Raw genomic sequence first — 57,671 nt, 5'->3', positions numbered from 1 at the left:
CACCCAAATGCGACTGCCGCTGTGGCCCATGCCTTTTAATATACGGTTTATCTCAGGGGAGGGCACCAGTACTGAGCCTAAATCATTTGGGTTATTTAAGTTGGATGTAGACATGATATTAGGTGTTTGGTTTGGTTGTTTACTATCAACATCGGCAATGGCAAACCCCAGTTTATTGCCAAGCATACTCAAAGGAAAGCGCAGCTCAAGGTTGTAACCTGTTTCAGTTTGTTTAAAAAAGCCCTGAATTTTAGTAAAAGGCATTTTACTGTTGGCATCAAATGCGTTGACCCAGCCATCTTGGCGCGGAGCAATAATATAAGTATTAAATTGTCCATCAGGGTTTTTTAGACCAATTTTTACATAGTCATTATTGGTAATGCTGAGGCTGTTTTTAGCACGGTAAATTACAGTGTCATCTGTGACTTTAAATAAAGCATATAAGTAATTATCAAACTTACCCACCATGTGCTCAAATGATAAGTCGCTCAGTTGATGGTTATCATTGGCTGTTTGTAAGTAGCGTTTATCATAAAGCCAAAACAGCGATTGATAAGCGTCCCAGTCGTTGAGTTTGCCATCGAGCTGAATCGGGCTTTTTAAATTATAAGCATAGAGATCGCGACCTTTTACAACTTGATCTAAAAAGTTGGTTTGTTCGTCAAATAAAGCGGGGCGTTCATGCAGGGCCGTGGCCAGTGCGCGTGTAGTGCCTACCAACGTTTTTTCTTGGCCTTGGCGTAAAAACTTTTCCATTTCCCATACATATTCGTAGCCTAACCATGGCAACAAAAACAAAAAGCACGAAAGTAGGATAAATTTACTGCGTAGGCCAAATCTCAGCATGTGGGTTGCTCCCACCTATAGCCCATGCCATACACGGTATCTATACAGTCAAACTGGCTATCGAGTGCTATAAACTTTTTACGAATACGTTTTACATGCGAGGTAATGGTGCTGTCGTCTACATAAATTTTAGCATCACTCATTAACTCATTACGGCTTTTAACGTGCCCTGGTCGCTGGGCGAGTGAATGCAGCATCCAAAATTCAGTCACGGTTAAATCAACTAACTGGTGTTGCCAAAGCACCTGCATGCGTTGCGTATCGAGCGTTAGTTGGCCGCGTGTTATCAGTGCGTTAGCATCGGCGGGTTGCTCTAATGCTTCCATACGGCGAAATAGCGCGCCAATACGCGCAGCTAAATGGGCTAAGCTAATATCTTTGGTTAAGTAGTCGTCGGCGCCCATGCGCAGGCCACATACGGTGTCTATTTCGCTGTCGCGAGCAGTTAAAAAAATAATTGGTAAGGTTTTAGACAGTGAACGCAGTGTTTGGCACAGTAAAAAGCCGCCATCTATTTCATGGCCTAAACCAATATCAACAATGGCTAAATCGGGAAGCGCTTCTTTAAAGGCCGCTTCTGCTTGAGGGCGGTTTTCATAACCACTCACCTGATAGCCTTGAGCGCTCAGCATTTCTATGTAGTTTTCGCGGATTGCGGTTTCATCTTCAATGATGGCTATTTTCTTCATTTTTATTAATTACTCATATTGACTTAGGCGCACTATAGCGAAGTTTTTGCGCTAAGTACGGTTAAAAACACAATTGCCATTTTTTTGCCACAATTGCTCAGCAGTTTGCCATTTTTGATCCCCTTTGTTGCCACTTCATGATGTTTTAATACAACTATTGAAATTACAGATACAACGCAAGTGCCAACCAATTGCTTGCCAACCCATTACCAATAGTAAGGAATAAATCATGAAGAAAACATTAATCGCACTCACACTTGTTAGCACTTTTTGTACGCCAGTATTTGCTGCGGATACCCCATCAAAAGAAGCAAAAAAGGAAACCATAGTTGGTCTAAGCACAGGTGCCATTATCGGTGGCGTTGTTGGTGGGCCTATTGGCGCGTTTGTAGGTGCATTTGCTGGTGGCTTAATTGGCGATGCCAAGGTGGCTGAGCAAACTATTGCCGAGCAGCAACAAGCTTTAACAGTTATGGCAGAGAAAACCAACGACTACCAACATGTTCTTAATCATAACAGCCACTTAGAAGCGCAACTTGAGCTACTGGCTCAGCAAAATGAGCAACTAACGCAATCACAGCTTAATAATTTATTGGCGATGACAGTGCAATTTAAAACAGGCTCTAGCGATATTGCTCCTCATTTTGCCAAGCAGCTTGATCAATTAGTTGCGTTATTAAAAAGCCAACCGCAACTCGCTCTTGATTTGAGTGGCTTTGCCGATCAGCGTGGTGAAGAGCAAGCAAACTTATTACTTTCAAAAGCCAGAGTAAACGCCGTACAAAGTTACTTAATTAAACAGGGGGTTAGCCATACACGTTTAAGCGCACAAGCATTTGGCGAGCAGCAAAGCATAGCAAACAGTAACACCCTTGAAGATAACTTTTTTGATAGACGCGTTACCCTGACCACCCGTGCGCTAAATCAAACGACTGACCAAACAGCAAGCAATTAACAGCGTGCGTTCGAGGGAGTGATTTATGTTGAGTAAACCCACCAAAGTGCTTACCAAGGTAAGCCTTTTTATTTTTATTATTATCGTGCTTTTGGCCAGCTTTAAAAGCCATGCGCAGTCGCCAAAACTATCCTTGTTTGATAGCCAAGGAGTGGCGGTTAATCCTGGGGTGATTTTAAAAAGCGATGCAAAAATGACCCTAACAGGACTAATTAATCATGTTGTAGTAACGCAGCACTACATAAATGAAAATCCTTTTGCAGTAAATGCACGTTATGTTTTTCCTTTACCCGATGAAAGTGCCGTGCAAGCAATGACCATGCGTATTGGTGAGCGAGTGATTCACGGTAAAATAGCAAAAAAACACCAAGCAGAAAAACAGTATCAAACTGCCAAGCAAGCAGGGAAGCAGGCCTCTTTGGTTCGTCAGCAGCGTGCAAATATGTTTATTACAAATGTGGCGAATATAGGGCCTGGTGAAGAGATTGTTATAACGCTTGAATATCAAGAGATTATTGATTACCAGCATGGAACCTTTGCGATTCATTTTCCAACCACAATAACGCCACGGTATCATGCAACAACAGGGAAACTGAACGAAGAGCAAGATAAGCGTACGGTAAAAAGTGATCATACATCTTCGTTTACTCCACAAGGATGGTTAAGCCCTATTTATACAAAGCAAACCAATGAGGCGGCTAATGCCAGCGATTTAAGCTTAACAATTAACATGGATATAGGCTTAGAATTGGTTGATATAAACGCTAAGTACCATCAGGTAAATATTGAAAACTCTGCGTTTGGGCAATACAGCATTGTGCTAAAACCACAGCAAGCAATAAATAAAGACTTTGTACTGGAGTTTAAGCCACTACAAAAAGCGCAAGCTCAAGCCGCACTTTTTACTCAGCAAGCAAAAAATGGTGAGCAGTTTGCGTTAGCGATGTTGATGCCGCCAAGCGATCAGTTTACCCAGTCTGAGCGTTTGCCGCGTGAAATGGTGTTTGTGGTTGATACCTCGGGCTCTATGCATGGGCAGTCTATGGAGCAAGCTAAAAAAGCATTGTTTTACGCACTCTCGTTACTTGATAGTGATGATAGCTTTAATATTATTGGCTTTAATAATCAGGTTACTGCCATGAGTGATACCCCTTTAGTTGCTAGTGACTTTAATTTACGCCGTGCAAGGCGCTTTATTTATAACTTGCAAGCCGACGGTGGTACTGAAATACAAGGTGCGCTTGATGCCGTACTTAATGGTGCGCAGTTTGAGGGTTTTGTACGCCAAGTGGTGTTTTTAACCGATGGTAGCGTGAGTAACGAAGATGAGTTATTTAAAAGTATTGCGCGCACTTTAGGTGACAGCCGCTTATTTACCGTCGGCATTGGTAGCGCACCTAATCGCTTTTTTATGCGCCGCGCTGCTGATATAGGTAAGGGGTCTTATACCTTTATTGGTAGCACCTTTGATGTGCAGCCAAAAATGCAGCAGTTGTTTGATAAACTCGCTCACCCGGCGATGACTAATTTAGCGTTAACAAATACAAATGGAGACAGCTTAGATTTTTGGCCCTCCCCATTACCGGATCTGTATTTTGCTGAGCCTATTATGGTGGCTATTAAATTAGATAATACCGATACAATTACTTTTACTGGGCAAACAACGCATGGGGAGTTTAAGGTTAAGCTTAATTCGCAAGCAAGCTCAAAAGCCACAGGAATTGATAAGCTCTGGGCACGTCAAAAAATAAAGTCATTATTGCTATACAACCAACAAAGTGAAGTAAAACAGCAAGTGCAGCAACTTGCGCTTGAGCATCAGTTACTTAGCCCATTTACTGCGTTTATTGCCATAGAAGAGAGCACCATTAAAGAAGTTGCCAAACAAACTACACAAGTGGCTAATTCAATGCCACAAGGAATGACCATGCGCTTGCCGCAAACTGATGGGCAAAGCAAAATGCATATTGTGTTTGGAGCTTTAATGCTACTAGGTGGCCTGTTGTTAGTAAGGCGCTGTAAATGAAAAAGTGGTTGAGCATAGGTTTACTAGCCTTAGGACTGAGCCTATTTGGCCATGGTGCATATATGCAGGCAAAGGCATGGCTTGCACAAGTGTTAATAGAGCAAGCATGGCAAACAGCCCTTAAATCACCCAATAAAAAAATTAAGCCGTGGTTTTATGCTGATAGTTACCCAGTGGCACAAATAATATGGCCAAAGCATAATAAACGACTAACCGTGCTCGATGGCGCAAGTGGTAGAAACTTAGCGTTTGCGCCCAGTCATTTTTTAGCTGCGGGGGAATTGGGTGGGGCTGATTTTGGTAATTCGCAAGGAGCACTTATTGCCGGGCACAACGATACCCACTTTGCGTTTTTAAAAAACGCTAAAGTGGGGGAGCAATTTTCTCTGCAATTACAAAATGGCAAAGTGCAGCATTATTCAGTGACACATGTTGAGGTGATTAATCAGTACAACACCGATTTTTTGCATCAAGCAGGGCTGTATTTATTAACCTGTTACCCTTTTGATTCACTGGCCTCGGGGACCGATTTAAGGTGGCTAGTATCGGCTGAAATATCCTCACCCGAGGTGGCGTTAGGAATATCGACCACTAGTTCTTGATGGCGTTGGCTTATCATTACGCCTATAAACACCACAAATATGCTGATCCACTGGCCAAGTGTCAGTACTTCGTTAAGAATAATGGCTGACAAAATTAAAGTGAAAATTGGAATTAAATTAGAGTAAGCCGCTGCGGTTAACACCGACACTTTACTAATCGCGTAGTTGTACATACCGTACCCACCCAAAGTAACACAAGAGCCTAAGTACAAAATGCTCATTAGTGCGGTTAAATCGTGTTGGTTTTCGCTGGGAAGGTCAATAAATAATAAAAACGGAGCAAAAAACAAACTACCACTCACGCCTTGCAGAGCAATTAATGTGAGTGGGGAATAGCGGTTAGCTAAATGTTTTATACACACGGTATAAAATGCCGCGCACACCATGGCCATTAATTCTAAAAAATTCCCTAATAACGGGTTTGGTGCTTGGCTTGAACTCGGTGAGAGCAAGGTCAATAAAATACTGCCGCCAATACACAGCGTAAAACCCACCACAATAGCTTTACTAATATGCTCTTTGAGCATGAAAAACGCTAAAAATGCCACAATAATGGGTAAGCAAGACACAATAACCCCCGCCTGAGATGCAGAGGTGTACTCCATTGCGTGGCCTTCAAATAAAAAGTACAAGCAAGGCTCTGCCAGCGACATGCCTAATAAATACTTCCAATCGCCTTTTAAATATTCAAAACGAATTACGTAACGCCATAAACATAACGAAATCAGTAAAGTGGTGAGCATACGTAAAAATATCACCAAGGCCGGATCATAAATCGCAATCGCGTATTTAAGTGCAATAAAGGAGCTACCCCACAAAAAGGTGGCAATAATTAAACATAAACTGGCAGGCATAAGGTGTAATTTAATCGGTTGAATATAGTGCGATCCTAGCACGCAGAGGGGGTGCTTGAATATTTTTTACTTGTTCAAAAATACCGAACTGGTATAAATAAATTCATCATTTATTGCGCTAAGTAAAAAACATGCAAAGGGATCAGGTAGTAGTTGTAAAGCTAGGTACAAGCGTACTCACTGGCGGTACCGATAAGTTAGACAAAGCACATATGGTGGAACTTGTTCGCCAATGCTGTGAGCTAAAAAAGCAAGGTCACCAGGTTATTTTAGTTTCTAGTGGTGCGGTTGCCGCAGGTCGCGAACAGTTATTAAAACCCTGTGGGCGCACATTAATAGACAAACAAATGTTGGCCGCCATTGGACAGGGGCAGCTTATTCATATTTGGCAAAGCTTATTTGCGTTGTATGGTGTTAACGTGGGGCAAATGCTACTAACGCGCGCCGATGTTGACGACAGAGAGCGTTATTTAAATGCCCGCGATACTCTCAATGCCTTATTAAATTATGATGTTGTGCCGATCATCAATGAAAACGACGCGGTTGCTACCAGTGAAATAAAAGTAGGTGACAACGATAACTTATCGGCATTAGTGGCTATTTTGGCCAATGCCGATAAATTACTATTGCTGACCGATCAACAAGGGTTATTTACAAGCGATCCGCGCACTGACATTAACGCCACCTTGATTGACGAAGTTACTCATATTAATGATGAGTTACGCCAACTTGCAGGTGGCAGCGGTACAAACCTAGGCACAGGGGGTATGGCAACCAAACTACAGGCAGCCGATATTGCCAGAAGAGCTGGGGTTGAGGTGATTATCGCCAAAGGCGCTGATGAAAACGTGATTTTAAAATGCATGAGCGAGCAACTGCCAGGCACCCGTTTTTTAAAACTTACCGCCCCTAAAGATGGCCGAAAAAAATGGTTATTGGCAGGGCCTAAAAGTAGCGGCCAAATTTTAATTGATGCCGGTGCGGTGCATGCATTGCAATCTAAGGGCGCCAGTTTACTTGCTAAAGGCATTACGCGTGCAATAGGTGAATTTGAACGCGGAGATTTAATTAACTTAATTGATGTAAACGAGCAAATTATTGCACGTGGGTTAACGCGCTTTAGCCATCTTGAAATCGATAAAATAAAAGGCGCACACTCTAATCAAATCAGCCAATTACTTGATTACGACAGCGGCGTGGAAGTGCTACACAGAGATGATATGGTGGTGTTGTAATTAAGCACTTTTTTAACGATATAGCGCAACGTATAATCCGCTTATAGTGTTGCGCTTTTTTGTGTTAAAATCTTGCACCTTAAATTTGTTGTAAAGAGTATTGAAGATGAAATTAGTTCGCTGGGTTTTAGGTTGTATCATCTTATTTTTTAATTTTGTTTTTACGCCGCGTAGCAAAAAACGTGATCCGCAAGAGCAAACTAAGCTTGATCAGCAAACCGCACAATTTAAGCTCTATCAATTCAAAGCATGCCCTTTTTGTGTAAAAGTGCGCCGTTCAATTAAGCGTGAAGGCTTAAAAATTGAAACACGCGATGCAAAAAATGATGAGCAATACCGCCAAGAGCTATTAGAGCAAGGCGGAAAAGTTAAAGTACCTTGTTTACGTATTGAGCAAGATGGCCAAGTAAAATGGCTTTATGAATCAAACGATATTATTGCTTACTTAAACAAAGTAGCCGCTTAAAATATTTATTGGTATTTCATACCATCTCACTTATTAAAAGAGACATTACCATGACAATTCGTACCCGTGTTGCTCCGTCGCCAACTGGTGACCCGCATCTTGGCACCGCTTACATTGCCTTATTTAATTACTGTTTTGCTAAACAGCAAGGCGGTGAATTTGTACTTCGTATTGAAGATACTGACCAAGTTCGCAGCACACCTGAATCTGAACAAGCTATCATGGATAGCTTACGCTGGTTAGGCCTTGAGTGGGATCATGGTCCTGATGTAGGTGGTGAGTTTGGTCCATACCGTCAATCTGAGCGCAGTGATTTATATAAAAAATACGCCCATCAGTTAGTTGAAGACGGCAAAGCATTTTATTGTTTCGCAACCAGCGAAGAGCTGGACCAAATGCGTGAAGAACAAATGGCCGAAGGTCTGCGTCCTAAATACGATGGTCGTGGCTTAAACCATAGCGAAGACGAAATTAAAGCAAACTTAGCAGCGGGTAAACCGTACGTTATTCGTATGAAAATCCCAAGCGAAGGCACGTTTAAATTTAACGACTACCTACGCGGTGAAATTGAGATCCCGTGGGAAAACGTTGACATGCAAGTGCTATTAAAAGCGGATGGTTTTCCAACGTACTTTTTAGCTAACGTGGTGGATGATCACCATATGCAAATTAGCCACATTTTCCGTGGTGAAGAGTGGATAAACTCAGCGCCTAAGCTATTAAAACTTTATGAAGATTTTGGTTGGGAAGCACCCGTACTAGGTCACTTACCATTATTGCGTAATCCAGATAAATCAAAGCTGTCTAAGCGTAAAAACCCAACGTCTATTAATTACTATAAAGAAATGGGTTACCTACCAGAAGCGGTACTTAACTACTTAGGCCGTATGGGTTGGTCAATGCCTGATGAGCGTGAAAAGTTCACCCTTAATGAGATGATTGAGCACTTTGACATGAAGCGTGTATCGCTTGGTGGCCCAGTATTCGACGTAGACAAGTTAAGCTGGTTAAACGGTATGTGGATCCGCGAAAACCTAACTGATGCAGAGCTAATGCAGCGTTTTGTTGACTGGAAATTTAATGGCGACATGCTGGCTAAAGTATTACCAGAAGCTAAAACGCGTATAAATACGCTCTCTGACATGGTTGATTTAGCAGGGCACTTTGTAGGCGGTATCCCGACTTACGATCCAGCGCTATTAACAGCCGGTAAAGCTGATGAAGATGTTATTCGCCAAGCATTACAATTTTTTGTATGGCAGCTAGAAGGCTTACGTAGTTTTGAAAAACCAGCTATTTTTGCAATTGCAAAAGAAGTCGCTACCTTCCACGAGCTTAAAATTAAAGACTTCTTAGAGCCTATATTTGTGGCTATTACCGGCAAAACATCGTCTACCTCGGTATTAGATGCAATGGAGATTTTAGGATCAGATCTATCGCGTGCACGTTTACGTGTCGCGCTTGCCCATTTAGGTATTTCTAAAAAGCAGGCTAAAAAGATAGAACGCGCATACCGCGATTACCCAAGTGCGTAATCGCGTATACAGATTCAAAAGCCGCTTAATTTAAGCGGCTTTTTTGTGCCTGTAATTCTAAGATGGAGTTGCCAGCATAGGGTAAGTAAATAAGAAAAAATGAAACACATTAACGAGCCAATGACATAAAATGGCCCATTCTAATCGGCTAGTTTTATAGTAAATATAGCCATAACCAAAACCTGCAACGGCCGCCACGAGCATATAATGAGTACCCGCTGAAAAGTGTGCCAGTGAAAATACACAAGTACTGATAGCCGGTGCGAGCAGTGCAAACCTGCTCGGGGTTATTAGTTTTGAAAGCTTAGTTTGTATCACTCCCCTAAATAATGCCTCTTCTGCAACGCAGGTAAAAAGTAGGTTGATAGCTATAAATAACAACCAAAATTCAGGTACTTTTGGCGCAAATTCAACAAGGTTTAACGTTAAAGCAGTTATGAGCGCCGCTAAAATAGTAATAACTATAATTAAAGCAGGGTAGCCGATAGTTACTGGCTTTGCCGTTTTATTTTTTTCAAAAACATAAGCGGCCAGTATTAAACCCGCTAATGCTTTATCAAAATTAGCATACAAGGTAAATGCAATTGCGTTACTGGTGATTTGTTCATTAACAACAATAGGCAGGTTATTAAAACCCGCAAACCAATGTAAGGCCAACCCGAGTGAGGCTGTTATAAATAAAGACGTTAGAACATTACGTTTTAACGCTGAGGTTGCCAATAGCGTAAAGTGAAACAATCCCACATAAACAGCTATAACAGCAACCGCGTTTAAATTTATATATTCTTGATAATAGGCGCTAATAATACTTAGCAGCAATAAGTATCGCCATAATGGTTGGCGAAATACAGAGAGTTTACACTGCGGGAAAACACATAAAATAGCGGCAGCTAAAAAGTAAAAAGTCATTGGCAAATACTGCTTGTTGTTTGATAGGGGAAATGAGAGAAAACGAATCACATAGCGTTATAGTCTCAATTAGATAATTTTGAGCTATTAATAATTATAGGCTTGTCCGGTACAAGTAACGGCTAAATCACAATTGTAGCGGGATACTGATTGGCATTGCTCCAGTGTAAATGCATTGCCACCTAAATAAAGCACATCGTTTTTAAGGGATTCTATGGCTTGTGATTTCAAACGGTTATAGCTAATTGAGGATGTTCGCATATCATCTGATACATCGCAGCTTTCGCCTTTTATTCCACCAAGGGGGCTTGCACCTCTATCGAGAGCGTCCTGAACACTGTAAAATTGCTCTAGACCACGTTTTTTAATGTGGCTTGAAACGTGTTCTGATAAAACCTCGTCGTCGATATTGGTTGTGTAAGTAATGTTATTACAGCCAGTTAATAATGAAACCGCGCATATTAATAAAGAAAAATACTTCATTAGTTAATCCCTTAAACTCGTATTTGCCTAATTTACTTAGTTAATTAGCGAGTTGCAAATTATCATTTTTCGCCTTTATTAAACAGATTCGACCTCTCAAGATTTTTTTTCTGGTAGTATAGCTAGGTTATAAGCAGTTTAAGCAGTGAACACACTATGTTAAGTCCTTACTATCAGCAGCATGCTGATTATGTTTCAATTTCTCGTGAGCAAGGTTGTCGCTTTGCTAAATGTGTAGCCGACGACTACAACCCGCTTCATGATAAAGACGCTAAAAAGTTTTGCGCACCAGGAGACTTACTTTTTTCTCTAGTGTTAGACCGCTATGGCATTAGTGAGCGAATGGAGTTTACCTTTGCCGGTATGGTTGATGAAAATACCAAACTAAATTTTCCAGAACAACCTGGAGAAGAGTTTGATGTAAACCATGGCGAAAAAGTAATTTTAAAGGTTAAACGCGACGGTAAAACCAGTAAATGCCCAACACTTACAAACAGTTTAATAAAAAATTATGTTGAGTTCTCAGGTGCTGCGTTCCCGCATGTAATTATTCCTTTAATGGGCAAGCAAGAGGTAATGATAAACCCTGCGCGTCCTATGATTATTTATGAATCAATGATCATTAACCTTAATAACATTGATATTAAATCACCGACCCTAGAGTTTGCACAGCCTAGCTTTGAATACGCTGGTAAACGCGGCAAAATAACCTTGCGCTTTAATTTACTCGAAAACGGCGAAAAGGTGGGTTTTGGTGAAAAACACATGGTGGTATCGGGTATTCGTGAATACTGTCAAAGCACCGTAGATGATTTAATTGCATTTTATAATGAGCGTAAAGCCACATTAAAACCGGCTTAAATACTTCATTTTACTTAGGCGCTATTTAGCGCCTTTTTTATTACTAAAGCTCAGGTATAATAGCGTTCTTTGTTATTTTAAAGCCAAGCTTATGTCTGCCACATCGTTCTCATCACTAGCCCTAGACCCGTTACTATTAACGGCAATAGAGCAAAATAATTACACTACGCCTACCGCCATTCAGCACAAAACGATACCGCCAATTTTAGCGGGCAAAGACGTTATGGGCAGCGCTCAAACTGGTACTGGTAAAACAGCCGCTTTTGTTTTGCCGCTATTACATAAGCTTTTAAATACCACTAAAAAAGACGAACCAGGCATTGCTCGTGTGGTTATTTTAACGCCCACTAGAGAGCTTGCTCAGCAAGTATTCGCTAGTTTTGAAAAATACGCACAAGGTACAGATATAAAAGGTGCACTTGCTTATGGTGGCGCAAGCATTGGCCCACAAATCAAAGCACTTAAAACAGCGCAAGTAATAGTGGCAACGCCAGGGCGCTTGCTTGATCATATAGTGAAGGGCAGTGTGGTGCTTTCAAGCGTGGACTCTTTGGTATTTGATGAAGCAGACCGTATGCTTGATATGGGTTTTATTGACGAAATTAGACGAATACTGCGTCATATCCCAGGCGATCGTCAAACCTTACTGTTTTCCGCCACCTTTGATGACAGTGTATTTGAGCTAAGTAAAAAATTGCTCAAAGACCCTGAACTTATTGAAGTCGATAAGCGCAACTCTGCTGCTGTAGAGGTTGAACAAGTTATTTACGCAGTAGATGAAGACAGAAAGCGCGAACTGGTATCGCACATGATTGGCATGAAAAACTGGCGCCAAGTGCTTATATTCACCCGCACAAAACAAATGGCCGATAAACTTGCTAAAGAAATGTGTAAAGATGGTTTAAAAACCGAATCTATTCATGGTGATAAATCACAAGGTGCTCGCGACCGAGCTCTCCATAACTTCAAAGAGGGCAGTACACGTGTTTTAGTAGCCACTGATGTAGCTGCGCGCGGTTTAGACATACCGGCACTTAAATACGTAATTAACTTTGAATTGCCATACATAGCTGAAGACTATGTGCATCGTATTGGCCGTACAGGACGAGCTGGCGAGCAAGGCCTTGCAATGTCATTAGTGAGCTTAGATGAGCAATGGCTGCTTGAAGAAATTGAAGTACTGCTGGATACGCGTTTAGCACCACAGTGGCTTGAAGGTTATGAACCTGATTTAAATAAGCCACCTAAAGATAACCGCAAAAACACCAACAAAGCGCGTAAAGATCGCGATAAAAAACGTATTACAGGGCAAAGAGCGCCAAATAGAAGACGTAAATAAAAGCGTTCAGTTTTTAGCTATCAGTTGTCAGTAAAAAAGAGCCCAACACGGCGTTAAATTTAGCGCCGTGGTTTGCTGCATCTTCTTAATTCACTACCTCTCCCTGTTAGTTCTTTTTAGCACGCAGCTTAAGTGTTAAGTCATTGTATTGTTTACATGTAATCAATAAAGTGTAATTATTTTGTCGAGAATGAAATCAGGTGATTGAAGCGAAAAATATAAAAAAGGAAGTGAAATTGGATTATCTCAATTGGTTGAAAAAGGAATACGCTGAGCTAGGTAATGTGTCAGACGAAACTATTAATGCTCATATAAACTCAGCCAAAATGGACTCTCAGCTATTTAGGGAGTTTATCAAAGTCTTAGGATTTTTAATTTTTGTGGTTCCATTCAATTTGTATCTGTCTATTTCAGAGATAGTCACGTTTAATAGTGCTTACTATTGGCTTATTGTGATCTTTTCGAGTTTTATTGGGGTTTTTGTTGCATTGTATTGCGAACAAACCTTAATTAAGAAACAGCTAAAAAAAACAATCCGCGATAAACACAGTAATAAAATATAAATTTAAAAAGAAATTGACCAGCGAATTACATTATAAAAATAAAAAGGCAAGCCATATAGGTGTAGTAGCTCATATCTGATCTTACAGCTGAGGAGAATTAGTTTAGACTTCACCTGACAAGCTGCTATGAGCGAAAAGCGGTCATTGATACTGGCCAAATATCGTCGTTAATAGATTGGTTAAACTGCTCTTTGCGCATATATTCATGAAAATGAGCGCTGCGCGCATATTGGTTAATTTAACTTTACCTAAAAACTTTAGAAAACTTTAGAAAACTTTGCGATAGTAATACCTTAGGTAATTTGTTAAAACTATATAATGTAGAAAAATGAGCGTAGCGTCGGCAGAAATATGCGCGACGAGCGCACTATTAAATTGTTAAGCCTAAAAATATAGAGGAATAGTTTTGCCGAAAGAATGGATTGATGTGGCTGATACAGCCGTAAAAATTGGCTTAGGCTCATTAATTACAGGAGTTTTCACCTACCTAGGTGTGAAGTTTTCGCACAAATCAGAGCAAAGTAAATATCTGCTAGAGCACAAAGTTAAAGTTATAGAACAAATTGCTTCAGAAGCAGGAGAATATTTCGCTGCATGGAATGGTGTTATATCTAAGATTGGCGGCATAACGAAGAAGATGGATTTTGACATGGAAAATGTTGACCTTAGTGCGAACCAATTGAAATGGGTTAAAGAGAGAGATAAAGCCCTTGTTGATTCTTGGTCAGCTAGACAATCTGTTCAGTCAAAATTAAGGTTATTAAAGGCTGAAAATGCTGTAGGAAAATTTAAAGAGTGTATATCTCTGGAAACTCAACTCAGAGATATGATGTTTTTTGATAAAGATTATCCGAATTACAATCAGCTTACTAAGTACCGTAAAGAAGCTAGAACAGCCCAAAGAAAATTTCAAGAAGAGTTAGCCGAAACTTATGAGAATATACCGGCTTAACAAGGCGCTGTTATCGGACTGGTTATCCGCTGCGCTCCAAACCAGCCGCAAAGCGCGGCGTTACCACTGTCTGCAAATGGCACAAATGCGACTGTTAGATTTGATAAAGTCCTACAGTTCAAACCTCACAGATCAAGTTAGTACTTATGAAAATAAACGAAGCTAACTACTTGAACTGGCTTATTTTATTTCGATTATCATTGTTGCCCGAACCCCGAACCCCGAACCCCGAACCCCGAACCCCGAACCCCGAACCCCGAACCCCGAACCCCGAACCCCGAACCCCGAACCCCGAACCCCGAACCCCGAACCCCGCAATTAAGCTATTAGTTTCTCCGCAAGGTTGAGTTCCATTGTTGCTTTTAATAAACGGTATAAGTTAATTGACGCGTCAATTTCTTCTTTACGGTTGGTTAAGCTTTCAATATTTAAGCCCAGTGGTACACCTAAGTGCGCACAGCTTTTTAAAATTGAGTCGAGATTTTCACGACAAATACGTACCGATTCGCTTAATGTATTTTCCGAATCAAGCATGCGCCATTTAGTTGCCTCTGGCACTGAGATACCTAGCCACTGCATAAACTCCAATGTTTTTTCACCACCACAAGGCGTAAAGGTTAATATAATCCGATTAGGTGTCAGGCCTTGTGCTTTGCATGTGCGCGCATAACTGGTTATTAAATCTATGGTTGCTTGTGCATTGTAAACGGCTTGAGAGATAAAAAACTGGCACCCTTGTGCTGTTTTTTCTATTAAGCGTTGGTGCTCATTACGCTTATTGGCATGGCGCTCAGCAATGGTTACACCACCTAAAAAGAAGTCTTCTGACTGCTCTGCCAGAGTTTTGTAGGCATTCGGTAAGCTTAGCTTTATATCACCCGCTGATGATGGGCTGCCCACTAACACCACGTTTTTTAAATCGTAGTCATTTTTAGTTTCATCTAACCACGCTTTAAACTCACTCACACCGCGCTGAGCTACACTTTTATAAGTAATTACATCAAGATCAGATAAGCCTCGTAAGAGTTGACTGTACTCGCGCGGATCAACTGTTTGCTTAAATGCAAATGGACGCGCTTGCTCTGTACGGCTGCTTTCATCTTGAATGTCATAAATAATTACGCCGTCATATTCAATTTCGTGTAAACGGCCTAATAACTTTTCGGCAATGATTTTTAATTGCGCTTTATCAGTCCCAATTTTTGGCGGTGTTGTGCCAATTAGGTAAACACCTTGGTTGGTGTCCTGTATTTTTTCTTGAAGTGATAAAGCCATAATCCTCATTCCAGCTTAATTTGTGATGATGGATTTAATATAGCAGCCATTTAGACGTCTAGATAGATTTATTTATTGAAAGTTTCTCAACTAACGTGAATTATTTTCATAGTTAAACCAAGTTACCAGCAATAACTGACACAGTTGTTTACATAATTAATAGGCTTAGGGCTCTTATATTTAATTACTTTACGGCATACTTAGTTTGGTAAATGTTTTAAAAATTGCTCAATTTAAAAAGGGATAACAATGAAATTTAAATTATTGGCAACTAGCCTAGCGGTATCGCTGGCCTTAACAGGTTGTGCTATGCAGCAAAGTCAAAACACGCAAACAGCAGCTCAACAAGAACAAGTTAATAAAGCAGATGAGCGTGTTTTTTCACAAGATTACCTAATAGAAGAGCTAGATAACGGCCTACGTGTGATGGTAGTTAAAACCGATTACCCAGATGTAGTATCGCTACAAATACCTGTATCTGTAGGCTCGCGTAATGAAGTGGAAGCAGGTAAAACTGGTTTTGCTCACTTTTTTGAACACATGATGTTTAAAGGCTCTGAAAAGTTTCCGCAAGATGTGTATTCAGATATTCTAAAAAATTCAGGGGTTGATAACCGCGCCTACACAACTAACGATTACACTAACTACCACTTAAATTTTTCAAAGCAACATCTTGATAAAGTACTTGAGATTGAAGCTGATATTTTTCAAAACCTAAGCTACACCGAAGAGCAATTTAGAACCGAAGCGCTAACGGTTAAAGGCGAGTACTTAAAAAATAACGCCAGTCCAATTCGTAAATTATTAAGTGCGGTACGCCAAGAAGCGTTCGAAAAACATACCTATAAACACACTACAATGGGCTTTTTTGAAGACATTGAAGCCATGCCAGATCAAATGGCCTACGGTAAAGAGTTTTTTGATAAGTTTTATAAGCCTGAATATGTATCGCTTGTGATTGTTGGTGATGTTGAGCCAAAAGAGACCATGGCGATGGTTAAAAAACACTGGGGTAATTGGCAAAAAGGCGACTATGTTGCTGATATTCCAAAAGAGCCAACTCAACAAGCGCCAAAATATGTGCATGAGCAAAACGAAGGACTACCTGGTCACTGGTTACTTGTGTCGTATAAAGGCGCTGCATGGGAGCCTCAGAAAAAAGACAGAGCCGCATTAGATTTACTATCGCAGCTTTATTTTTCTAGTAATTCAGATATTTACCAAGAGCTGGTAGTAGAAAAGCAAATAGCGAGTCAAATGTTTACCTATAACCCAGAGACTAAAGATCCAGGGTTACTGCATGTATTTGTAAAAGTTGAAAATGCCGATGATTTAGCCACAGTGCGTGATGCTATAAACCGTACGTATGCCAAAGCGCGTACCGAGTTGGTTGATAGCCAAAAACTCAGTGATTTAAAGTCTAATCTTAAATACAGCTTTATAAATGGTTTAGATTCATCGCAAGCAATTGCCTCTACACTTGCCAGCTATATGCATTTTGAGCGCGATCCTGAGGTGATTAATCAGTTGTATAAATCGGCAGACAATATCACTAGCGAAGATATTAGAGCCGTTGCAAATAAGTATTTTGTTGATAATGCGCGCACCACAATTACTATGTCGGCACTTGATAAAGCCCCTGGTTTTGAACAAGAAAGCGATTTAAATGCATTGGTAGCAAAATATCAGCAAGTACCGAGTAAGCCAATCTTTAAAGTACTTGATAAAACTAATAGCTCGCCGTTAATCGATATTAACTTATTATTTAATACCGGTGCCGCTGCCGATCCGCAGGGTAAAAAAGGCGTAGCGGCTTTAACTGCCGCAATGCTAGCGCAAGGTGGCTCAACCTCAATGAGTTACAAAGATATTAAAAAGGCAATGTACCCGCTGGCGGGTAGTTTTGGTTATCAAATAGATAAAGAAATGCTGTCGTTTCAAGGGCGTATCCATAAAGATAATGCAGCTCAGTGGTATGCTTTAGTGAGTGAGCAGCTGTTAAGCCCAGGCTTTAGAGAAGATGACTTTAAACGTCTGAAAAAAGAAATGATCGATGGCATTAAGTCTGGTTTAAAAGCTTCTAACGACGAAGAGTTGGGTAAAGAAGTGCTCTACAGTGTGCTTTATAAAGGCCACCCTTATGAAAGCTATAACTACGGTGATTTATCTGATTTAGAAGCGCTGACCCTTGATGATGTTAAAGCGTTTTATAATGCTGAACTTACACAAGCTAAACTTACTGTGGGTTTAATTGGTGCAGTGCCTGAAAAACTCAAAGCACAAATGTTAGCTGACTTAGCGACACTCCCTAAAGGCGAACAAAGCCGCTTAACAATCCCTGATGCGCCAGAACTTAAAGGTCATCATGCAACGATTGTTGAAAAGTCAGCGCAATCAACGGCTGTGTCGTTCGGGTTCCCTATTGATACCATTCGTAGCAGCGAAGACTGGACCGCATTGTGGTTAGTGCGCTCGTACTTTGGTGAGCATCGCAGTTCTAACAGTTACTTGTACGAACGTATTCGTCAAACGCGTGGTATGAATTACGGTGATTACGCCTATATTGAATACTTCCCTAGAGGTATGTTTCAAACAAAACCGGATGCAAACTTAGGGCGCTCTGAGCAAATATTCCAAGTGTGGCTGCGTCCACTGCGCTCAAACAACGATGCGCATTTTGCAACCCGTACCGCATTATTTGAGCTAGATAAGCTAATTAAAAATGGTATGACCGAGGCAGATTTTGAAGCCACGCGTAACTTTTTAATTAACTTTGTGCCACAAATGGTTGCTAGTCAAAATCGCCAGTTAGGTTATGCGCTAGATAGCGAGTTTTATAACACCGATAGTTTTGTAAACTACGTCACAAGCAAACTGAAAACATTAAGCGTTGATGATGTAAATCGAGTGATTAAAGACAACCTACAAACTGAGAATATTCACTATGTGTTTGTTACCGGTGATGGTGAAGATATGCAAAAACGTTTAGCAACTATGCAAACCTCGCCTATGGTGTATAACACCGATAAGCCTGCCGAGTTAGTGGCTGAAGATAAGGTAATTGCTGATTATAAACTGGCAATTCCTGCAAAAAATATTGAAGTAGTAAAGGTGGATAAAGTATTTCAATAATTTAAGTTTTTAAGTATTAAAAAATGCCCCTGTGCAGTAAGCATTGGGGCATTTTTATATTTTAGGTTTTAAATACTAGTTACTTACTAAAAGTACTGAGGCTGCACCAAGAGCAAAACTAATAACAGAGCTAATAATCAAACCTGCAATAAAACTTTTAGATGGACTGTTATTGGCATCATTTTGGTTGTTCTCATCAAGCTTAATAAGCTCACCTTGGCGTACTTCAAATACCGCACATAAGGCCATGGTGGTTTCTTTTGAGGCTGCACCTTCTTTTTCTACTCGTTGAATGGTTCGCAAGCTTACATCGCAGGCATCGGCAAGCTGTTGTTGTGTCCAATCGAATGTGTGCCTAAGCGACTTTACCGTTGTAGGGTTTAATTGCATGTTAAAGTTTTCCTACAATTAGCTCTACGACTGTTGCAGTGGTATAGCCAAATACTGCACCACCTAATGCACAGCCTAGAATAAAAAAAGCCGCTTTTTTAGGATCGCTAGGAAGACTACTTTGAACTTGCTTGGCAAGCACTTCTTGATCTTTGTATAGAGTGCACTCAAGTCGTCCTGTGAGTATATTGAGCATGTCAAATTTCACTTGGTACTGCGAATTTTCAAAATCAAATGTGTGTGAGCTTTTTATATTAACACTGCGTCTACTGCTAACTAAGTCATCGTTAATATAGACTTCTTCTTTACCTGTAAAGTAGCTTCCAAAACAGGCTATTTGGTTATCGCCATCTTGAAAGTAAAATTTATAGCCTAATTTTTTTGTATTTAATATGTCGTTTTTCATCATCGTTATCCTTGTTGAGTTGATGATGCTAATTTAGCGTTTATTATTATTTTTTACGCCGTCAGCAGTACGCCAGTGGCTATTTTGGCACATGACACACGTGCTGTCATATGTTGTTATTTACTGATTTTTATTAACTTATTTTATTTTTGCACAAATGGTTAAACCTGCCTAGCTGTCATATGACATGACTTGAAAAAAGTAATATAAACCTGAAACTTAACTGGTTATATATAATAACCAGAACAAATAACGAAGGGATTAACACCTAGGCGGCTAAATCCGTTAGAATTGGCGGTAGGCTCTTTGTAATAACTTAAGGCAGTATTATGCGTCATGAAATTTGGCAACAGCTTCGTAGTGAAGCAAATGAAGTAGTAACTCGTGAACCCCTTTTAGCGAGCCATGTGTATTCGTGTATTTTAAATCATGAGTGCTTAGGGTCGGCATTGAGTTTTATTGTTGCTAATAAACTAGCTGATGCTGTGGTTTCTGCTTTTACAATCCGTGAGCTGTTTGACCAAGCTTTTGTAAAGTGTGACCGTATGCTGACACATGTTGCTCATGATATTAAAGCGGTAAAAGATCGTGACCCTGCGGCCGAAACCTACCTTACCGTGATTTTAAATTTAAAAGGGTTTCACGCCATACAAGCACACCGTTTAGCAAACTGCTTATGGCAACAAAATCGTAAAGAGCTTGCGCGCTTTATTCAAAGCCGTACCTCAGAGGTGTTTGGGGTTGATATTCACCCTGCCTGTAAAGTAGGCCAAGGCATTATGTTTGACCATGCCACCGGTATTGTTATAGGTGAAACCGCCGTAATTGAAGATAATGTATCTATATTACAATCGGTTACATTAGGTGGTACGGGTAACGAGCAAGGCGATCGCCACCCTAAAATCAGAGCGGGCGTACTTATTGGCGCGGGCGCTAAAGTACTGGGTAACATTGAAGTGGGCGAGGGCGCACGTATTGGCGCAGGTTCAGTGGTATTAAGCCCTGTGCCGCCTCACACAACTGCTGTTGGCGTACCTGCAAAAATTATTGGTCGCCCTGATTGTGAGTGCCCGGCAGAAAGTATGAACCAAAACTTTTTAGAATATCCCGAGCCAGAAAACGAATCGCACACCAGTGCAATGCTTTAATTTTTGAGTACCTAGAAATGATATATAAAAGTAACCTTGTGGCTATGCTGCTCTGTTTTTCTTCAGGCGTGGCGTTAGCAAGTGGTTACTTTTTGTTTTTTAAAGATTCCACTCGTGTTTCCTCAGCGCCCAAACAAGCTGTAATCTCTTCGGCTAACACTCAAGTCAATAATCAGCCAACTACTTTGCAAGGCTTAGTGCAGGTTAATAAAGCCCAAGCGGCTGATCAACAAACTCAGCTAGCACAACATGTGGTTGAGCTTAATCAGCGGCTTGAAAAAAAATCAATCCAGCTTAAGCAATCTCAACAACAGCTAAAGTTAAATCAATTAGAAAGTGTAGAGCTTGATGATGAGCTCGCAATACAGTTTGAGCAAGAGGCTGATAATCTCGAATGGAGTTACGAGCTTGAAGTCGCGTTAACTGACTTTTTAATTATTAATGAGTTTGCAGATAGCGCTGAGCTTACAGCGCTAAAGTGTAAGCAAACAATTTGTAAGTTTGAGCTTACCATAAATCAACATGCCGTTAATTATGGAGCTAAATTATGGCGCGAGCTTAACGATAAGCTTCACCTTGAACCTTGGTGGCAGCAATTTAAACTCAGTGCATCTCAATCTAACGATGCCCGTATTGAGTTTACCGTAAGTACGCAAGGCTAGCGCTTAGCAATATGGCTAAGCTTCTACCTTTGAAATAACCTGGCCATCTACTAACTCAGTGATCAACACATCACCCACTTTTACATCTTCCACTGATTTAACCACTTTATTTTGCGCTGCTTTAGTAATGCTATAACCACGTGCTAGGACATTAAGGGGGCTGACCGAATCAAGCCGACTTGCTTGTAAGGCAAGCGTATTATTTGCGTGTTGTAGTTGCTGCTGCATCGCTTGATTTAGCCTTGCATGGAGCTGTGCTAACTGATGGTTTGCATTTGCTAGCTTTTTATCTGGTGATTGGCGCATTAGTCTGGGTGTTAAATTAGCTAACACGCGTTCTTGTTGATATAAACGCTGACGCATTGCCTGTTGCAGTGCAATACTCAACTCATCTAAGCGTTGTGATTTTTGGTTTAGCTGATTGCGCGGGTGGCATAAATTAAGGCGATGCTGCAATTGTATGGCTAGTGCGCGTTTATCGGCAATGTCGTGTTTAAATGCATTCGCTAAACGATTAATTAACTGATTAACCCTATTATGTAGCTCTTGTGTATTGGGGCTTACGAGCTCTGCGGCTGCAGAAGGGGTTGCGGCGCGAACATCAGCGACATAATCGCTAATTGTGGTATCTATTTCATGGCCAACAGCGCTCACAATGGGCAGCGAGCTTTGATAAATAGCACGAGCAAGTTGTTCATGGTTAAAGCACCATAAATCTTCTAATGAACCACCACCGCGTCCGAGAATGATAACGTCGACTTCATTACGTAAATTTGCCAGCTCTATTTGCTTGATTAAATGGCCATGCGCTTCTTTGCCTTGCACCATCGCAGGGTAAATAACCACTTCTAATTGCGGCGCACGACGCTTTAAAACAGTTAAAATATCTTTGATTGCGGCGCCTGTAGGTGAGGTGATCACCCCTATGCGATTTATGTTTTGGGGCAGGGGCTTTTTATAAGCGGAGCTAAATAAGCCCTCTGCAGCCAAACGCATTTTTAGCGCGTCAAACTCTTGCTTAAGTTGCCCTTCGCCGGCAGGTTCCATATGTTCAACAATAAGCTGGTAGTCACCACGGGGTTCGTACAAAGATACACGTGCTTTAACGGTTACTTGTGCGCCGTTAATTGGTCGGTAACTTTGGTTGCGATTATTGCCTCGCCACATGGCGGCTTTAATTTGCGCTTTATCGTCTTTTAACGAAAAATACCAATGCCCAGAAGCAGGCGCAATAAAGTTAGAAATTTCACCAGTGAGTACTAAAGACGCAAAACCTTGTTCAAGTAAGGCACGTATTTCACGATTAAGGCGAGATACGGTATAAACCGTTTGCGAGGGCTTAGAAAACATAAAAACTACCAAAAAACATTTATAAATCTAGCTTATCATAAATAAATACAAAATATTATTTACTAGTGCCTACAACGCTGTTAAAATTTGGCCGCAATTCCTTATCTTAGATCCACATGTGAGAAGTTGCCAAAATGCTTAGAATCGCTAAAGAAGCTCTTACCTTTGATGACGTACTTTTAGTACCTGGTCATTCTACTGTTTTGCCACATACGGCAAATATTTCAACTCGCTTAACGCGTGGTATCAAACTTAACTTGCCGCTCATTTCAGCATCTATGGATACTGTTACAGAAGCTCGTTTAGCTATTGCCCTCGCGCAGGAAGGTGGTCTTGGTTTTATTCATAAAAACATGACCATTGCAGAACAAGCGAAAAATGTTCGTAAAGTTAAAACCTATGAAGCAGGTATTGTTTCATACCCTGTTACAGTTACTGCCGATCTGACTATTGCAGATGCTGTTGAATTGTCTCAGGAAAAGGGATTCTCAGGTTTTCCGGTCACCGATAGCGAAAATAACCTTGTAGGTATTGTAACTAGTCGTGATATGCGCTTTGAAACTAAGCTTGAACAGCCGGTTTCAACAGTGATGACGAAAAAAGAAAACCTAGTAACGGTTAAAGAGGGAACGGCTCGCGAAGATATCTTAAGCTTAATGCACGAACACCGCATTGAGAAGATTCTTGTGGTTGATGATGCGTTTAAACTTAAAGGCATGATCACCGTAAAAGATTACCAAAAAGCACAAGACAAACCAGATGCATGTAAAGACGAGCAAGGCCGTTTACGTGTAGGTGCTGCGGTAGGCGTTGGCGCAGGCACTGATGAGCGAATTGCTGCATTAGTTGAAGCCGGTGTTGATGTACTACTAATCGATACTTCTCATGGTCACTCACAAGGTGTTATTGACCGTGTTGCAGCGACTCGTCAAGCTTACCCAGACTTACAAATTGTTGCGGGTAACGTAGCGACAGCCGAAGGTGCTATTGCCCTTGCAGATGCTGGTGTTGATGCTGTTAAAGTAGGTATCGGCCCAGGTTCTATTTGTACTACACGTATTGTTACTGGTTGTGGTGTACCACAAATAACAGCCATTTCAGATGCGGTTGAAGGCCTTAAAGGTCGCGATATTCCAGTGATTGCCGATGGCGGTATTCGTTTTTCTGGTGATATTGTAAAAGCATTGGTTGCGGGTGCATCGTGTGTAATGGTTGGCTCTATGCTCGCGGGTACTGAAGAAGCACCAGGTGAAGTTGAACTTTATCAAGGTCGTTACTACAAGTCTTACCGTGGTATGGGTAGCCTAGGTGCGATGGATCAAAAAGAAGGGTCATCGGATCGCTACTTCCAAAAATCAAACCAAGCTGACAAGTTAGTACCAGAAGGTATTGAAGGTCGTGTTGCTTATAAAGGGCCAATTGCAACCATTATTCACCAACAAGTGGGTGGTCTTCGCAGTGCAATGGGCTTAACCGGTTGTGCCACAATCGAAGAGCTAAACACTAAACCACAGTTTGTACGTGTAACTTCTGCTGGTATGGGTGAGTCGCATGTTCATGATGTGCAAATCACTAAAGAAGCACCGAACTACCGTTTAGGCTAATCAGCCTTTAACAACTTGAAAAAAGTGGGCTAACCTTTGTTAGCCCTAATATAGTCACACAGCTTAAGCTGGTGGCGTTTAGCACCTGACTTTACGAGATACTTCATGAGCAAAGACATTCACGATTCACGAATCCTCATTTTAGATTTTGGTTCACAATACACGCAGTTAATCGCCCGTCGCGTGCGCGAAATTGGTGTTTATTGTGAGCTTTGGGCTTGGGATGTAACCGAAGAGCAAATTCGCGAGTTTAACCCACAAGGTATTATCCTTTCTGGTGGCCCAGAATCAACCACGCTTGAAAATAGCCCGCGTGCTCCTGAGTATGTATTTAATGCAGGCGTTCCAGTACTTGGTATTTGTTACGGCATGCAAACTATGGCAACGCAGCTTGGCGGCCGTGTACATAGCTCAGATAAAAAAGAATTTGGTTACGCACAAGTTGAAAAAGTGGGTAACTGTGCATTATTTGATGCCATTGAAGATCATATTACTGATGGCGGCAATGGCGTACTAGATGTGTGGATGAGTCACGGTGATAAAGTAATGGAAATTCCAGATACGTTTAAAACCACTGCTAAAACATCTACTTGCCCGCATGCTGCAATGTCTAACGAAGAAAAGCGCTTTTACGGTGTACAATTTCACCCAGAAGTAACGCACACACATCAAGGTCAACGTTTACTAGAGCGTTTTGCTATTGATATTTGTGGTTGTGAAAAATTATGGACGCCAGCAAAAATAATTGATGACGCCATTGAGCGTATCAAAGAAACTGTAGGTGACGACGAAGTTATTTTAGGCTTATCAGGCGGTGTAGATTCATCGGTTGTGGCTATGCTTATTCACCGTGCTATTGGTGAACGACTAACCTGTGTATTTGTTGATAACGGGCTACTTCGTTTAAACGAAGGCCAACAAGTAATGGACATGTTTGGCAATAAGTTTGGTTTAAACATTGTTAAAGTAGATGCCGAAGATCAATTTTTAAATGACTTAGCAGGTAAATCAGATCCTGAAGATAAGCGTAAAGCCATTGGCCACACGTTTATTAATGTATTTGATGAGCAAGCTAAAAAGCTTAAAAACGCAAAATGGTTAGGCCAAGGTACAATTTACCCTGACGTAATCGAATCAGCAGCTTCAGCGACTGGTAAAGCACACGTAATTAAATCGCACCATAATGTGGGCGGCTTACCAGATGATATGCAAATGGGCTTAGTAGAGCCATTACGTGAGTTATTTAAGGATGAAGTACGTAAAATTGGTTTAGAGCTAGGTTTACCGTACGACATGCTTTACCGTCACCCATTCCCAGGGCCAGGTTTAGGTGTGCGTGTACTGGGTGAAATCAAAAAAGAGTACTGTGATTTACTTCGCCGCGCTGATGCTATTTTCATTGAAGAGCTTCACAAAGCAGAGCTTTACCATAAAGTAAGCCAAGCGTTTACTGTATTCTTACCGGTTAAGTCGGTAGGGGTTATGGGTGATGCACGTAAGTATGATTGGGTTGTTTCACTTCGTTGTGTAGAAACCATCGACTTTATGACTGCGCGTTGGTCACATTTACCGTATGAGTTCTTAGGTGTGGTTTCTAACCGTATCATTAACGAAATCGACGGTATCTCACGTGTTGTTTATGATATTTCAGGTAAACCACCCGCAACTATCGAGTGGGAATAATTGTATGCTGCAAGCCATTAATTTAATGGCTTGCTTTTTCTTATTGAGCTCAACTTTTTAATCACCATCCAACCACAAAAACACCCAGCTAAACACCTCTAAGCAAAACTTTATCAAAAAAGTCACGCTTGTAGCAGCGTAAAAATAACAATTTAAACTTTCATAGCATTAAATAAGCTCAGTAAACTGCGGTTATAGACATTGTAAAAAGAGCTGCTAAATTAAAAAACAGTTCTATACTATAAATAAAATCAAACAACTCAGGTATGAGAATATAATTTTGTCCCTATTTGCAGTTTAAACTCTCCCGTTGCAACTAGCTAAAAATTAATAAAAAAAATGTATTAATACAGGGTAAGAGTAAAAGCGTTTTTATTGGAGGAGGGGATTGTTAAATACCATCCTAAACCTTTGATAGTTTCTTATTAGGTCGCAATTTGATATAGGGTAATGAGGGGTTTTGTGAGAACTGATGAGTCAGCGGTAAGTAGGTTCGAAGAGCAAATGCAACTTTTCATCCTTTGGTTGTTGTGTGTGGGTGGATTGTTAACTGCAGCTAGCTTATTTATACTTGAGTTGCCGAATAATACATTGTCATTAATGATAATTGCTGTGTGGGAGTTATGTGCATTAAGCGCTATTACCTTTAAAAAAATTCGACAACGCTTGTTAACTCTATTGGCTATTTTGATTACCTTGGCTTTTCCCTTTATTATTTTGGTAAATGGTGTTGTCTCAGCTAGTTTAGCTCCGCTGTTTGTGGTGGTGTTAGTGCTCGTCCTAAAGGGCCAAACGCGTATTATCTGCATGTGTATCTTAAATATTACGCCATTAATGTTACTTGCCAATGGTGAGCCCCAAACCACGGCGATTGTGGTACGCGTTGTGTTTAGCACTATCGTTCTTTCCATCTTAATTTATTACCTTCTTAGTAGTTATCAAGCATTAGTCGATAAAACTCAATTGCAATTAGATACAAATGAACGAATATATGGAGTCATTGGACATGAGTTGCGAACACCCGCTGCAACCATAAAAATGCTAATAGATATTGAGCTTGAGCAAAACTGTTCGAAAAATATTTTAGAGCTGCAGCGGTTATCCAGTCACTTACTATGTGTGTTGGATGATATGAAAACGTCCTCTAGTAGTGCTACCTTAGCTGTGTACAAGAATAATGAAACTATATCGGTTCATGATACCGTTGAACGGGCGATTGAAGGAGTAAAGCCTTTAGCCGAAAAGTATAATTTTATTATTAACTTCTCAGCAAAAAGAGCAGTTACAGAGCATCATATAGGCTCCACTAAAGCTATCTTCCAAATTATTCAGAACTTAATTAAGAATGCGATATTACATAGTGGTGGCAGCACAGTCACTGTAATGAAATCAGCCGAATCCTTAAGCCATGATAAAACCCATTATCGTATTAATGTTATTGATGATGGTAAAGGTATTGATGTTAAATTTCGAGATAAGATGTTTAATGCATTTGAACGTGGCGATACATTGAGTGAAGGTACTGGGCTGGGGCTTAATATCTGCAAGCAAATAGCTAACACTTTGGAGGATGGAGATTTAAGTTATATTAGTAGCGAAAACGGTGGCGCTAATTTTGAGTTAGTCTTTGTTTTGCATAGTGTTGATGAGCATGATGCAGCCTCAGTAAAAGTGGATGATTTCGAATTGCTGCAAAACTTAAAAATACTGCTAGTCGAAGATACACCTATGCTGCGTATGATAGCCAGTAAGATCCTTACCCAAAATGGCGCGATAGTGACTGAAGCAGAGGATGGTATTATTGGTTTAAATCAGGCAAGCTCAGGCGATTTTAATTTAGTCATCACGGATATCATGATGCCAAATTGTGATGGCTATGAGTTAACTGTTAGACTGCGCGAGCAAGGCTTTGTTAATCCCATTATTGGCGTAACAGGTGCCACAGTTGGCAGCGAAGCTGAACGGTTAATTGCGTGTGGTGCGAATGCGGTTTTGCCTAAGCCACTAACACTTTTGAGTATTACAGAGGAGCTAAAAAAGTTAAAAGTAAATAAAGCTTAAGTGTCTACAGGCAATTACGCAATGGCAAGTTTGAAATCATAACTGCTTTAGTTTTATTCTGAGTGAGCTAAGACGCTACAAGCAATTGAGATTGAATAATATACTAGTTGTTAAAAAGTGAAAAACCATAAATTAGCATGCTAATTCGCCGTTTTGTTTATTTAAAAAGCAAACAAACCAAAAAGTTGAATTTTTACTTTACCTTTGTCAAAAGGTCTTTATAATTCATCGTCATTGCAGGGGCGTAGTTCCAATTGGTAGAACAGCGGTCTCCAAAACCGACGGTTGGGAGTTCGAATCTCTCCGCCCCTGCCATTTCTTCTTTACATCGTTTTGATTACTTCATATATTATTCAACTTACTAATTCCATCGAGTCGTTATGCATTCACGTTACGCATCTGTTTTTGGTATAGAAAAGCTTGAACTTAATCAACACTTTCGCCCAGCTCCGTTAGAGCAGTCAGCTAATTCATCGTTAATACTCAGTGATACGTTAAAAGATGATATTGAGCGAGCGTTTGCGCCTGTAATAATTAACAAGATTGTTAAATCATCAACTATTGAGTTTAATGAGCAACAATTAGGTTTGCCTGATTCTTCCCTGTCCAGTGCACAAAAACGTGTGTTATGGGCATTAATGAGTGAACACCTTGATACACTTTAAATCGGTTACCGATGAGAATATCAATGAGCTTATGGCCATTGAAACCAGCTGCCACACACATCCTTGGACATTAAAAACAATGCAATCATGTTTGCAGGGACGTTATTTTAATTTAGCGGCGTTCGATGAAGAGCAAATGATAGGTTTTTATATTGGTGAAAAAGCTGGACCCGATTTTACTCTAATGGATATTTGTGTCGCCCCAAGCTTTCAGGGACAAGGATTTGCTCAGCAGTTATTAACTCAGTTTATAGCGTATGGTGAGCAACACAGCGCCGAAAACTTATTTTTAGAAGTACGCGAATCTAATACACGGGCTATTGCTTTGTATGAACGAGCAGGCTTTATTGAAATGTCAGTGCGTAAAAATTATTACCCCAGTGACGCTCCCAATAAAAACGGCTTTGAAGACGCGATTTTAATGGGCATGGCACTGGGTTTAAATTTTTAACGATTACTTATTAGCGATGGCTTGCTCTATTGAGGCAATAAGTTCTGCAACGTGTTTTTCTCTTTGTGGCATATCATTGCCTTTTAAGCTTTGTTCAACCGCTGAGGCGCTTTGGTAAATTTCATCAAAGTTAAAACAGCCAGCGCTGCCTTTAATACTATGGGCAAGGGCGCGTAATGTCTCACAGTCACGGCTGTTATATAGTGCTTTTATCTGTTGTAAATAATCAGGTAAGCTTGCTAAGTAATTAGCATTTATTTGCTGAAACTTTTCACTCTTCAATAAGCTATCCCACTTGTTTTGGTTATCACGTTCAAGGTGTAAATAGCTGACTAATACATTTTCTAGTGCGTCTTTGTCAATGGGTTTACCCAGCGCTTTATCACAGCCTGCTTCAAGGTAAGTATCAATATCATGATTCATTACATTCGCGGTCAGGGCGATAATTGGGCCATCATAGGCCGCATCTCTGAGCATTTTAGTTGCTTCTAATCCACCCATAACCGGCATTTGCATATCCATGATTATAAGCTGGTAGTCGTTTACCAGCGCCATTTCTACCGCTTGTGCACCATTGTTGGCTATATCGGGCTCTAATCCCCATGTTTGTAATAGTAATTTAATCAGTAACTGATTATCGGGGTTATCTTCTGCTACCAAAATATGCGCATCAAAGCTGTTGCTTGCAAAAGATAGCTGCGGATCCTTTTCTGGTGTTAGTTGAGAATGCTCGGTTAATAATAAATTGCCGCCAAGGCTATTATGCAAATGGCAATCTATATCGATGGTAAAGCAACTACCCACACCCACCTCACTGGTTACACTTACATCACCACCTAGTAACTGAGCTAAGTTTTTTGAAATACACAGCCCTAATCCCGTACCACCAAACCGACGTGTAGTTGTAGCATCGGCTTGCTCAAATGGCGTAAATAATCGTTTTATTTGGTTTGACGACATACCAATGCCGGTATCTTCAATAACAAAGGTAAGCGTTTTTGGTGCTTGGTATTTAGCGGTTATTGTAACCTGACCTTGCTCAGTGAATTTAACCGCATTACTGGCAATATTAATCAGTATTTGTTTTAAGCGAGTAATATCACTATTAATAGTATGCGGTAGCGGAAGTGCATAATTAATTGTAAATGACAGCTGCTTCTCTTGTGCTAGAGGTTTAATGATTGATTCAACATCATGAATAAGTTGCACAACATTTAATGGTGTTTGCTCAACAGCGAGTTTTTCGGCTTCAATTTTTGATAGATCAAGAATGTTATTAATAAGCTCTAATAAGTGCTTTGAATTACGTAAAATAGTGCCTAGATGGTGCTTGTCATTGGTTGGTTTATCGCTATGCAGTAGTTGCTCGGTAAACCCCATAATGGCGGTGAGCGGGGTGCGAATTTCATGGCTCATGTTTGCTAAAAACCGGCTCTTAAGCTGGTTTGCTTGTTCTGCTTGGGCTATGGCGGTTTCAAGCTTGCTATTCATTGATTCAAGTGCCTTAGTACGGCTCTCTACTTTGTCTTCTAAGTGATGCTTATATTCTTCTAGTTGCTGTTGATAATGCTTAATTTGGTTAATCATGTGATTAAAGTCGTTAAACAGTATGCCTACCTCATCGGTTGTATAAGCAGGCAGTGTGACTGAAAGGTCGCCATCACCAACGCGATGACTTGCTTCACCTAGTAATTCAATTGGGTTAAGCAGTAAATTGCGCACCACAATAAAAATTAAGATCGGTAGGGTGATCACAGAAATAATTACAATTAGCCCAGTGATCACACTAATTGCTTTACCTGATTGATACAGTACCGCTTTAGGAATGGTCGACACATAATAGTAGCCGCCACTCATTTGGGCTGCAAAAATCAATCGTTCTATTTTATCAACGCTCGAAAGCTCAATGGTTGATAAGCTGCCAATATCAGCTAGGTCATTAATTTTATTAAGTTCATACTCACTAAAATAGTGGCCACGCATTTTGTAATCAGAGCTAAATAAAATTTTACCATCATTGGCGAGCAGTAAATTTAAGGTGTTGTTATAAGGGGCTTCTAAAATACTGGTGTTTAAAATCGAAGGTTCGACCTTAAGGACAATAAAACCAAGTTGTTGTGGGCGTTTTAAATAGTAGTCAACGCTGTATATGCGTTGCACAAAATATAAGTTGGTGGTGCCGTCTTCTTTTTGCACCATAAACTGCTGCTGGCTTAAATTACTTTGTATAACTTGATCAAAAAACGGATAAGACTTTGGCGCGACAGTTAAATTACTGGAGTAATAGGCATCACTTTCACCGGTTTTTGAGACTAAATTAATACTAATAATATCAGGGTAGGCTTCACTGTAACTGGCAAATACGTCCATTAACGCGCCAAGGCGATATGTATAGCTGGCGTCTTCAAATAAATCTTTAGCTAAAAAGTCACTTAGTACCGGTGAAGCAGAGAGTAACTTAGCCGTTGCATGAAAAGAATCGATATAGTTGAATACTTTTTGCTGTTGTTGTTCTACAAAGCGACTCATAATCAAGTCGGCCTGCTTTTGCGTAGAGTTGGTCACATTAGTGAGCGTAAAGCCCCCTAAAAATAACAATGGCAGTATAACCAGTGGAGTTATATACCATAATAATCGAATACTTAGCTTACTGGTTTTCATTACCCAACATCAAATCCTCCATGTAATCGACCAATAATATGATTTACAGCCCTATTACTCAAGCTTGGTGTTAAGTTAGTGGGCAATTTATAGCGTTATTGTTAATAATCGCTGAAAACACCAAACTTAAAAAAGATCCGTTAATAACCAACCATTGATTGTTTATAAAGCCAAGATCAGCGAAAATAGTCTTTAATTACGATTAACTTAACGGATAGCGTCACAAGAGCTAATTTGGGTTCTTGTTGGAGTATGTTGAGCTTTAGAGGTTAACTTATTTTTAGCCTTGAAAGCTCAGCATACTAAAATACAAATACATCCGTATATCAACTAAAAGAACCTTTTTAATGGCAGACCAAAATCTCCTTAGCGAAATTAATAAACGCCGTACCTTTGCGATCATCTCGCATCCGGATGCGGGTAAAACCACTATCACTGAAAAAGTATTGTTGTTCGGACAAGCAATTCAAAAAGCTGGAACGGTAAAAGGCCGTGGCTCTAATCAGCATGCTAAGTCTGATTGGATGGAAATGGAAAAAGAGCGTGGTATTTCTGTGACTACCTCTGTAATGCAATTTCCTTATAACAATGCGTTAGTTAATTTACTTGATACCCCAGGACACGAAGACTTCTCTGAAGATACATACCGAACTTTAACCGCGGTAGATTCGTGTTTAATGGTAATTGATGCTGCTAAAGGTGTAGAAGAACGTACCCGTAAGCTAATGGAAGTAACACGCCTGCGTACCACGCCTATTGTTACCTTTATGAATAAATGTGACCGTGATATTCGCGACCCAATGGAACTACTTGACGAAGTAGAAACAGAGCTAAATATTGCCTGTGCACCTGTTACTTGGCCAATTGGCTGTGGTAAAGAGTTTAAAGGTGTTTACCATATCCATAACGAAGAGACCATTTTATATAAAACAGGTCAAGGTCACACTATTCAAGAAGTACGCAGCATTAAAGGGCTCGATAACCCTGAGCTTGACCAAGCCATTGGTGATGAACTTGCAGCGCAGTTACGTGACGAGTTAGAGCTGGTTATTGGTGCATCACACGAATTTGATTTAGATCTATTCTTAGCGGGTGAGTTATCGCCTGTGTATTTTGGTACCGCACTTGGTAACTTTGGTGTAGATCATGTTTTAGATGGGTTAACTCAGTGGGCGCCAACCCCATTACCACGTGAGACAGAAGACCGCCAAGTTGTAGCCACAGAAGAAAACTTCACTGGATTTGTATTTAAAATTCAGGCCAACATGGATCCAAAACACCGTGACCGTATTGCCTTTATGCGTATTGTGTCGGGTAAATATAGCCAAGGCATGAAAATGAATCATGTGCGTATCGGTAAACAAGTCAGTATTTCTGATGCGGTAACCTTTATGGCGGGCGATCGTGAGCGTGCGGCTGATGCTTACGCTGGTGATATTATTGGTTTACATAACCACGGTACGATTCAAATTGGTGATACCTTTACCCAAGGCGAAAAAATTAAGTTTAGCGGTATTCCAAACTTCGCCCCTGAATTGTTCCGCCGTATTCGTCTGCGCGATCCATTAAAACAAAAACAGTTATTAAAAGGATTGGTACAGCTTTCAGAAGAGGGCGCAGTACAAGTATTCAGACCATTAATTAATAATGACTTAATTGTAGGTGCGGTAGGTGTGTTGCAGTTTGACGTGGTTGTAGCGCGTTTAAAAGCCGAATATAACGTTGATGCAATTTACGAAAGCGTTAATGTAAATACAGCCCGCTGGGTTAGCTGTGATGATGTTAAAAAGTTTGAAGAGTTTAAGCGTAAGTGCGAAAGCAACTTAGCACTTGATGGTGGCGATAATTTAACTTACATCGCGCCGAGTCGTGTAAATCTTAACTTGTCGACAGAGCGTTACCCTGAAGTGACATTTAATCACACGCGTGAAAACTAGCACTTAGCCTCTAGAATTAACACAAAGCCTGCTTTGGCGGGCTTATAAAGGTAAATAATATTATGAATATTCGTACTATTTTAGTAGAAAAAGCCATTGCCGCTATGACCGCCGCAGGCCTACCAGAAGATACTAACCCCGCGGTTACCCAAAGCACTCGCCCACAGTTTGGTGATTACCAAATTAATGGCGCGATGGGCGCAGCTAAAAAAATGAAAAGTAACCCGCGTGAATTGGCGCAAAAAATTATTGATCAGTTAGATGTAAGCGACATTGCCGAAAAAACGGAAATTGCTGGCCCTGGTTTTATTAATATTCACTTAAAGCCGGAGTTTTTAGCTCAAAGCGTACAAGCTGCTAATAACCACGCAAAACTTGCCGTAAATGAGCACACCAAACCACAAAAAGTAGTGGTTGATTACTCATCGCCTAACCTTGCAAAAGAAATGCACGTAGGTCACTTACGCTCAACTATTATTGGTGATGCCGTAGTACGAGCGCTTGAATTTAGAGGCGATACCGTTGTTCGTCAAAATCACATGGGTGATTGGGGCACACAGTTTGGTATGCTGATTGCGCATTTAGAAGATCAAATTAACCAAGGTGTTGATTTAGATACTGTTGCGCTTGCTGATTTAGAAACCTTTTACCGCGATGCGAAAAAGCGTTTTGACGACGAAGAAGGCTTTGCCGATAAAGCGCGTAACTACGTAGTTAAACTGCAAGGTGGCGACGCACACTGTGAAAAACTGTGGAAACTATTTATTGCCACTTCAGTTAAGCATTCTGAAGAAGTATACAAGCGTTTAAATGTAACACTGACACCTGCCGACATTATGGCTGAAAGTGCTTATAACAGTGAACTTAACGATATTATTAGCTTATTAAAAGATAAAAATATCGCAGTAGAGTCGCAAGGCGCACAAGTGGTATTTTTAGATGAGCTGGCAAATAAAGACGGTGAGCCTTCAGCGTTTATCGTGCAAAAATCAGGTGGCGGCTTCTTATATGCAACCACTGATTTAGCGGCGTGTGATTACCGTTCAAACAAGCTAGGCGCTGAGCGTATTTTGATATTTGTTGATGCGCGCCAGAGCCTTCACTTTAATCAAGTAGAGCTTACTGCGCGTAAAGCCGGTTTGTTACGTGATGAAACCAGTTACGAGTTTTGCCCATTTGGCACCATGATGGGCGCTGATGGCAAACCATTTAAAACCCGTACAGGCGGTACGGTTAAATTAGCTGATTTACTTGAAGAGTCAATTACTCGTGCAGCAGCCAAACTCGCTGAACGTGAATCAGATTTATCTGACGAAGATCGTAGTGAAATTGCCCGTAAAGTAGGTATTGGCGCGGTTAAATACGCTGACCTTTCTAAACACCGTACCAGCGATTACATATTCAACTGGGACAGCATGCTAAGTTTTGAAGGTGCAACAGCCCCTTACTTACAATATGCGTATACGCGTGTTCGCAGTATTTTCCGTAAGTCAGGTGTTGATGCTGCAAGCTTAAAGGCTGATGTGAGCATTATTGAGCCGCAAGAGAAAACCCTCGCGCTTAAATTATTGCAGTTAGAAGAAGTTCTTGATCTGATGATCAATGAAGCCACACCGCACGTATTATGTGGTTACTTATACGAACTAGCTAGCCTATACATGACATTCTACGAAGCTTGCCCTGTACTTAAAGAGGGTGTAGAGCCAAGTGTTCGTGATAGCCGTTTAGTATTGTGTAATTTAGTGGCAGATACGCTGCGCACAGGATTGGATTTACTAGGTATCGAAGTCATGGAGCAAATGTAATCACCGTCGTATTTTAATCTAATACTGCGTTGTCCACTCGACTGACCCTAATCACATACAACTACGTATGCTCATAGGGATAAGTCGAGTGTCCGCCTTATCTTAGACTAAACTACTTAGGTGAGCGTCTGCTGCGTGTAGTTCGCTTTAGCTGCGTTGGTAAAACTATTTAGCCTAAGTCACATACAAAAGTAACAAGGTACTAGGAAGAAATAGGCTTTAGGCACTAGGAAAAGTGTGACACGTATTACAGAGCGCTTATAAACTTTTGACGAACCTAGAACCTAGAACCTAGAACCTAGAACCTAGAACCTAGAACCTAGAACCTAGAACCTAGAACCTAGAACCTAGAACCTAGAACCTAGAACCTAGAACCTAGAACCTAGAACCTAGAACCTAGAACCTAGAGGGAATTTTATGAAACTCGAAGATATCCGTCGTGAATACTTGCAAGATGCGCTCAGTGAAGACAACTTGCTTGATGATCCGTTTAAGCAGTTTGAAACTTGGCTAGAGCATGCTGTTGGTAGTAACTTGCCTGATCCTACAGCAATGGTGGTCGCTACGGTCGATGAAACCGGTCAGCCTTCACAGCGTATCGTGCTGCTAAAGCATTTAGATGATAACGGTTTTGTGTTTTTTACTAATACCGGTTCACGAAAAGCACAAGAGCTTAAAGGCAATAATAAAATTTCCTTGCACTTTCCATGGCACCACATGGAACGCCAAGTGATTGTGTATGGTGAGGCGCAGCCGCTTCCAACGTCAGCCGTGGCTAAGTACTTCTTATCACGTCCAAAAGAAAGTCAATTAGCCGCTTGGGCGTCGCAACAAAGCCGCCCGGTGTCGTCGCGCAAAGTGTTAATGGAAACCTTTGCCAATATGAAAAACAAGTTTGCCAAAGGTGAAATACCACTCCCTGATTTTTGGGGCGGATATTGTGTTGTGCCGCAAAAAATCGAGTTTTGGCAAGGCGGAGCTCATCGTCTACATGATCGCTTTATGTATCAGCGTCAGGCCGATAATAGCTGGCAAATAACGCGCTTAAACCCGTAGTGGGCTAGTTTTTTGAAGTTTATAGACTCGCATTGCCATCTTGATTTTAGTGAGTTTGATGCAAACCGCGAATCACTTATTAATGCCTGTGTAGCAAAGGGCGTTAGCCAATTTATTGTGCCAGGTATTAGCTTGGCGCAATCTCAAAAATTACTCGAGTTTAAAGCAACCTACCCACAAATTAGAATAGCTGCAGGGCTGCATCCTTATTTTTTAGAGCAACACCAACAATCACATTTAGAGTCATTATTTAATTTTGCTAAGGCAAATAAAACACAGCTGGTAGCTATTGGTGAGTGCGGGCTCGATCGCAGTATTTTCAATCTTGAAAAACAAACCTTTTTGTTTGAGCAGCAAATAGCGCTTGCTAATGAGCTTGATTTACCGCTAATTGTTCATCACAGGCAAAGCCATGATTTAATTGCGCAGTCGTTTAAGCGTTATAGGCCAAAAAACGGCGGTGTGCTCCATGCTTTTTCAGGCTCAATTCAACAAGCGCACTATTATATAAAGCAGGGTTTTAAACTTGGAGTCGGTGGGGTTATAACTTACGAGCGTGCAGCTAAAACACGTGCGGTTATAGCAAAGCTTGAGCCGCAGCATTTAGTGCTTGAAACTGACTCACCTTCAATGCCGCTAAGTGGTTATCAAGGGGAGATAAATACCCCACTGCATATTCCTAACGTATTTGATGCGCTTTATGGTTTAAAACCAAATAGCGATAAATTTCAATTAGCTGAGCAGCTTTATGATTCATGCTCAGACGTTTTTTGTATATAACGATTTACTTGCCAGCGCTTTAATCCTCGGCCTAATTGCCAAGTAAAAATACAGGCAATCACTAACATAAGTAGCACTTGGCGACCTAAATCATGAAAATGATTATGGCTAGCCGATACCGCAGCACGGGTTAAATAGGTAATAGATACAAAGCCAATCGGGCGGTTGTCGTCTGAAATAACTTGCTCAACAAAAGGCGTTTTTAACTTACTAATGCCAGGCGATGAGTCAGGTAATAAGCCATACACATGATGCGATTGCCAATTATCGCTGCTCGCAAGTACCACACCTTGTTTGTCATAAATAGTGGCCGAGAGTACAAATTCATCTTTACTGATATTGTTGCATAAGGTGGTCAGTTGCTGCTTGTTTTTTTCTATCAGCGGATTTTTAGCATTCAGTGCCATAAACTGAGTGAGAGATTTAGCTGCGCTATTGGCATTATCGTAAAGCAGTTGATGACTTTGAAAGCTACTATTTATACCCACCCAGCTTAATAATACAAAGCAGCCAGCGGCCAATAGCAAACGGACTAAACGCTTTTTTTGCGAGGCTGTAAGTGGATTTTTAAGATGGTTATTTTTCATAGTCACCGTATATGCTGCTGACAGCATTTTGATTTGATGTTACAACTACACTATAACCTTAAATCCACCCTGATGGCGAATTTTGTATCTTATATCCTTATCATCAATGCGCTAAATGTCAGGAAATATAAACGGAGATCCCATGTCGAACGTGAACATGGCACAGCACAGCGCTGAGCAACCATTATCACAACTTACCCTAAATAAATGGTTCAGCTATCAAAAGGGCGTATTTGCACCTTTAAATACAATTCCAAGCAGAGAGCGAGGGCTTTTTAGTATCGCATTTGCAGGCGATTTTAGTATGGCGCATATCAATAGCATTATTGAATTTTTTGCCACTCATCAGCAAAATGTGACAGCAATGTGCCAATACCAGCCAGATTTAGGGTTATCTCCGGCATTATGTTTTTATATAGAAAATACAGAGCAGGCAATAAACCCACTTGAACTTCAAACTTTTGCAAATACCTTGACGTGTCAGTTAGTGCAAGTAACCAATCCCCCTGATTTAAAAAAACCAGGATTATTGGTAATGGATATGGATTCAACAGCCATTACTATTGAGTGCATTGATGAAATTGCGCGTTTAGCCAATGTATATGACGAGGTTGCCAGCGTGACCGCGCAGGCAATGGCAGGCAAGCTTGATTTTAGTGAGAGTTTAAACCAACGCGTTGCCAAGCTAAAAGGGATTGAAAAAAGCTTAATTGATGATCTTAAAAGTGCACTGCCTTTAATGCCGGGTATTAAAGCGTTGTGCCAAATTTTAAAGCACCACCAATGGTATTTAGCCATTGCATCAGGCGGGTTTGTGCCGTTTGCAGAGCGTGTACAAGAGTTAATTAATTTAGATGAAGTGCATGCCAATGTATTGGAATTTAAAGACGATAAACTAACAGGTAAGGTGTTAGGAGGCATTGTTGATGCTGAGCAAAAAGCGGTTGTTTTAGAATCGCTCCAACAAAAACTAGGCCTTGAAAAAACGCAAACTGTTGCCATTGGTGATGGCGCAAATGATTTAAAAATGATGGCTCAAGCAGGATTAGGCGTTGCTGTGCATGGCAAACCTAAAGTAGTTGAACAAGCCCAAGCGGCTATTTGCCAAGGCTCGTTATTACAATTGCTGTATATGTTGGCGGTTCCGCTAAATCCATCACAGGGTTAACGTAAACGGTTTAACCAAATTAGTTTTCGCCTAGACATTTGCTCAACCTGTTGTTGGTTGAGCGATAAATGTACAAGAGCTTCGTCACTTACATCAATAATATCGCCAACTCCCGATACTGACCACAAGGCATCCTCTAAGTCTTTAGCCTTGTGAATTGCGTATTGGCTAACGTATTTTAGCTCATTTGCTAAGTAGTCAGTATCGAGTCGACCAGTACGTGAAATATATAAACGCATTATAAAAACCAGCTCAGACTTCAGCCCTTTACTTACTTGCTGTTTAAACTCGCTGCAGTCGGTGCCTAAAATACACTGACTAGTAATTGCATCGGCTATATTTTCTTTTTTAGGATCGAAGTTAATCACCAAACTAAATTCTAATGGCGAGTCTTGGCGAGAGCGCTCTTTAATATTCGGGGTGATCACATCAGCAATGTGCGCTTTAGTAATAATATTTGATAAGTCTGTTTTAGTATTTAGCAGTGCAAAATTTTGTAAAATAACATGCAGAGGGCTTGGATATAAACCAAATCCCATGGCGCCAATTTCAAAGTGAGCCATTGATTTATGTAAGTATATTGGGAACTGGCAAAGTGTTTTGGTTACCATATTTCTAAGTGCTGTAGAAAGCCCAGGTACTTTAGGTGACTCCTCTGCTATTTTTAATTTTTGTTTATTGCTGTCAATTAAAAGAGTAAAAAAATCGACCCCAGTATGAGGCAATTTTTTCTCTACATGTGCTTTTAAATTAATCGTAGTTAACGATTTACTCACCGCCATCACTTCATATTGAATAAGACTTAATGAATAACTTTTGGTGATTTTTTGTAAATCAGGGAATGACAGCGACACGATATCGCCTTTTTTAAAGTTTACTTCTTGATTACACTCTAGCTGTAAACCAAAGACTGAAAAGTCCCGAGTATGGCCATGCAGTACTGAGTCACGGGTGTTAATAACGACGCTGGTTTTATAAAGGTAACGCTTATTAGATCGAAGGTTCACGTACTCTAACGGCACGGTATTTAGCTCCGGCGGTGATGCATGCTTACTGTGGCCAAATAATTTCAATTTATTGGCCAAGGCTTTATCAAATTCATACTGTTGATAATGCTGTTGTTCATGCTTATTACCTACTTGAGTAAGTAGCATTAAATATTTTACGTCTTTTATGGCGCCTTCAACACGTGGTGAAGGCGGTTTATTAAGTTTCTCAATATCTTTACCCAAAGAGTTAGGTAAAGATAAAGGAATATAAGCATCTTCAGTATGGCTTGGCATCAATTGTAATTTAAAGCAGCGCCAACTGTCTCTTCGGCTACCAAAACCAAAAAATAACGCTTTTAATTGTGCATGTTGCTCAAGCTCTGAACGAGTGGCTGAATAGTAGTAAATTTTTCCTGCAGAGACATGGGTAAAGGTATATAAATATTCCTCTTTTACAGCAACAGGTTTTAGTGCCAAGTTACGAATACGCTTATGGTTTAACACACTGTATAGGCAAGATACTTTGCGCTCATCGGTAAAGTAACGCTGAATAAACAGGCTGTTTTCTGTAGTTAAACTTAAGCTTGGATAATAAACACCGTTTTTTTGGCTTATAAAAACGTATAGCGAATTGACCCTAGGAATGTAATATTGCTCGTATCCTTTAGAAATAACTGCATCGAGGGTGTTATCTAAGTTCACTTTGTAGCGGCGTTTATTTCCGTGAATAAAGCTTTCTAAAAAATGGTCAAACGCGGTGTTGTTTTCTTTAAATGTGCGTTTTAAGCGAATATGATTAAATTCATCCGAGGTGTTTTCTATCGCAACCACTTCGTATTCAATCCCATTTTTTAACCCAAGCTCAAAATCTTGTTCAAGGCCAACTAAGTGCATAACAATAAGCTGACCTTTTTTTAAGTTATAGCGGGATGCTAACTTAATTTTACAGCCACTGAGTGAAATATCAGAAGTACTTGCTTCAATTTTTGTTTGCTCATCGTACTCAATAGTAATTTTAATTGAGTAATTCATTCGCTCTTCGCTACGACTTTCATAAGCCGCAAACTTAACTACATCGGTGGGTAGTTCGGGTAATGGTTCAATTATTTTAGCTGGGGTGGTCGTTGATTTTTGCTGTAATACACGATAATTATTTTCGGTATTCATCACCGCTTCGTACACGGCAAGGGTGTAGCCTTTATGTTGTTTTATTGATGCTTCGAATACTTCAATGGCGGTGTCATCCATAAAGTGTTGTTTACCGTTATGCTCATATGGTTTTACTTGGCCGGTTACTGAGCCACGCAGATCAATAAAGCGGTCTATCGGCTGAGATAAACGCGACATTTCCATTTTTATTAAAAACTGCTCGGGTTTGCTTAACTCGGCGGTTTTTGACTTGAAAATGAGATCAAACTTAGCATTTCCCAAATACTGTTTTAATTCATTTACAAGCGCTTCATGCTTGAGCAATACGTCTTCAGCCATTTATAAATCATCACCGTCTAATTTAAAAGTAGGTATACTGTTGCAATCATTTATTAGAGAATTAAATAAATCTAATATCGAAAAGTAGTTAAATGCGACCACGATATTATGCGTAACTATACTTTGTGTTTATTGTTATTCGTTATGAGCCAATTAATTGGCATGTTTTTATTAGCTTTTTAAAGCAAGAAGCATGCCCTAAAGCAGGTTAAATGAAACTACATCAGTATAGTGTGAGTGTGATACTAAATGCGCTATTCCACAAGGCGTTGTTGCTAAGGTAAAGCCAGCAATGGCAAAATAAGCGCTTAACAGTCAATATTTCAAAATAAAGAATAGTAGGTAAGGTTTTAAATGGCTAAAGCGGCAAAAGTAGAGTTTGTTTGTACAGAATGTGGCATGAACTATCAACGCTGGCAAGGTCAGTGTCGCTGCGGTGCGTGGAACACATTAGCAGAGTTTAAACCTTCTGCAGGGCAAAGCAAAAAAGTAGCAGCTCGTGCAAGTGTCGGTGGCTACGCCGGTGGTATTGGCGGTGGCTCTAAAAAAATTAATGAAGTAGCAACCTCAGAGGCAGAAAAACAGCTTACTGAAATTGGCGAACTTGACCGTGTACTAAGCGGCGGTGTAACCACCGGCTCGGTTAATATTATTTCTGGCGATCCGGGGGCGGGTAAAACCACGCTACTATCGGATTTAGTGGCAAGAATGTCTCAGCGCATGCCATCGCTTTATTGTACTGCTGAGGAGTCTTTGTCGCAGTTTAAAAACCGAGTAAACCGTTTAAAACTTAACTATAACGAAGATGAGCTCTATTTACTTTCTGAAACCAGTGTTGAAACCATTATTGAAGAGCTGGATAAAAACAAAATTAAGTTTGCCGTTATCGACTCTATTCAAGCCGTGGTCACCGACACCGCTAATGGTAGCCCTGGCTCACCCTCGCAAGTAAAAAGTGCCGCTCAAGCGCTAACCCAATATTGTAAGCAAAATGATGTCACTATGTTCATTATTGCTCACGTAAATAAAAATAATGAAATAGCTGGCCCGCAAACATTAGTGCATATTGTTGATGCACTGTTACATATTGATACCAACGATGGTCAAGTGCGTACGCTGCGTGCTAATAAAAATCGCTTTGGTGATATAGATACTGTGGGCATTTTTAAAATGTGTGAACGCGGTATGCTCAGTGTGGATAACCCCAGTGAAATTTTCTTATCCGGTTCAACCACTGAATCACCGGGGTCGACGATTACTTGTATTCGTAAAGGTAATCGTAATTTACTACTCGAAATTCAATGTTTAACCACTGAAACAGAAGCAGAATTTCCACAGCGAGTATGTGTTGGTTTAAATATGAACCGGATTAAAATGCTCACTGGTATTTTACGTAAACACACTAAAACTAAAATATTTCACGATACGTTTTTTAATATTGTCGGTGGTCTAAAAATTGATGAATCAGAAACCTGTATTGATTTAGCGCTTGTTACTGCACTTTTAAGTAGTTTGAACGAGTTTGTTGTACCTCGAACCACCTGTATTATGGGGGAGCTAAGTTTAAACGGTGATGTGCGTCCAATCGACAGTGGTGTACCCCGTGTTAAAGAAGCGGCGCAACATGGGTTTACTGAAATATTTATCCCATTTCGTAACTACCATAAATCGATGGAAGGGCTGGGTGCTAAAATAACGCCAGTTAAAACAGTGCATGAGCTACTGAGTTTAATTAACTAGCAAACAAAAAGTGCTTAACGATGCATGTTCTCAATGTTAGTCTTGCTTAAAGCCACTTATATAAAGAGTTTAATAAGGAAATGACATGAAAAAATTAGTGATTGCAGCCGCGATTATTGCTGCAGGTGTGGGTGGCGTAAGCTATGCAAACTATGTTGCAACACAAGAGGTACGTGCTGAGGTTGATAAACAGTTGGCCTTGGTCAGCGAACAAACAGGTGCTAGTTTTAACTACGCAGAGCTATCGGCGAGTGTTATTTCAAACAGTGTTGCCATTAGTAATATTGAAGTGACTAGCCCTGAGGGCGATAAAATTGCCACGGTTGAGCATGTTGAAGTGACAGGCTACGAAACCGATAAAATATCGCCACATACCGCTTTTACGCTAAAAAACTTTCAATTTGATAAAGCGTTTGTAGCTACACTTCCTGCAGATACAAATACACAACTTGCCTCAGCCAGTTATGATTTACACTCATCGCTAGATTACGATGAGCAATCAGGTAACAGTGATATTGTTGTTAAGCTGCATGCCAATGATATTGCCAGTATTGATATGGATATGGGATTAGCCAACTCTAAAGCGCTTATGGATGCTTCACTTGAAATCAGTAAGGCTCAGCAAGCTGCAGGTAATACACCGCTTAGTTATGAGCAAGAGCTACAACAGCAAACAATGATTATGCAAGCAATGAGTAAGCTAGAGCCACGTAATGTTAGCTTAGTTGTTAATAACCAAGGTGATCTTAAAGGCTTATTAGAAAGCGAGTTGGCAAAGCAAGGTATGACGTTAGAGCAAATGCAAACAATGCTTGATCAACAGCTTCAACAAGCACCTGTAACCGAAGAAATAGCGCAAGCATTAACTGACTTTGCTAAAGGTCTAAATTCGTTTAGTGTGTCAGCTAAACTGCCTGAAGGTAAAACCATGATGGAAGTAAATCAGCAGCTAATGATGTTAGCAGGGCAACCCGAAGAGCTGGTTAAATTTATAAATTTAGAAGTAAAAGGCAAATAATAGAATAAGTTGCCAGCTTCCAGTTTAATGTAAAAAGCCGTACTCGATTATTCAAGTACGGCTTTTATTATTTTAGCTGATAGCTGATAGCTGATAGCTGATAGCTGATAGCTGATTATTTAGTGAAGAATACGGGCTCTAATTGTGCCTTCAACAGCACTGAGTTCTTTTAGTGCTACTTCAGATTGAACGGTATCTACGTCAATAACCACGTAACCAATTGCTTCATCCGTTTGTAAGTACTGTGCGGCAATATTAATACCATGCTGAGCAAACGCTTGGTTAATTTGCGTTAACACGCCAGGGCGGTTGTGGTGCACGTGTAACAAGCGACTACGGTTGGCAAGTTCTGGTAATGATACTTCAGGGAAGTTAACTGCTGTAATAGTTGAGCCATTATCTGAGTACTTAGCGAGTTTACCTGCTACTTCAATACCAATGTTTTCCTGTGCTTCTTGAGTAGAACCCCCAATGTGCGGCGTTAAAATAACGTTGTCGAATTCACGCAGTGGCGAGATAAATTCTTCATCGTTAGATTTAGGTTCAACTGGGAATACGTCAATTGCTGCGCCGCTGAGTTTTTTCTCTGTTAGCGCTTCTGCCAGGGCGTCAATATCAACGACAGTACCACGTGAAGCGTTAATTAAAATAGAGCCTTGCTTCATTACCGCCAATTCAGCCGTGCCAATTAGGTTTTTAGTTTGCGGTGTCTCTGGAACATGTAAGCTAATAATATCAGCACGTTGCAACAGCTGTGTTAAGTTATGCACTTGTGTCGCATTACCTAAAGATAGTTTGTCTTCTATGTCGTAATACTCCACGTTCATACCAATATTTTCAGCCATAATACCCAACTGAGTACCAATGTGGCCGTAACCAATAATACCTAAGGTTTTACCGCGAGCTTCAAAAGAGCCATTGGCTGTTTTTAACCAGCCGCCACGATGGGCAGCGGCATTACGCTGTGGAATACCACGTAATAACAGCAATATTTCACCAAGCACAAGCTCAGCCACAGAGCGAGTATTTGAAAACGGGGCATTAAATACTGCAATACCGCGTTCACGTGCTGCATTTAAATCTACTTGGTTGGTACCAATACAAAAACAACCGATAGCAACTAGCTTTTCAGCTGCGTTTAATACAGATTCGTTAATATGAGTACGAGAACGAAGCCCTACAAAGTGCACATCTTTAATGCGCTCTATAAGTTCGTCCTCTGGCAACGATGTTTTAACGTAGTCGATATTGCTATAACCGTTACGTTTTAGCGTTTCAACAGCGCTTTGGTGAACACCTTCAAGCAAGAGAATTTTAATTTTGTCTTTTGCTAACGATACCTTACTCATAACCATATCCTATTTAATTTGTGGCCCATTTTTTGTGCCGATAATCACTTTATCAGCACCGCGCTCTGCAAATAGGCCGTTGGTGACTACGCCAACAATTTGATTTATTTGTGTTTCAAGCTGTTTAGCATGGGTAATTTTTAAATTATGTACATCTAAAATAACGTTGCCGTTATCGGTTACAACACCTTGGCGATACACAGGATCACCGCCAAGTTTTAATAATTCGCGGGCAACATAGCTGCGCGCCATCGGAATAACTTCAACTGGCAGCGGGAAATCCCCTAAGGTATCGACTAGTTTGGTGTCATCAACAATACACACAAACTGTTTAGCCACTGCCGCTACTATTTTTTCACGGGTGAGCGCTGCACCACCGCCTTTAATCATTTCGTTTAGAGCGTTAATTTCATCTGCGCCATCAACGTATACGTCCAGAGCATCAACATCATTTAGCTCAAATACTTCTATACCAAGTTCTTTTAAACGTGCTGTAGACGCTTCTGAACTAGATACTGCACCAACGATGGTGTCTTTTACTGTGCCTAAAGCATCAATAAAATGATTAACGGTTGAGCCTGTACCAACACCCACTATGGTGTTTTCTTTTACAAACTCCAGTGCAGCCCATGCAGCTGCTTTTTTTAATTCATCTTGTGTCATTGCTATGTGCTCATTTATGTCAAAAATAGACTGTTAGTTTACAAGATTAATTGTTACCAACAGTAGGTTTTATTGGGTGTAATAATAGTTTTAAGAGGCACATCCCACGATTCAATTGGGAGCTTATCCACTTGTTGGCATTCGTGTGCTAGGCCAATAAGTTGTGGTTGCTGCCAGTTTTCTTCGTGTAAACGTGCCAAGGTTCTATCGTAAAACCCACCCCCCATTCCAAGGCGATTACCAAATTTATCAAATGCAACAAGTGGCATAAGTAGATAATCAAGCGCTGGCAATGGGCATATTTGAGAGCAGTTCAGCTTAGGCTCCAAGATACCATAGCGGTTTGCTCTCATGGGTGAGTTTTTTTCATATCGTTGAAATAGTAAATTAGCCCCGTTGAAAGGGTGAATTACAGGTAAGTAAACATGCTGTTTGTTGAGCCATAATTCCTTAATTAACAATGATGTATCTAGCTCTCCATCATTGCTTAAATAAATAGCGATATGTTTTTTTTTAGCTGTTTTTTGGCTTTTTATATATTGAATAAAATTCAATTTAAGCGAGTGGGCCGCTATTTCTTGCTGGTTTTTTGATAGATTATTCCGTGCTTTACGAATATCGAGTCTTATTTGTGCGCGATTATTGCTCATTAAATAACTAAACCATAATTAAAAAGAGAATAAGTTCGGAAACATTAAATACACAGCAAGCACAATAAGTAATATTACAACTGTGGCAATCAGTGAATATAAAACAAGGTTACTGCGTTTTTTGGGTGTTGTAGAGAGTGGCTCATCTAGCATTAAATCGTCATCTTGCCATGGTTCGTCATTTTCATCAGGCAGTGATAACTCAACCTCGGGGAGACGTTGCTCAAGATCCTCAAGTTTCTCTTCAAGACGAATTAAGCTACTAGTAATGTAATCTAGGGCATCAAATAAGCGCTGATCTCGCTGGCTGTCGTGCGCTTTTTGAGAAGTAGCTTGTGTAGGGGCTGTTTGCTGAAGTTTGCTTTTGATCCCCAGCGTTGAAAGTAACTTAGCTTGCTTAAGGGCTTTCTCTTTGTTGCTAGGAGCAAACAGCGGCTTGCCATTAAAAAATGCCGCCACCTTTTCAGGTGAGGTTTTTAGTTTTTCTGTCAGTGCATTGGTCACTGCTTGGCTGTCTGCGCCTTCTGCAAGTCCTACAAATATAACACGAAAATTGTCGGCCATTTTTTATCCCTAACACGCTTTATTGTATAAGCAGAGTATATACCTAAAATGTTAAACAGTTCGAGACTGTTTTATGACTAACTTGATACACATAGCAAAACGGCCCTAAAAAGGGCCGTTTTAATATTAGCTAGGTGGCTTACAGGCCAGCTGCTGCGCGAAGTGCGTCTGCTTTATCTGTGCGTTCCCATGGGAATTCATCACGGCCAAAGTGGCCGTAAGCCGCTGTTGGAAGATAAATAGGGCGCTCAAGATCAAGCATTTGAATCAGGCCGTAAGGGCGTAAGTCAAAGTGTTCACGAATAAGTTCGATTAAACGCGCTTCTTCTAATTTACCTGTGCCAAATGTTTCAACACTGATAGATGTTGGCTCTGCAACACCAATAGCATAAGACACCTGAAGTTCACACTTGTCAGCAAGGCCAGCAGCAACAATGTTTTTAGCAACATAACGTGCAGCATAAGCCGCTGAGCGGTCAACTTTTGATGGATCTTTACCAGAGAAAGCACCACCACCGTGACGAGCCATGCCACCGTAAGTATCTACAATGATTTTACGACCAGTTAAACCACAGTCACCCATTGGTCCACCAATTACAAAACGACCTGTTGGGTTAATGAAAAACTTAGTTGCGCTAGTAATAAGCTCAGCAGGAAGTACCGGCTTAATAATTGTTTCCATTACCGCTTCTACTAAGTCATTTTGCGATACATCTTCGCTGTGCTGAGTAGAAAGTACAACGGCATCAATGCCTACTGGCTTGCCATTTTCGTATGCAAACGTAACCTGTGATTTTGCATCTGGACGCAACCAGTTAAGCTCGCCGCTTTTACGTACTTGTGCTTGGCGTTGTACTAAACGGTGAGAATAAGTAATTGGAGCAGGCATTAATACTTCAGTTTCGTTACATGCGTAACCAAACATTAAGCCTTGGTCGCCAGCGCCTTGCTCTTCAGGGCTTGTACGGTCAACACCTTGGTTAATGTCAGGAGACTGTTTACCAATCGTGTTTAAAATTGCACACGAATCGGCATCAAAGCCCATATCTGAGTGTGTGTAACCAATTTCACGTACTGTTTTACGTGTAATTTCTTCGATATCAACCCATGCGCTAGTCGTGATTTCACCACCAACCATAACCATACCGGTTTTAACGTAAGTTTCACACGCTACACGGGCATGAGAGTCTTGCTCTAGGATAGCATCAAGTACCGCATCAGAAATTTGATCGGCGATTTTATCCGGATGACCTTCAGAAACAGATTCAGAAGTAAATAAATGTTTTGCCATTGTAATTATGCTCACAAATATTGCGCTTCACAAACGTCGGTATTAGCGCTAAAAAATTAAGGCGCGTATTTTATCTAAAACAAATGAACTTGCATAGTTTTTTTACGCCTAGACGTCTAAATAAAATATCTAATAGTAAATGGTTCTTAAAAAATATTCATAATGCCCTATTTTTATGGGTTTTTAATTGCACACAGCCCCCACAATAAGTAAGAATGGGGATAAATAAATACCCGCGCAAATACATATAAAGGTAGGAGAATTCATGCCATCTCGCAAAGAACTTGCAAATGCTATTCGCGTCTTGTCAATGGACGCAGTACAAAAGGCCAAATCTGGTCACCCTGGAGCCCCTATGGGCATGGCTGATATCGCAGAAGTATTATGGCGCGATTATCTAAAACATAACCCAACAAATCCAGAGTGGGCTGACCGAGATCGATTTATACTCTCAAATGGTCACGGTTCAATGCTAATTTATTCTCTACTGCATTTAAGTGGTTATGACTTGCCACTGGACGAAATTAAAAACTTCCGCCAAATGCATTCTAAAACACCAGGCCATCCAGAATATGGATACGCGCCAGGAATTGAGACCACTACGGGCCCATTAGGTCAAGGGATCACAAATGCGGTAGGTATGGCGATTGCTGAAAAAGCATTAGCAGCGCAGTTTAACCGTGAAGGCCACGACATTGTTGATCACCACACGTATGCGTTTATGGGTGATGGTTGTTTAATGGAAGGTATTTCTCATGAAGCATGCTCACTAGCCGGTACATTAGGCCTAGGCAAATTAGTGGCATTTTGGGATGACAACGGCATTTCAATCGACGGTGAAGTTGAAGGTTGGTTTAGTGATGATACCCCAGCACGTTTTAAAGCATACGGCTGGCATGTAATTAGTGACGTTGATGGCCATGATAGCGATGCAGTAAGTGCAGCAATTGCAGAAGCTAAAAGCGTGACTGATAAGCCAACACTAATTTGTTGTAAAACTATTATTGGTTACGGCTCACCTAATAAATCAGGTAGCCACGATTGTCACGGTGCACCACTAGGTGATGACGAAATTAAAGCGTCTCGCGAGTTTTTAGGTTGGACGGGCGATGCATTTGAAATCCCTGCAGATATTTATGCACAGTGGGATAACAAAGAAAAAGGCCAACAGCTTGAAGCAAGCTGGGACGAAAAATTTGCCGCATATGAAAAAGCATACCCAGAGCTAGCAGCAGAATACAAACGCCGTACACATTCAGAATTACCAGCTGACTGGGCTGAAAAATCACAAGCGTACATTGAAGAGCTGCAAGCAAACCCTGCAAACCCTGCATCGCGTAAAGCGTCGCAAAATGCATTAAACGCATTTGGCCCGTTACTACCTGAATTTATGGGTGGTTCTGCCGATTTAGCGGGTTCAAACTTAACAATTTGGGATGGCTCTAAAGGCTTAACTGCTGATGATGCAAGTGGTAACTACATTTACTACGGTGTACGTGAGTTTGGTATGTCGGCCATTATGAACGGTATTGCACTGCATAAAGGCTTTATTCCTTACGGTGCAACGTTCTTAATGTTTATGGAATACGCACGCAACGCGGTACGTATGGCTGCATTAATGAAGCAACCAAGCATTTATGTATACACGCACGATTCAATTGGTTTAGGTGAAGATGGTCCAACTCACCAACCAGTTGAGCAAATTGCGAGCATGCGTTTAACGCCTAACCTATACAACTGGCGCCCATGTGACCAAGTTGAGTCAGCAATTGCATGGCAACAAGCTATTGAACGTAAAGACGGTCCTACATCATTAATCTTTACTCGCCAAGGCTTAGAGCAGCAAGTTCGTGATGCCCAGCAATTAAGCGACGTTAAAAAGGGTGGTTACATCTTAAGTTGTGACGGCAATCCAGAGCTTATTTTGATTGCAACGGGTTCTGAAGTACAGCTAGCGCAAGACTCTGCGAAAGAGCTACGTGCGCAGGGTAAAAAGGTACGTGTTGTATCTATGCCATGTACTGATGCGTTTGAAGACCAATCGCATCAGTACAAAGAAAGCGTATTACCAGCAAGCGTTTCACGTCGCGTAGCGATTGAAGCGGGTATTGCTGATTACTGGTACAAGTATGTAGGCCTAAATGGCGCCGTAGTTGGTATGACCACCTTTGGTGAGTCGGCACCAGCTAACGAGCTATTTGAATTCTTCGGCTTCACCGTAGAAAACATCGTTAACAAAGCAAACGCATTGTTTTAAGCGACTGCTTTAACATTTAAAAGCCCGCCCTGTGTATAGCAGGGCGGGCTTTTTTATGAGCTGTACTTTTATCACTTCTCTAAAGCGTAGTGTCTCATCGCCCTCTTTGTGCACAAATCATTAAAAATTAATTTGAACAAAGAGAAGCGAATGAGAAGAAAATGAGGCAATACAAAAACCAAATTAAAAAATTAGTTTAGCTGTTTGATTACTTCTCTAAAGCAAAGCGTCACATAGCCCTCTTTGTGCATAAATTACTAAAGACTCTGTTCGAAACTCGCAGCCCGTTGCTCGAAGCATATCTCTCTATAAAGTCGTTCTTTTTTAACCTTTTGGATTTTAGATGAGTAATTTTCACAGCACTTAACTTGCAAGGTTTTTATGTATCAGGCACTGTGGGGGTAACAAAATTATAAATTAACAACAGGAGTTAACATGCCAAAGTTCGATAACGTTAGTGTGGTTAAAAAAGCCAATGTGTACTTTGATGGCAAAGTATCAAGCCGTACTGTGCTTTTAGGTAATGGTGAAGCGAAAACCTTGGGTTTTATGCAACCCGGTGAATTTGAGTTTAATACCAACCAAAAAGAGTGCATGGAATTACTTGCAGGGCAGTGGGATGTGTTACTACCTGGTGAAAGCGAATGGCAAACATTTAACGCGGGCGAGTCATTTAATGTTGATGCTAATGTGAGCTTTCATGTAAAAGTAAGTGATTTTGCAGATTATTGTTGTTCATACACCGATTAATTTGTTGGTTGATTAAATTATCAACACCTCTAAAGGCCGCTTTAAAGCGGCTTTTTGCATACTTAATGCTAAATGAATGATCTAAATCAGGTGGGGTAATAAATAATTGCGTAATTTTCATTTTTTCTCTTGTGTTAATTCGTTTAGCCCCCAATACTAACTATGAGGTAACAAATAAAAGGATACCCTATGAAAATTAATCTTTCTGGTCACCATGTTGACGTTACTGATTCTATTAAAGAACACATTAACGAAAAGTTCTCAAAAGTCGCGAGCCATTTTCCATCATTGATATCTCTAGATATTATTCTTTCAAAAGAGCATCATAAGTTCCAAGCAGAAATTAGCACAAATTATGAAGGTGCGCGTATATCGGTAAAAGGGGAAAACGAAGTTATGTATCCTGCTATTTCCAGCGCAGCTAAAAAACTCGATGCCGCACTAAAGCATCGTAAAGGGCAAATAAAAGCGAACTTACATGAAAAGCCTGTAAGTACCACACCAGAAATAGCACATGAAATCATCCAAGAGATGGATTTAAATTAATAACTAACAGCGTGTTATTTTAAAAAGAGCCTAAGGGCTCTTTTTTATTGCCTGTAAATTAGGTAAGTTATGCATTCACACAGTTTATTAATGATAAAAATTAATAATAAAAGCACATAACACACCAAATTTGAGAAGTTAATGCAGTACACACAAAGCACATGGAAGTCTCGGTTAGGGGCGCTCGGCCCAGGTATTTTAATGGCAACCGCTGCCATTGGTGGCTCACACTTGGTGGCCTCTACTCAAGCAGGCGCATTATTTGGCTGGCAGCTATTTTGGCTTATTGTGGTGGTTAACGTTTTAAAGTACCCGTTTTTTCGTTTTGGTATGGAATACACACTCGCCACCAAAAACAGTTTAGTAGAAGGGTATAAAAACCAAGGGCCTGGCTATTTTTACAGTTTTATTGCCCTCAATATTATCGCCGCTGTGGTAAATACCGCGGGCGTATTGCTGCTTACGGCGAGCTTATTACACTACGCATTACCTATTAGCATTCCTGTTACCTTATTGTGTTGGGTAATATTGGCCGTGTGTTTAGTTATATTATTACTGGGGCATTTTAAAGCGCTCGATAACGTAGCAAAAGTAATTATGGGGCTACTTACTATAGCAACCATCACTGCATTGGTTATTGCTATAAATAACGGCCCAGTAGCGCCTGTAAACTACGCTGGCCCCTCACCGTATGAACTTGCCATGTTAGGCTTTATTGTTGCCTTAATGGGCTGGATGCCAGCGCCTATTGAAATATCGGCACTGAGCTCTTTATGGCTTAAAGAAAAACAAACTCAGCAAAGTGTGACTAAAAGCCAAGGTTTATTCGACTTTAATTTAGGTTATTGGTTAACCGCAGGGCTTGCGCTGGTATTTTTTAGTTTAGGCGCGTTAGTGCAATATGGGCAAAGCAGTAATATAGAGCTTGGCGGTGTAGCCTTTGCTAAACAGCTGATTGATATGTATGCACTTACTATCGGTGAATGGGCAAGGCCTTTGGTATCAGCCATCGCGTTTTTGTGTATGTTTGGCACCACACTCACCGTACTTGACGGCTACGCCCGCACACTTAACGAATCACACAAATTACTTGGTTTTAAGCAATCTAAACACAGCTTAAATACGTGGCTTATACTGCAAGCATTGGCCGGTATGGCGGTTATTTTATTTTTTAAATCAGCCCTTGGCCCTATGCTTACCTTTGCAATGACGCTTGCTTTTGTAACCACACCGGTTTTTGCATGGCTTAACTTCAGCCTAGTGCGCTCAGAGCCCGCGATTAAACACAGTCTACTTTTGCGTAGCTTAACGTGGTTAGGTTTAGTGTACTTGGTTGGTTTTGCTGTAGCGTTTGTGGTTTGGAAGTTGATGTGATTTTATTTTCGAGGTTCGAGGTTCGAGGTTCGAGGTGAAAGGTGCCAATCAAACAACCTCTGCATAAATGTCGACTAGTGTGGACCACGATAGCCTGCGGTGGGCGAGAATTAGCCTGTCAAAAGTAATAGCTAGGTGAAAAAGATGATCATACTTGAAAGCCAAGTATTTAAGACAATCCCTAAGTCTCCAGAACAGAGCTGTATCTTTTTAAATAATACGCAAACAGATAAAGTTGTTGATGGTACTTATTTGGAACTTTGTATTAAAGCAGGTTGTAAATACCTTGTCTTTATGACGGATGACACTCCTTACGAGGATATGCTTCATATCCATCTTTTGAATGAGCACCTTGATATTGTTGATTCAGCTACGATTGGTAGCATGTATTCAACGGGATTTTTTAGAAATTATAATATTCAAAACTCGAACACGTTAACTTTTCATTTTATTGGCGATGCTAAATGGAAAATAGAAATACTAGATAGCAAGGAATTCTTATTCCCTCTTGTTTCTTCACTTAAAGGAGTTTCGAGAAAGAATATTTTTTATCAATATTTTAAAATTTATAGCACCCCTTCGTTATAAACCTTGTAACTTTAAATTGTCCTAGGTAATCATTATTTTATGTTTAATCTACAAGATGGAAACTATGATATTTAATATGCTCATTACAGACAACTTCGCATCATTTAATGGTGAGGATAAAGAAGTACATATTTTTATTGATAGTTTTGATAATCAAAAGTTTGAAATGCGAATAGGGGACTTAGAACACTCGAAACCACTCGGTAGTGTTATCGCTTTTACTGATGATGAGTTAAATATAAAGTTATTAGCGCTTTATATTAGATATTAATACACAAAAAAAATGAGCTGTAAATGGAAATAAGAACAGGCGAGCTTTCAAACCCACACGTTATAAAACTATTACAAACGCATCATAACGATATGCTAAATCACTCACCTGTTGAGAGCGTACATGCACTTGATGTGAGTAAACTCACTCAGCCTGAGATAACCTTTTATAGCTTATGGATTGATTGTAATTTAGCTGGTGTTGGTGCATTAAAAGCGCTCAATACAACTCATGGCGAAATTAAATCAATGCGTACATCAAGTAACTATTTACGCCAAGGCATAGCGGCTAAGCTACTTACGCATATTATTGAGCAGGCAACACTGCGAGGTTACAAAAAGCTAAGTTTAGAAACTGGAACAGCAGAGGCATTTGTACCCGCACAAAAGCTCTACGCCCAATATGGTTTTAAAGAGTGTGAACCGTTTGGGAATTATGAGCTAGATCCGTACAGCTTATTTATGAGTAGAGGGCTTTAAATCTAATAAATCATTTTTACTAAAAATCATTATTTAGGCTTTTCAATTTCGAATATACGAACTAATTAAATCAAGGAAAGGTGTAAGTAACTGAAATTTTTATATTAGAATTAACTTAGAATTCCTAATTTTGATATAGTTAAGTTTTATCATATAAGTCAGTTTTTACTAAAAGAAAGGGATTGTTTAAATGACGTTAAAACATAGCCATAACGATCAGGCAACGGCTGAAACTTGTCAGTTTTTAGGAACAGAATCTTTTGTCAAAACAGTAGCTGAAGATATTAAAAACTCAGAGAGTCCGCGTACAATTGCTATTACAGGGTATTGGGGGAGTGGAAAAACGTCATGTTTAGCTGGAGTATATAAAGAATTAACAGGAACTAGCCCTACTGAGATTGCTGGCAATAAAACAGAGCAAAAAGGACAACATATTGGAATATGGTTTGAAGCTTGGCGATATCAAAATGAAGTTTCGCCAATAGTTGCATTATTACATTGTATTAAAAGCCATTTTTCATCAAGTAAGAAGTTTGTTGATGGTGCAGGTAAGTTAGCTAATATCTCGATACTTGGTGCCTTAACTGTGTTTGATGGTGTTATAAAACAAGCTACAGGTTTGTCTGGGTTTAATAAAATAAATGATATTGGTGAGAAATACGAAAAAGATAATTTATTAAGTCGCTTAGCAACAGATCAAATAAATGATGCGTTAACTCAGGCGGTACGTGCATTATTGGGTAAAAGAAAAGAAAAACTTGTAATTTTTATTGATGACTTAGATCGTTGTGAACCAGAAAATGCTTATAAATTGCTTGAGGGATTGAAGTTATATCTTAGCATACCAAATTGCACAGTTGTTCTCGCGATTGACCAGCAGCAAATTGAGAGGTTTTTACAGAAACAGTTTATTAACTTAATGTCGGAGAGGAAAAGCGAAATTGACAGTCAATATAGCTACCTCGGTGTTGAATATTTAGAAAAGCTATGTCAAGAAGCTTATCGTTTACCCATTCCTAATCAAAAACAAAAATCAGACTTTTTTATATCCCATCTAAAGTTGTTGTTTGAGGATGAAAATGGCTCTACCGTTATTGCGGATTTAAACGAAATACTGAAAAGCTATGATGTTTTGCCGGCTAACCCTAGGCGGTTAAAAATGATCTCTAATAAACTCGCAGGCTATTTAAGAAAAGTTGATGGATCAAATGTAAAGGGTGTTATTAATGAAAATTGTTCACTTTTTAAAGAGTTTAATAACATAATAGAGCCAAAAAGATCGGAGTCTTTTGCTGCTATAGCTCTCATTATTTCTAGCCTTTCAGTAAGTTACAGGAGAATATACGAAAGTATTGAATTAAGAGCTGATGCAGCTAGGGATATTTTTGACTTTGTTACATCAGAAAAAGGTACTAATTATAGTACTCCTAGCTCTGCATTCTATGAATTAAATAAGGATCATCGTACTACTGATGTTCAAGCAAAATATGAGCACCCAAGTGATCTAAGTATCTTCAAATTAAAGCCTTTATTTGATGAGGTAACAGGTCTACATGTTTATACTCAATCTACACCTAAGACTATTAGCGAAATTATGCATCAATTTGTTAACTACTTTAACCATAATCAGGTGAACTAAATGTGGACACAACAATCTGTGGATCTGTTTTCTGGAATTGTACCTAAGTTTATAGACCCAATAGTTAGTGATTTTAAGGATCTAGAAAAATCACCACTGTATCGTTATTTAGACCAATTTTTAAAAGAAGAGCGCTATTTAGATAACCAAGGCTTAGCTTTAGATGATAGCGATGGTGACAAAAAGTTAGTTCACATTGATGAACTTTACGTTATACCAAAACTAAGCAAAACCCGTTTTACAGCTGAATATTTAGCGAAAATTGATGGAGATGATAAAGCGACAAAGTCTTTGCCTCTAAATAGTGTCGCTGATTTAATAGTTGAAAACCCAAGAACAGTCTTGTTGGGTGATCCGGGAGTTGGTAAAAGTACATTAATAAAATGGCTGGTTTGTTCACTGTGCCATTGGAGTGACAATTATGCAAAAAAACGCTTAGGCCCGCTTTTCCCTCTTTTACTTACTGTACGTAAATTATCACAAGTAAATTTATCTGAGCTATCAAATGAAGAATTCATAAATTTAATATTTATGCAGCAAGGTGATGCTCTCTCTAATTTGATATTAAATGAGAAGAACACTAAAAACAGTTTTTTTGATTTATTAACTACTGGACAAGTTTTCTTTTTAATTGATGGCTTGGATGAAATTTCTTACGAGTTAACAAGTTGGCTTGCTAAGCAAATTAAGCAATTATTGCGTGAGTATCCTAAAACAAGACTTTTAATGACCAGCCGTATTGTTGGTTTTAATAATCAGAGCTTTTGGTATGAAAAAGATATAAGAAGTAAATTTATAAAGGCAGATACCCCTTTAAAATACAGTATTGAACAATTCAGAAAAGAAATGATAGCCAATATCAGCGCGGATAATGAGTTA

At 40.2% G+C, this 57,671-nt stretch carries 51 protein-coding genes and 1 tRNA gene (2 of these 52 running past the window's edge); 35 read left to right on the top strand and 17 right to left on the bottom strand.

All coding sequences use genetic code 11. From position 1 onward, the window contains the following. Positions 1–846 carry the start of a proteobacterial dedicated sortase system histidine kinase gene (gene pdsS / locus PSM_RS11900; protein ID WP_013465720.1) on the bottom strand. The gene continues 1,290 nt to the left of window position 1, outside the view, so only the first 846 of its 2,136 coding nucleotides appear in the window; its start codon is at positions 844–846; its stop codon lies beyond the left edge, outside the window. Further along, complete coding sequence (pdsR, locus tag PSM_RS11895) at positions 840–1,535, bottom strand: proteobacterial dedicated sortase system response regulator (RefSeq protein ID WP_013465719.1); 696 nt, start codon at positions 1,533–1,535, stop codon at positions 840–842. The genes pdsS and pdsR overlap by 7 nt, the downstream gene beginning before the upstream one ends. Positions 1,536–1,764: 229 nt before the next feature. Between pdsR and pdsO the strand changes: the two genes are divergently transcribed. The 3 genes from pdsO to PSM_RS18450 are packed head-to-tail and all read left to right on the top strand — an operon-like array spanning position 1,765 to position 5,118. Further along, on the top strand, positions 1,765–2,490 hold the full coding sequence (gene pdsO, locus PSM_RS11890) for a sortase-associated OmpA-like protein PdsO (protein WP_013465717.1): 726 nt from the start codon (positions 1,765–1,767) through the stop codon (positions 2,488–2,490). 25 nt (positions 2,491–2,515) lie between these two features. Beyond that, positions 2,516–4,516, top strand: coding sequence for a marine proteobacterial sortase target protein (locus tag PSM_RS11885; protein WP_013465716.1), 2,001 nt, complete (start codon positions 2,516–2,518; stop codon positions 4,514–4,516). Further along, positions 4,513–5,118 (top strand): class GN sortase, encoded by a 606-nt coding sequence (locus tag PSM_RS18450; RefSeq protein ID WP_036979368.1) that lies wholly within the window; start codon positions 4,513–4,515, stop codon positions 5,116–5,118. The genes PSM_RS11885 and PSM_RS18450 overlap by 4 nt, the downstream gene beginning before the upstream one ends. Here the strand turns inward: PSM_RS18450 and PSM_RS11880 are convergent. Continuing rightward, positions 5,013–5,972, bottom strand: coding sequence for a DMT family transporter (locus PSM_RS11880; protein ID WP_041695769.1), 960 nt, complete (start codon positions 5,970–5,972; stop codon positions 5,013–5,015). The two genes, PSM_RS18450 and PSM_RS11880, sit on opposite strands and share 106 nt — an antisense overlap. A gap of 131 nt (positions 5,973–6,103) precedes the next feature. On the opposite strand from PSM_RS11880, the gene proB reads away from it, so the two are divergent. The 3 genes from proB (at position 6,104) to gltX (ending at position 9,208) form a co-directional block, all read left to right on the top strand. After that, a complete protein-coding gene (gene proB / locus PSM_RS11875) occupies positions 6,104–7,207 on the top strand; it encodes a glutamate 5-kinase (RefSeq protein WP_013465714.1) in 1,104 nt (367 codons plus the stop codon). Positions 7,208–7,313: 106 nt separating this feature from the next. Beyond that, positions 7,314–7,673: a glutaredoxin family protein gene (locus PSM_RS11870; RefSeq protein WP_008111110.1), complete on the top strand. Its 360-nt coding sequence runs from the start codon at positions 7,314–7,316 to the stop codon at positions 7,671–7,673. Positions 7,674–7,723: 50 nt separating this feature from the next. After that, positions 7,724–9,208 (top strand): glutamate--tRNA ligase, encoded by a 1,485-nt coding sequence (gltX, locus tag PSM_RS11865; RefSeq protein ID WP_013465713.1) that lies wholly within the window; start codon positions 7,724–7,726, stop codon positions 9,206–9,208. 57 nt (positions 9,209–9,265) lie between these two features. On the opposite strand, the gene PSM_RS11860 is transcribed toward gltX, so the two are convergent. After that, the gene (locus PSM_RS11860; protein ID WP_013465712.1) at positions 9,266–10,117 is read right to left on the bottom strand and encodes a CPBP family intramembrane glutamic endopeptidase; all 852 of its coding nucleotides are present in this window, start codon (positions 10,115–10,117) and stop codon (positions 9,266–9,268) included. Between the two features lie 87 nt (positions 10,118–10,204). Further along, on the bottom strand, positions 10,205–10,600 hold the full coding sequence (locus tag PSM_RS11855; protein ID WP_013465711.1) for a hypothetical protein: 396 nt from the start codon (positions 10,598–10,600) through the stop codon (positions 10,205–10,207). A gap of 156 nt (positions 10,601–10,756) precedes the next feature. Here PSM_RS11855 and PSM_RS11850 point away from each other — a divergent pair, with 156 nt between their 5' ends. The 4 genes from PSM_RS11850 to PSM_RS11835 all read left to right on the top strand — a co-directional run bounded on the left by PSM_RS11850 (position 10,757) and on the right by PSM_RS11835 (position 14,315). Next, the gene (locus PSM_RS11850) at positions 10,757–11,461 is read left to right on the top strand and encodes a DUF3581 domain-containing protein (RefSeq protein ID WP_013465710.1); all 705 of its coding nucleotides are present in this window, start codon (positions 10,757–10,759) and stop codon (positions 11,459–11,461) included. Between the two features lie 91 nt (positions 11,462–11,552). After that, entirely contained in the window at positions 11,553–12,800 is a 1,248-nt protein-coding gene (locus PSM_RS11845) for a DEAD/DEAH box helicase (RefSeq protein WP_010387679.1), read from the top strand. A gap of 200 nt (positions 12,801–13,000) precedes the next feature. Continuing rightward, the gene (locus PSM_RS11840) at positions 13,001–13,363 is read left to right on the top strand and encodes a hypothetical protein (RefSeq protein ID WP_236613516.1); all 363 of its coding nucleotides are present in this window, start codon (positions 13,001–13,003) and stop codon (positions 13,361–13,363) included. Between the two features lie 406 nt (positions 13,364–13,769). Continuing rightward, complete coding sequence (locus PSM_RS11835) at positions 13,770–14,315, top strand: hypothetical protein (RefSeq protein ID WP_013465708.1); 546 nt, start codon at positions 13,770–13,772, stop codon at positions 14,313–14,315. Between the two features lie 318 nt (positions 14,316–14,633). Here the strand turns inward: PSM_RS11835 and PSM_RS11830 are convergent, their stop codons facing one another. Next, on the bottom strand, positions 14,634–15,590 hold the full coding sequence (locus PSM_RS11830; protein WP_010387688.1) for a methylenetetrahydrofolate reductase: 957 nt from the start codon (positions 15,588–15,590) through the stop codon (positions 14,634–14,636). A 249-nt stretch (positions 15,591–15,839) separates the two neighbouring features. On the opposite strand from PSM_RS11830, the gene PSM_RS11825 reads away from it, so the two are divergent. Continuing rightward, entirely contained in the window at positions 15,840–18,722 is a 2,883-nt protein-coding gene (locus PSM_RS11825; protein WP_013465707.1) for a M16 family metallopeptidase, read from the top strand. Positions 18,723–18,797: 75 nt separating this feature from the next. Here PSM_RS11825 and PSM_RS11820 read toward each other — a convergent pair whose 3' ends face one another. Together PSM_RS11820 and PSM_RS11815 are read right to left on the bottom strand one after the other, a co-directional pair. Further along, on the bottom strand, positions 18,798–19,112 hold the full coding sequence (locus tag PSM_RS11820; protein WP_013465706.1) for a helix-turn-helix transcriptional regulator: 315 nt from the start codon (positions 19,110–19,112) through the stop codon (positions 18,798–18,800). Between the two features lies 1 nt (position 19,113). Continuing rightward, positions 19,114–19,521, bottom strand: a complete 408-nt coding sequence (locus tag PSM_RS11815; protein ID WP_013465705.1) for a hypothetical protein — start codon at positions 19,519–19,521, stop codon at positions 19,114–19,116. A gap of 326 nt (positions 19,522–19,847) precedes the next feature. Between PSM_RS11815 and cysE the strand changes: the two genes are divergently transcribed. Both cysE and PSM_RS11805 read left to right on the top strand, forming a co-directional pair. After that, positions 19,848–20,666 (top strand): serine O-acetyltransferase, encoded by an 819-nt coding sequence (cysE, locus tag PSM_RS11810; protein ID WP_010387694.1) that lies wholly within the window; start codon positions 19,848–19,850, stop codon positions 20,664–20,666. A 17-nt stretch (positions 20,667–20,683) separates the two neighbouring features. Then, positions 20,684–21,328: a hypothetical protein gene (locus PSM_RS11805; RefSeq protein ID WP_036953494.1), complete on the top strand. Its 645-nt coding sequence runs from the start codon at positions 20,684–20,686 to the stop codon at positions 21,326–21,328. 15 nt (positions 21,329–21,343) lie between these two features. Here PSM_RS11805 and xseA read toward each other — a convergent pair whose 3' ends face one another. Continuing rightward, positions 21,344–22,678: an exodeoxyribonuclease VII large subunit gene (gene xseA / locus PSM_RS11800; RefSeq protein WP_013465703.1), complete on the bottom strand. Its 1,335-nt coding sequence runs from the start codon at positions 22,676–22,678 to the stop codon at positions 21,344–21,346. A 134-nt stretch (positions 22,679–22,812) separates the two neighbouring features. On the opposite strand from xseA, the gene guaB reads away from it, so the two are divergent. From guaB to rimI, 6 genes are all read left to right on the top strand, one after another. Next, on the top strand, positions 22,813–24,282 hold the full coding sequence (gene guaB / locus PSM_RS11795) for an IMP dehydrogenase (RefSeq protein ID WP_008110278.1): 1,470 nt from the start codon (positions 22,813–22,815) through the stop codon (positions 24,280–24,282). Positions 24,283–24,387: 105 nt separating this feature from the next. Beyond that, positions 24,388–25,965: a glutamine-hydrolyzing GMP synthase gene (gene guaA / locus PSM_RS11790; RefSeq protein WP_010387703.1), complete on the top strand. Its 1,578-nt coding sequence runs from the start codon at positions 24,388–24,390 to the stop codon at positions 25,963–25,965. A gap of 462 nt (positions 25,966–26,427) precedes the next feature. Beyond that, positions 26,428–28,026 (top strand): response regulator, encoded by a 1,599-nt coding sequence (locus PSM_RS11785; RefSeq protein ID WP_016899647.1) that lies wholly within the window; start codon positions 26,428–26,430, stop codon positions 28,024–28,026. 238 nt (positions 28,027–28,264) lie between these two features. Beyond that, positions 28,265–28,341 (top strand) — tRNA-Trp (locus PSM_RS11780). A gap of 65 nt (positions 28,342–28,406) precedes the next feature. Continuing rightward, on the top strand, positions 28,407–28,691 hold the full coding sequence (locus tag PSM_RS11775; protein WP_013465701.1) for a hypothetical protein: 285 nt from the start codon (positions 28,407–28,409) through the stop codon (positions 28,689–28,691). After that, entirely contained in the window at positions 28,678–29,142 is a 465-nt protein-coding gene (gene rimI / locus PSM_RS11770; protein ID WP_008467686.1) for a ribosomal protein S18-alanine N-acetyltransferase, read from the top strand. The genes PSM_RS11775 and rimI overlap by 14 nt, the downstream gene beginning before the upstream one ends. A gap of 3 nt (positions 29,143–29,145) precedes the next feature. Here the strand turns inward: rimI and PSM_RS11765 are convergent, their stop codons facing one another. Beyond that, a complete protein-coding gene (locus PSM_RS11765) occupies positions 29,146–31,803 on the bottom strand; it encodes an ATP-binding protein (protein WP_013465700.1) in 2,658 nt (885 codons plus the stop codon). A gap of 347 nt (positions 31,804–32,150) precedes the next feature. On the opposite strand from PSM_RS11765, the gene prfC reads away from it, so the two are divergent. From prfC to PSM_RS11745, 4 genes are all read left to right on the top strand, one after another. Next, the gene (gene prfC / locus PSM_RS11760; protein WP_010387708.1) at positions 32,151–33,740 is read left to right on the top strand and encodes a peptide chain release factor 3; all 1,590 of its coding nucleotides are present in this window, start codon (positions 32,151–32,153) and stop codon (positions 33,738–33,740) included. A gap of 62 nt (positions 33,741–33,802) precedes the next feature. Next, entirely contained in the window at positions 33,803–35,545 is a 1,743-nt protein-coding gene (argS, locus tag PSM_RS11755; RefSeq protein ID WP_013465699.1) for an arginine--tRNA ligase, read from the top strand. A gap of 417 nt (positions 35,546–35,962) precedes the next feature. Next, positions 35,963–36,601, top strand: a complete 639-nt coding sequence (pdxH, locus tag PSM_RS11750; protein ID WP_013465698.1) for a pyridoxamine 5'-phosphate oxidase — start codon at positions 35,963–35,965, stop codon at positions 36,599–36,601. A 12-nt stretch (positions 36,602–36,613) separates the two neighbouring features. Further along, a complete protein-coding gene (locus PSM_RS11745; RefSeq protein WP_013465697.1) occupies positions 36,614–37,381 on the top strand; it encodes a TatD family hydrolase in 768 nt (255 codons plus the stop codon). Here PSM_RS11745 and PSM_RS11740 read toward each other — a convergent pair. Beyond that, entirely contained in the window at positions 37,348–37,968 is a 621-nt protein-coding gene (locus PSM_RS11740; RefSeq protein ID WP_013465696.1) for an AhpA/YtjB family protein, read from the bottom strand. The two genes, PSM_RS11745 and PSM_RS11740, sit on opposite strands and share 34 nt — an antisense overlap. Positions 37,969–38,110: 142 nt before the next feature. Here PSM_RS11740 and serB point away from each other — a divergent pair, with 142 nt between their 5' ends. After that, positions 38,111–39,136 carry a phosphoserine phosphatase SerB gene (gene serB / locus PSM_RS11735; protein ID WP_013465695.1) on the top strand — a complete coding sequence of 342 codons (1,026 nt, stop codon included), beginning with the start codon at positions 38,111–38,113 and terminating at the stop codon, positions 39,134–39,136. Here the strand turns inward: serB and PSM_RS11730 are convergent. Then, positions 39,133–41,613, bottom strand: a complete 2,481-nt coding sequence (locus PSM_RS11730) for a PilZ domain-containing protein (protein ID WP_013465694.1) — start codon at positions 41,611–41,613, stop codon at positions 39,133–39,135. The genes serB and PSM_RS11730 overlap by 4 nt on opposite strands. Positions 41,614–41,967: 354 nt before the next feature. On the opposite strand from PSM_RS11730, the gene radA reads away from it, so the two are divergent. Together radA and PSM_RS11720 are read left to right on the top strand one after the other, a co-directional pair. Then, on the top strand, positions 41,968–43,353 hold the full coding sequence (gene radA, locus PSM_RS11725) for a DNA repair protein RadA (RefSeq protein WP_013465693.1): 1,386 nt from the start codon (positions 41,968–41,970) through the stop codon (positions 43,351–43,353). An 85-nt stretch (positions 43,354–43,438) separates the two neighbouring features. After that, positions 43,439–44,371 (top strand): hypothetical protein, encoded by a 933-nt coding sequence (locus tag PSM_RS11720; protein WP_013465692.1) that lies wholly within the window; start codon positions 43,439–43,441, stop codon positions 44,369–44,371. 119 nt (positions 44,372–44,490) lie between these two features. On the opposite strand, the gene serA is transcribed toward PSM_RS11720, so the two are convergent. From serA to metK, 5 genes are all read right to left on the bottom strand, one after another. After that, positions 44,491–45,720: a phosphoglycerate dehydrogenase gene (gene serA / locus PSM_RS11715; RefSeq protein WP_013465691.1), complete on the bottom strand. Its 1,230-nt coding sequence runs from the start codon at positions 45,718–45,720 to the stop codon at positions 44,491–44,493. A gap of 9 nt (positions 45,721–45,729) precedes the next feature. Beyond that, positions 45,730–46,383: a ribose-5-phosphate isomerase RpiA gene (gene rpiA / locus PSM_RS11710; protein ID WP_013465690.1), complete on the bottom strand. Its 654-nt coding sequence runs from the start codon at positions 46,381–46,383 to the stop codon at positions 45,730–45,732. Between the two features lie 53 nt (positions 46,384–46,436). After that, entirely contained in the window at positions 46,437–47,033 is a 597-nt protein-coding gene (locus tag PSM_RS11705; protein WP_013465689.1) for a 5-formyltetrahydrofolate cyclo-ligase, read from the bottom strand. A gap of 18 nt (positions 47,034–47,051) precedes the next feature. Then, positions 47,052–47,597, bottom strand: a complete 546-nt coding sequence (locus tag PSM_RS11700; protein WP_013465688.1) for a hypothetical protein — start codon at positions 47,595–47,597, stop codon at positions 47,052–47,054. A gap of 139 nt (positions 47,598–47,736) precedes the next feature. Further along, the gene (gene metK, locus PSM_RS11695; RefSeq protein WP_013465687.1) at positions 47,737–48,888 is read right to left on the bottom strand and encodes a methionine adenosyltransferase; all 1,152 of its coding nucleotides are present in this window, start codon (positions 48,886–48,888) and stop codon (positions 47,737–47,739) included. A gap of 265 nt (positions 48,889–49,153) precedes the next feature. Between metK and tkt the strand changes: the two genes are divergently transcribed. From tkt to PSM_RS11650, 9 genes are all read left to right on the top strand, one after another. After that, positions 49,154–51,145, top strand: a complete 1,992-nt coding sequence (tkt, locus tag PSM_RS11690; protein ID WP_013465686.1) for a transketolase — start codon at positions 49,154–49,156, stop codon at positions 51,143–51,145. A 435-nt stretch (positions 51,146–51,580) separates the two neighbouring features. Further along, a complete protein-coding gene (gene ppnP, locus PSM_RS11685; protein WP_013465685.1) occupies positions 51,581–51,895 on the top strand; it encodes a pyrimidine/purine nucleoside phosphorylase in 315 nt (104 codons plus the stop codon). A 189-nt stretch (positions 51,896–52,084) separates the two neighbouring features. Then, a complete protein-coding gene (hpf, locus tag PSM_RS11680) occupies positions 52,085–52,441 on the top strand; it encodes a ribosome hibernation-promoting factor, HPF/YfiA family (protein ID WP_013465684.1) in 357 nt (118 codons plus the stop codon). 141 nt (positions 52,442–52,582) lie between these two features. Continuing rightward, entirely contained in the window at positions 52,583–53,815 is a 1,233-nt protein-coding gene (locus tag PSM_RS11675) for an NRAMP family divalent metal transporter (protein ID WP_020476945.1), read from the top strand. A gap of 144 nt (positions 53,816–53,959) precedes the next feature. Then, positions 53,960–54,403 (top strand): hypothetical protein, encoded by a 444-nt coding sequence (locus PSM_RS11670; RefSeq protein WP_013465682.1) that lies wholly within the window; start codon positions 53,960–53,962, stop codon positions 54,401–54,403. Between the two features lie 76 nt (positions 54,404–54,479). After that, entirely contained in the window at positions 54,480–54,674 is a 195-nt protein-coding gene (locus PSM_RS11665; RefSeq protein WP_236613515.1) for a hypothetical protein, read from the top strand. 23 nt (positions 54,675–54,697) lie between these two features. Then, complete coding sequence (locus tag PSM_RS11660; RefSeq protein ID WP_013465680.1) at positions 54,698–55,153, top strand: GNAT family N-acetyltransferase; 456 nt, start codon at positions 54,698–54,700, stop codon at positions 55,151–55,153. A gap of 190 nt (positions 55,154–55,343) precedes the next feature. Continuing rightward, positions 55,344–56,792: a KAP family P-loop NTPase fold protein gene (locus tag PSM_RS11655; protein WP_013465679.1), complete on the top strand. Its 1,449-nt coding sequence runs from the start codon at positions 55,344–55,346 to the stop codon at positions 56,790–56,792. Further along, positions 56,793–57,671 carry the beginning of an NACHT domain-containing protein gene (locus tag PSM_RS11650; protein ID WP_013465678.1) on the top strand. Its footprint extends 1,905 nt past the window's final position, so the window shows 879 of its 2,784 coding nt (coding positions 1–879); its start codon is at positions 56,793–56,795; its stop codon lies beyond the right edge, outside the window.

The sequence above is a fragment of the Pseudoalteromonas sp. SM9913 genome (assembly GCF_000184065.1).
In the GTDB taxonomy this organism is placed as follows: Bacteria; Pseudomonadota; Gammaproteobacteria; order Enterobacterales; family Alteromonadaceae; genus Pseudoalteromonas; species Pseudoalteromonas tetraodonis.
The sequence above is the reverse complement of the archived record's forward strand: the minus strand, read 5'-3'. Positions and strand labels throughout refer to the sequence as shown.

What these genes read in the sequence shown, in the direction of transcription:
- guaA (WP_010387703.1), top strand. Translation starts at nt 24,388, where the DNA reads ATGAGCAAAGACATTCACGATTCACGAATCCTCATTTTAGATTTTGGT.
- pdxH (WP_013465698.1), top strand. Translation starts at nt 35,963, where the DNA reads ATGAAACTCGAAGATATCCGTCGTGAATACTTGCAAGATGCGCTCAGT.
- hpf (WP_013465684.1), top strand. Translation starts at nt 52,085, where the DNA reads ATGAAAATTAATCTTTCTGGTCACCATGTTGACGTTACTGATTCTATT.
- pdsR (WP_013465719.1), bottom strand. Translation starts at nt 1,535, where the DNA reads ATGAAGAAAATAGCCATCATTGAAGATGAAACCGCAATCCGCGAAAAC.
- cysE (WP_010387694.1), top strand. Translation starts at nt 19,848, where the DNA reads ATGCGTCATGAAATTTGGCAACAGCTTCGTAGTGAAGCAAATGAAGTA.
- PSM_RS11660 (WP_013465680.1), top strand. Translation starts at nt 54,698, where the DNA reads ATGGAAATAAGAACAGGCGAGCTTTCAAACCCACACGTTATAAAACTA.
- PSM_RS11885 (WP_013465716.1), top strand. Translation starts at nt 2,516, where the DNA reads ATGTTGAGTAAACCCACCAAAGTGCTTACCAAGGTAAGCCTTTTTATT.
- PSM_RS11850 (WP_013465710.1), top strand. Translation starts at nt 10,757, where the DNA reads ATGTTAAGTCCTTACTATCAGCAGCATGCTGATTATGTTTCAATTTCT.
- PSM_RS11655 (WP_013465679.1), top strand. Translation starts at nt 55,344, where the DNA reads ATGACGTTAAAACATAGCCATAACGATCAGGCAACGGCTGAAACTTGT.
- prfC (WP_010387708.1), top strand. Translation starts at nt 32,151, where the DNA reads ATGGCAGACCAAAATCTCCTTAGCGAAATTAATAAACGCCGTACCTTT.
- PSM_RS11815 (WP_013465705.1), bottom strand. Translation starts at nt 19,521, where the DNA reads ATGATGAAAAACGACATATTAAATACAAAAAAATTAGGCTATAAATTT.
- PSM_RS11740 (WP_013465696.1), bottom strand. Translation starts at nt 37,968, where the DNA reads ATGAAAAATAACCATCTTAAAAATCCACTTACAGCCTCGCAAAAAAAG.
- PSM_RS11805 (WP_036953494.1), top strand. Translation starts at nt 20,684, where the DNA reads ATGATATATAAAAGTAACCTTGTGGCTATGCTGCTCTGTTTTTCTTCA.
- rpiA (WP_013465690.1), bottom strand. Translation starts at nt 46,383, where the DNA reads ATGACACAAGATGAATTAAAAAAAGCAGCTGCATGGGCTGCACTGGAG.
- proB (WP_013465714.1), top strand. Translation starts at nt 6,104, where the DNA reads ATGCAAAGGGATCAGGTAGTAGTTGTAAAGCTAGGTACAAGCGTACTC.
- PSM_RS11720 (WP_013465692.1), top strand. Translation starts at nt 43,439, where the DNA reads ATGAAAAAATTAGTGATTGCAGCCGCGATTATTGCTGCAGGTGTGGGT.
- PSM_RS11820 (WP_013465706.1), bottom strand. Translation starts at nt 19,112, where the DNA reads ATGCAATTAAACCCTACAACGGTAAAGTCGCTTAGGCACACATTCGAT.
- PSM_RS11705 (WP_013465689.1), bottom strand. Translation starts at nt 47,033, where the DNA reads ATGAGCAATAATCGCGCACAAATAAGACTCGATATTCGTAAAGCACGG.
- PSM_RS11845 (WP_010387679.1), top strand. Translation starts at nt 11,553, where the DNA reads ATGTCTGCCACATCGTTCTCATCACTAGCCCTAGACCCGTTACTATTA.
- guaB (WP_008110278.1), top strand. Translation starts at nt 22,813, where the DNA reads ATGCTTAGAATCGCTAAAGAAGCTCTTACCTTTGATGACGTACTTTTA.
- PSM_RS11700 (WP_013465688.1), bottom strand. Translation starts at nt 47,597, where the DNA reads ATGGCCGACAATTTTCGTGTTATATTTGTAGGACTTGCAGAAGGCGCA.
- argS (WP_013465699.1), top strand. Translation starts at nt 33,803, where the DNA reads ATGAATATTCGTACTATTTTAGTAGAAAAAGCCATTGCCGCTATGACC.
- metK (WP_013465687.1), bottom strand. Translation starts at nt 48,888, where the DNA reads ATGGCAAAACATTTATTTACTTCTGAATCTGTTTCTGAAGGTCATCCG.
- ppnP (WP_013465685.1), top strand. Translation starts at nt 51,581, where the DNA reads ATGCCAAAGTTCGATAACGTTAGTGTGGTTAAAAAAGCCAATGTGTAC.
- PSM_RS11880 (WP_041695769.1), bottom strand. Translation starts at nt 5,972, where the DNA reads ATGCCTGCCAGTTTATGTTTAATTATTGCCACCTTTTTGTGGGGTAGC.
- PSM_RS11670 (WP_013465682.1), top strand. Translation starts at nt 53,960, where the DNA reads ATGATCATACTTGAAAGCCAAGTATTTAAGACAATCCCTAAGTCTCCA.
- PSM_RS11825 (WP_013465707.1), top strand. Translation starts at nt 15,840, where the DNA reads ATGAAATTTAAATTATTGGCAACTAGCCTAGCGGTATCGCTGGCCTTA.
- PSM_RS11830 (WP_010387688.1), bottom strand. Translation starts at nt 15,590, where the DNA reads ATGGCTTTATCACTTCAAGAAAAAATACAGGACACCAACCAAGGTGTT.
- PSM_RS11775 (WP_013465701.1), top strand. Translation starts at nt 28,407, where the DNA reads ATGCATTCACGTTACGCATCTGTTTTTGGTATAGAAAAGCTTGAACTT.
- PSM_RS11855 (WP_013465711.1), bottom strand. Translation starts at nt 10,600, where the DNA reads ATGAAGTATTTTTCTTTATTAATATGCGCGGTTTCATTATTAACTGGC.
- gltX (WP_013465713.1), top strand. Translation starts at nt 7,724, where the DNA reads ATGACAATTCGTACCCGTGTTGCTCCGTCGCCAACTGGTGACCCGCAT.
- PSM_RS11870 (WP_008111110.1), top strand. Translation starts at nt 7,314, where the DNA reads ATGAAATTAGTTCGCTGGGTTTTAGGTTGTATCATCTTATTTTTTAAT.
- PSM_RS11860 (WP_013465712.1), bottom strand. Translation starts at nt 10,117, where the DNA reads ATGACTTTTTACTTTTTAGCTGCCGCTATTTTATGTGTTTTCCCGCAG.
- PSM_RS11730 (WP_013465694.1), bottom strand. Translation starts at nt 41,613, where the DNA reads ATGGCTGAAGACGTATTGCTCAAGCATGAAGCGCTTGTAAATGAATTA.
- PSM_RS11675 (WP_020476945.1), top strand. Translation starts at nt 52,583, where the DNA reads ATGCAGTACACACAAAGCACATGGAAGTCTCGGTTAGGGGCGCTCGGC.
- radA (WP_013465693.1), top strand. Translation starts at nt 41,968, where the DNA reads ATGGCTAAAGCGGCAAAAGTAGAGTTTGTTTGTACAGAATGTGGCATG.
- serB (WP_013465695.1), top strand. Translation starts at nt 38,111, where the DNA reads ATGTCGAACGTGAACATGGCACAGCACAGCGCTGAGCAACCATTATCA.
- tkt (WP_013465686.1), top strand. Translation starts at nt 49,154, where the DNA reads ATGCCATCTCGCAAAGAACTTGCAAATGCTATTCGCGTCTTGTCAATG.
- pdsO (WP_013465717.1), top strand. Translation starts at nt 1,765, where the DNA reads ATGAAGAAAACATTAATCGCACTCACACTTGTTAGCACTTTTTGTACG.
- xseA (WP_013465703.1), bottom strand. Translation starts at nt 22,678, where the DNA reads ATGTTTTCTAAGCCCTCGCAAACGGTTTATACCGTATCTCGCCTTAAT.
- PSM_RS11765 (WP_013465700.1), bottom strand. Translation starts at nt 31,803, where the DNA reads ATGAAAACCAGTAAGCTAAGTATTCGATTATTATGGTATATAACTCCA.
- serA (WP_013465691.1), bottom strand. Translation starts at nt 45,720, where the DNA reads ATGAGTAAGGTATCGTTAGCAAAAGACAAAATTAAAATTCTCTTGCTT.
- PSM_RS11665 (WP_236613515.1), top strand. Translation starts at nt 54,480, where the DNA reads ATGCTCATTACAGACAACTTCGCATCATTTAATGGTGAGGATAAAGAA.
- PSM_RS18450 (WP_036979368.1), top strand. Translation starts at nt 4,513, where the DNA reads ATGAAAAAGTGGTTGAGCATAGGTTTACTAGCCTTAGGACTGAGCCTA.